This is a genomic window from Novosphingobium sp. NFX11, from assembly GCF_057376415.1.
In genome coordinates, this window is record NZ_CP080384.1 from 2,434,645 (window position 1) to 2,490,652 (window position 56,008).

At 65.2% G+C, this 56,008-nt stretch carries 53 protein-coding genes, 4 tRNA genes and 9 pseudogenes (2 of these 66 running past the window's edge); 34 read left to right on the forward strand and 32 right to left on the reverse strand.

From position 1 onward, the window contains the following. Positions 1-666 carry the 5' portion of a YebC/PmpR family DNA-binding transcriptional regulator gene (locus KZO24_RS12500; RefSeq protein WP_271182092.1) on the reverse strand. 99 nt of this gene lie to the left of the window's left edge, so only the first 666 of its 765 coding nucleotides appear in the window; its start codon is at positions 664-666; the stop codon falls past the left edge of the window. Between the two features lie 104 nt (positions 667-770). Beyond that, positions 771-1,088 (reverse strand): heavy metal-binding domain-containing protein, encoded by a 318-nt coding sequence (locus tag KZO24_RS12505; protein WP_008827996.1) that lies wholly within the window; start codon positions 1,086-1,088, stop codon positions 771-773. A 95-nt stretch (positions 1,089-1,183) separates the two neighbouring features. On the opposite strand from KZO24_RS12505, the gene KZO24_RS12510 reads away from it, so the two are divergent. Further along, on the forward strand, positions 1,184-1,900 hold the full coding sequence (locus KZO24_RS12510) for a CPBP family glutamic-type intramembrane protease (RefSeq protein ID WP_271182093.1): 717 nt from the start codon (positions 1,184-1,186) through the stop codon (positions 1,898-1,900). Positions 1,901-1,966: 66 nt separating this feature from the next. On the opposite strand, the gene KZO24_RS12515 is transcribed toward KZO24_RS12510, so the two are convergent. Further along, the gene (locus KZO24_RS12515; protein WP_008827998.1) at positions 1,967-2,203 is read right to left on the reverse strand and encodes a DUF2312 domain-containing protein; all 237 of its coding nucleotides are present in this window, start codon (positions 2,201-2,203) and stop codon (positions 1,967-1,969) included. Positions 2,204-2,433: 230 nt separating this feature from the next. Between KZO24_RS12515 and sugE the strand changes: the two genes are divergently transcribed. Beyond that, positions 2,434-2,751, forward strand: coding sequence for a quaternary ammonium compound efflux SMR transporter SugE (sugE, locus tag KZO24_RS12520; protein ID WP_486486292.1), 318 nt, complete (start codon positions 2,434-2,436; stop codon positions 2,749-2,751). A gap of 130 nt (positions 2,752-2,881) precedes the next feature. On the opposite strand, the pseudogene KZO24_RS12525 reads toward sugE, so the two are convergent. Further along, positions 2,882-3,194: pseudogene (locus KZO24_RS12525) on the reverse strand (DUF1244 domain-containing protein). 102 nt (positions 3,195-3,296) lie between these two features. Between KZO24_RS12525 and pyk the strand changes: the two are divergent. Beyond that, positions 3,297-4,781: a pyruvate kinase gene (pyk, locus tag KZO24_RS12530; RefSeq protein ID WP_271182152.1), complete on the forward strand. Its 1,485-nt coding sequence runs from the start codon at positions 3,297-3,299 to the stop codon at positions 4,779-4,781. A 190-nt stretch (positions 4,782-4,971) separates the two neighbouring features. Here pyk and KZO24_RS12535 read toward each other — a convergent pair whose 3' ends face one another. Next, positions 4,972-5,517, reverse strand: coding sequence for a sugar O-acetyltransferase (locus KZO24_RS12535; RefSeq protein WP_008828002.1), 546 nt, complete (start codon positions 5,515-5,517; stop codon positions 4,972-4,974). Between the two features lie 2 nt (positions 5,518-5,519). Continuing rightward, positions 5,520-6,180: pseudogene (locus KZO24_RS12540) on the reverse strand (YggS family pyridoxal phosphate-dependent enzyme). On the opposite strand from KZO24_RS12540, the gene KZO24_RS12545 reads away from it, so the two are divergent. Next, positions 6,179-6,739 (forward strand): thiamine phosphate synthase, encoded by a 561-nt coding sequence (locus KZO24_RS12545; RefSeq protein ID WP_271182096.1) that lies wholly within the window; start codon positions 6,179-6,181, stop codon positions 6,737-6,739. The pseudogene KZO24_RS12540 and the gene KZO24_RS12545 sit on opposite strands and share 2 nt — an antisense overlap. Here KZO24_RS12545 and KZO24_RS12550 read toward each other — a convergent pair. From KZO24_RS12550 to KZO24_RS12565, 4 genes are all read right to left on the reverse strand, one after another. Beyond that, positions 6,736-7,503 carry an enoyl-CoA hydratase/isomerase family protein gene (locus tag KZO24_RS12550; protein WP_271182097.1) on the reverse strand — a complete coding sequence of 256 codons (768 nt, stop codon included), beginning with the start codon at positions 7,501-7,503 and terminating at the stop codon, positions 6,736-6,738. The genes KZO24_RS12545 and KZO24_RS12550 overlap by 4 nt on opposite strands. A gap of 1 nt (position 7,504) precedes the next feature. Then, positions 7,505-8,752 (reverse strand): acetyl-CoA hydrolase/transferase family protein, encoded by a 1,248-nt coding sequence (locus tag KZO24_RS12555; RefSeq protein ID WP_271182098.1) that lies wholly within the window; start codon positions 8,750-8,752, stop codon positions 7,505-7,507. Between the two features lie 133 nt (positions 8,753-8,885). After that, on the reverse strand, positions 8,886-9,776 hold the full coding sequence (locus KZO24_RS12560; RefSeq protein WP_271182099.1) for an HpcH/HpaI aldolase/citrate lyase family protein: 891 nt from the start codon (positions 9,774-9,776) through the stop codon (positions 8,886-8,888). Between the two features lie 144 nt (positions 9,777-9,920). Next, positions 9,921-11,087, reverse strand: coding sequence for an acyl-CoA dehydrogenase family protein (locus tag KZO24_RS12565; RefSeq protein ID WP_285020997.1), 1,167 nt, complete (start codon positions 11,085-11,087; stop codon positions 9,921-9,923). 139 nt (positions 11,088-11,226) lie between these two features. Between KZO24_RS12565 and KZO24_RS12570 the strand changes: the two genes are divergently transcribed. From KZO24_RS12570 to KZO24_RS12595, 6 genes and pseudogenes are all read left to right on the forward strand, one after another. Beyond that, the gene (locus KZO24_RS12570; RefSeq protein WP_486486293.1) at positions 11,227-12,420 is read left to right on the forward strand and encodes a CaiB/BaiF CoA transferase family protein; all 1,194 of its coding nucleotides are present in this window, start codon (positions 11,227-11,229) and stop codon (positions 12,418-12,420) included. A gap of 104 nt (positions 12,421-12,524) precedes the next feature. Next, positions 12,525-14,321 carry a thiamine pyrophosphate-binding protein gene (locus KZO24_RS12575; RefSeq protein ID WP_271182102.1) on the forward strand — a complete coding sequence of 599 codons (1,797 nt, stop codon included), beginning with the start codon at positions 12,525-12,527 and terminating at the stop codon, positions 14,319-14,321. Positions 14,322-14,494: 173 nt separating this feature from the next. Next, a pseudogene (locus KZO24_RS12580) lies at positions 14,495-15,915 on the forward strand (aldehyde dehydrogenase family protein). 224 nt (positions 15,916-16,139) lie between these two features. Further along, on the forward strand, positions 16,140-16,529 hold the full coding sequence (locus KZO24_RS12585) for a hypothetical protein (protein WP_271182104.1): 390 nt from the start codon (positions 16,140-16,142) through the stop codon (positions 16,527-16,529). A 77-nt stretch (positions 16,530-16,606) separates the two neighbouring features. Further along, positions 16,607-18,892 (forward strand): TonB-dependent receptor, encoded by a 2,286-nt coding sequence (locus tag KZO24_RS12590; protein ID WP_271182105.1) that lies wholly within the window; start codon positions 16,607-16,609, stop codon positions 18,890-18,892. Further along, positions 18,880-20,255, forward strand: a pseudogene (locus KZO24_RS12595) (PepSY-associated TM helix domain-containing protein). The gene KZO24_RS12590 and the pseudogene KZO24_RS12595 overlap by 13 nt, the downstream one beginning before the upstream one ends. Before the next feature lie 90 nt (positions 20,256-20,345). Here the strand turns inward: KZO24_RS12595 and KZO24_RS12600 are convergent. The 3 genes from KZO24_RS12600 to KZO24_RS12610 form a co-directional block, all read right to left on the reverse strand. Beyond that, positions 20,346-20,419, reverse strand: a tRNA-Gly gene (locus KZO24_RS12600). Positions 20,420-20,551: 132 nt separating this feature from the next. Beyond that, on the reverse strand, positions 20,552-22,036 hold the full coding sequence (locus KZO24_RS12605) for a GGDEF domain-containing protein (protein WP_486486294.1): 1,485 nt from the start codon (positions 22,034-22,036) through the stop codon (positions 20,552-20,554). An 88-nt stretch (positions 22,037-22,124) separates the two neighbouring features. Beyond that, a complete protein-coding gene (locus KZO24_RS12610; protein WP_486486295.1) occupies positions 22,125-22,826 on the reverse strand; it encodes an enoyl-CoA hydratase-related protein in 702 nt (233 codons plus the stop codon). Between the two features lie 162 nt (positions 22,827-22,988). Between KZO24_RS12610 and KZO24_RS12615 the strand changes: the two genes are divergently transcribed. The 3 genes from KZO24_RS12615 to KZO24_RS12625 all read left to right on the forward strand — a co-directional run bounded on the left by KZO24_RS12615 (position 22,989) and on the right by KZO24_RS12625 (position 24,533). Beyond that, positions 22,989-23,405 carry a secondary thiamine-phosphate synthase enzyme YjbQ gene (locus KZO24_RS12615; RefSeq protein WP_271182109.1) on the forward strand — a complete coding sequence of 139 codons (417 nt, stop codon included), beginning with the start codon at positions 22,989-22,991 and terminating at the stop codon, positions 23,403-23,405. Between the two features lie 171 nt (positions 23,406-23,576). After that, the gene (locus KZO24_RS12620) at positions 23,577-24,158 is read left to right on the forward strand and encodes a CDP-alcohol phosphatidyltransferase family protein (protein WP_486486296.1); all 582 of its coding nucleotides are present in this window, start codon (positions 23,577-23,579) and stop codon (positions 24,156-24,158) included. A gap of 147 nt (positions 24,159-24,305) precedes the next feature. Then, positions 24,306-24,533 (forward strand): hypothetical protein, encoded by a 228-nt coding sequence (locus tag KZO24_RS12625; RefSeq protein WP_271182110.1) that lies wholly within the window; start codon positions 24,306-24,308, stop codon positions 24,531-24,533. 162 nt (positions 24,534-24,695) lie between these two features. On the opposite strand, the gene KZO24_RS12630 is transcribed toward KZO24_RS12625, so the two are convergent. The 4 genes from KZO24_RS12630 to KZO24_RS12645 form a co-directional block, all read right to left on the reverse strand. Next, complete coding sequence (locus KZO24_RS12630) at positions 24,696-25,157, reverse strand: CHAP domain-containing protein (RefSeq protein ID WP_309298979.1); 462 nt, start codon at positions 25,155-25,157, stop codon at positions 24,696-24,698. Positions 25,158-25,620: 463 nt separating this feature from the next. Beyond that, entirely contained in the window at positions 25,621-26,937 is a 1,317-nt protein-coding gene (wecC, locus tag KZO24_RS12635) for a UDP-N-acetyl-D-mannosamine dehydrogenase (RefSeq protein WP_271182112.1), read from the reverse strand. A 254-nt stretch (positions 26,938-27,191) separates the two neighbouring features. Then, entirely contained in the window at positions 27,192-28,313 is a 1,122-nt protein-coding gene (gene wecB, locus KZO24_RS12640; protein ID WP_271182113.1) for a non-hydrolyzing UDP-N-acetylglucosamine 2-epimerase, read from the reverse strand. 46 nt (positions 28,314-28,359) lie between these two features. Further along, entirely contained in the window at positions 28,360-29,004 is a 645-nt protein-coding gene (locus KZO24_RS12645; RefSeq protein ID WP_486486297.1) for a hypothetical protein, read from the reverse strand. A 139-nt stretch (positions 29,005-29,143) separates the two neighbouring features. Between KZO24_RS12645 and dcd the strand changes: the two are divergent. Both dcd and KZO24_RS12655 read left to right on the forward strand, forming a co-directional pair. After that, positions 29,144-29,697 (forward strand): annotated as a pseudogene (dcd, locus tag KZO24_RS12650) (dCTP deaminase). A gap of 61 nt (positions 29,698-29,758) precedes the next feature. Further along, positions 29,759-30,346, forward strand: a complete 588-nt coding sequence (locus tag KZO24_RS12655) for a DoxX family protein (RefSeq protein WP_271182115.1) — start codon at positions 29,759-29,761, stop codon at positions 30,344-30,346. Positions 30,347-30,374: 28 nt separating this feature from the next. On the opposite strand, the gene KZO24_RS12660 is transcribed toward KZO24_RS12655, so the two are convergent. Both KZO24_RS12660 and KZO24_RS12665 read right to left on the reverse strand, forming a co-directional pair. Further along, a complete protein-coding gene (locus KZO24_RS12660) occupies positions 30,375-31,148 on the reverse strand; it encodes an SLC13 family permease (RefSeq protein ID WP_486486298.1) in 774 nt (257 codons plus the stop codon). Then, positions 31,111-32,163 carry an SLC13 family permease gene (locus KZO24_RS12665; RefSeq protein ID WP_486486299.1) on the reverse strand — a complete coding sequence of 351 codons (1,053 nt, stop codon included), beginning with the start codon at positions 32,161-32,163 and terminating at the stop codon, positions 31,111-31,113. Before KZO24_RS12665 ends, KZO24_RS12660 begins: the two co-directional genes overlap by 38 nt. Before the next feature lie 116 nt (positions 32,164-32,279). Here KZO24_RS12665 and KZO24_RS12670 point away from each other — a divergent pair. Then, positions 32,280-32,355 (forward strand) — tRNA-Val (locus KZO24_RS12670). A 114-nt stretch (positions 32,356-32,469) separates the two neighbouring features. Then, a tRNA-Thr gene (locus KZO24_RS12675) sits at positions 32,470-32,545 on the forward strand. A 161-nt stretch (positions 32,546-32,706) separates the two neighbouring features. Here KZO24_RS12675 and KZO24_RS12680 read toward each other — a convergent pair. The 3 genes and pseudogenes from KZO24_RS12680 to KZO24_RS12690 form a co-directional block, all read right to left on the reverse strand. After that, a pseudogene (locus KZO24_RS12680) lies at positions 32,707-32,968 on the reverse strand (class 1 fructose-bisphosphatase); the annotation flags it as partial. Between the two features lie 71 nt (positions 32,969-33,039). Next, positions 33,040-33,888, reverse strand: a complete 849-nt coding sequence (locus KZO24_RS12685) for a shikimate 5-dehydrogenase (protein WP_486486300.1) — start codon at positions 33,886-33,888, stop codon at positions 33,040-33,042. A gap of 5 nt (positions 33,889-33,893) precedes the next feature. Beyond that, entirely contained in the window at positions 33,894-34,841 is a 948-nt protein-coding gene (locus tag KZO24_RS12690; RefSeq protein WP_486486301.1) for a LacI family DNA-binding transcriptional regulator, read from the reverse strand. A 205-nt stretch (positions 34,842-35,046) separates the two neighbouring features. Between KZO24_RS12690 and ptsP the strand changes: the two genes are divergently transcribed. The 5 genes from ptsP to KZO24_RS12715 all read left to right on the forward strand — a co-directional run bounded on the left by ptsP (position 35,047) and on the right by KZO24_RS12715 (position 42,795). Then, a complete protein-coding gene (gene ptsP, locus KZO24_RS12695) occupies positions 35,047-37,569 on the forward strand; it encodes a phosphoenolpyruvate--protein phosphotransferase (protein WP_271184159.1) in 2,523 nt (840 codons plus the stop codon). Next, the gene (pfkB, locus tag KZO24_RS12700) at positions 37,569-38,537 is read left to right on the forward strand and encodes a 1-phosphofructokinase (protein ID WP_486486302.1); all 969 of its coding nucleotides are present in this window, start codon (positions 37,569-37,571) and stop codon (positions 38,535-38,537) included. The genes ptsP and pfkB overlap by 1 nt, the downstream gene beginning before the upstream one ends. Continuing rightward, positions 38,534-40,234 (forward strand): PTS fructose transporter subunit IIC, encoded by a 1,701-nt coding sequence (locus KZO24_RS12705; RefSeq protein ID WP_271184161.1) that lies wholly within the window; start codon positions 38,534-38,536, stop codon positions 40,232-40,234. The genes pfkB and KZO24_RS12705 overlap by 4 nt, the downstream gene beginning before the upstream one ends. A gap of 100 nt (positions 40,235-40,334) precedes the next feature. Beyond that, on the forward strand, positions 40,335-41,414 hold the full coding sequence (locus KZO24_RS12710) for an IS630 family transposase (RefSeq protein WP_486486303.1): 1,080 nt from the start codon (positions 40,335-40,337) through the stop codon (positions 41,412-41,414). A gap of 22 nt (positions 41,415-41,436) precedes the next feature. Beyond that, positions 41,437-42,795, forward strand: coding sequence for a carbohydrate porin (locus tag KZO24_RS12715; RefSeq protein ID WP_271184162.1), 1,359 nt, complete (start codon positions 41,437-41,439; stop codon positions 42,793-42,795). 455 nt (positions 42,796-43,250) lie between these two features. Here KZO24_RS12715 and KZO24_RS12720 read toward each other — a convergent pair whose 3' ends face one another. After that, the gene (locus tag KZO24_RS12720; RefSeq protein ID WP_486486304.1) at positions 43,251-43,979 is read right to left on the reverse strand and encodes an AraC family transcriptional regulator; all 729 of its coding nucleotides are present in this window, start codon (positions 43,977-43,979) and stop codon (positions 43,251-43,253) included. Positions 43,980-44,477: 498 nt separating this feature from the next. Here KZO24_RS12720 and KZO24_RS12725 point away from each other — a divergent pair, with 498 nt between their 5' ends. The 5 genes from KZO24_RS12725 to KZO24_RS12745 are packed head-to-tail and all read left to right on the forward strand — an operon-like array spanning position 44,478 to position 47,637. Beyond that, on the forward strand, positions 44,478-44,915 hold the full coding sequence (locus KZO24_RS12725) for a hypothetical protein (RefSeq protein WP_486486305.1): 438 nt from the start codon (positions 44,478-44,480) through the stop codon (positions 44,913-44,915). Positions 44,916-44,962: 47 nt separating this feature from the next. Continuing rightward, positions 44,963-45,397, forward strand: a complete 435-nt coding sequence (locus KZO24_RS12730) for a hypothetical protein (protein ID WP_486486306.1) — start codon at positions 44,963-44,965, stop codon at positions 45,395-45,397. Further along, on the forward strand, positions 45,394-46,392 hold the full coding sequence (locus tag KZO24_RS12735) for a tetratricopeptide repeat protein (RefSeq protein WP_486486307.1): 999 nt from the start codon (positions 45,394-45,396) through the stop codon (positions 46,390-46,392). Before KZO24_RS12730 ends, KZO24_RS12735 begins: the two co-directional genes overlap by 4 nt. 4 nt (positions 46,393-46,396) lie before the next feature. Beyond that, positions 46,397-46,666 (forward strand): hypothetical protein, encoded by a 270-nt coding sequence (locus KZO24_RS12740; RefSeq protein WP_486486308.1) that lies wholly within the window; start codon positions 46,397-46,399, stop codon positions 46,664-46,666. Continuing rightward, positions 46,663-47,637 carry an SEL1-like repeat protein gene (locus tag KZO24_RS12745; protein ID WP_486486309.1) on the forward strand — a complete coding sequence of 325 codons (975 nt, stop codon included), beginning with the start codon at positions 46,663-46,665 and terminating at the stop codon, positions 47,635-47,637. The genes KZO24_RS12740 and KZO24_RS12745 overlap by 4 nt, the downstream gene beginning before the upstream one ends. Positions 47,638-47,654: 17 nt before the next feature. Here the strand turns inward: KZO24_RS12745 and KZO24_RS12750 are convergent, their stop codons facing one another. Then, on the reverse strand, positions 47,655-47,828 hold the full coding sequence (locus KZO24_RS12750) for a hypothetical protein (RefSeq protein ID WP_486487204.1): 174 nt from the start codon (positions 47,826-47,828) through the stop codon (positions 47,655-47,657). Between the two features lie 56 nt (positions 47,829-47,884). After that, a pseudogene (locus KZO24_RS12755) lies at positions 47,885-48,040 on the reverse strand (PRC-barrel domain-containing protein); the annotation flags it as partial. A 386-nt stretch (positions 48,041-48,426) separates the two neighbouring features. On the opposite strand from KZO24_RS12755, the gene KZO24_RS12760 reads away from it, so the two are divergent. From KZO24_RS12760 to KZO24_RS12770, 3 genes are all read left to right on the forward strand, one after another. Then, entirely contained in the window at positions 48,427-48,879 is a 453-nt protein-coding gene (locus KZO24_RS12760) for a PDZ domain-containing protein (protein ID WP_486486310.1), read from the forward strand. Then, positions 48,876-49,535 carry a S41 family peptidase gene (locus KZO24_RS12765; RefSeq protein ID WP_486486311.1) on the forward strand — a complete coding sequence of 220 codons (660 nt, stop codon included), beginning with the start codon at positions 48,876-48,878 and terminating at the stop codon, positions 49,533-49,535. The genes KZO24_RS12760 and KZO24_RS12765 overlap by 4 nt, the downstream gene beginning before the upstream one ends. A 153-nt stretch (positions 49,536-49,688) precedes the next feature. Then, the gene (locus tag KZO24_RS12770) at positions 49,689-49,898 is read left to right on the forward strand and encodes a hypothetical protein (RefSeq protein ID WP_271184168.1); all 210 of its coding nucleotides are present in this window, start codon (positions 49,689-49,691) and stop codon (positions 49,896-49,898) included. Positions 49,899-50,156: 258 nt separating this feature from the next. Here the strand turns inward: KZO24_RS12770 and KZO24_RS12775 are convergent, their stop codons facing one another. From KZO24_RS12775 to KZO24_RS12805, 7 genes and pseudogenes are all read right to left on the reverse strand, one after another. Next, the gene (locus tag KZO24_RS12775) at positions 50,157-50,654 is read right to left on the reverse strand and encodes a hypothetical protein (protein WP_271184169.1); all 498 of its coding nucleotides are present in this window, start codon (positions 50,652-50,654) and stop codon (positions 50,157-50,159) included. Positions 50,655-50,782: 128 nt separating this feature from the next. Beyond that, entirely contained in the window at positions 50,783-50,950 is a 168-nt protein-coding gene (locus KZO24_RS12780; protein WP_486487205.1) for a hypothetical protein, read from the reverse strand. Between the two features lie 18 nt (positions 50,951-50,968). After that, positions 50,969-52,116: pseudogene (locus KZO24_RS12785) on the reverse strand (type II toxin-antitoxin system HipA family toxin); the annotation flags it as partial. 3 nt (positions 52,117-52,119) lie between these two features. Further along, entirely contained in the window at positions 52,120-52,299 is a 180-nt protein-coding gene (locus KZO24_RS12790) for a helix-turn-helix transcriptional regulator (RefSeq protein WP_486486312.1), read from the reverse strand. 206 nt (positions 52,300-52,505) lie between these two features. Next, positions 52,506-53,031: pseudogene (locus KZO24_RS12795) on the reverse strand (tyrosine-type recombinase/integrase); the annotation flags it as partial. Then, entirely contained in the window at positions 53,012-53,347 is a 336-nt protein-coding gene (locus KZO24_RS12800) for a DUF6538 domain-containing protein (protein WP_309299000.1), read from the reverse strand. The gene KZO24_RS12800 and the pseudogene KZO24_RS12795, both read right to left, overlap by 20 nt. 179 nt (positions 53,348-53,526) lie before the next feature. Then, positions 53,527-53,613 (reverse strand) — tRNA-Leu (locus KZO24_RS12805). Positions 53,614-53,830: 217 nt separating this feature from the next. Here KZO24_RS12805 and KZO24_RS12810 point away from each other — a divergent pair. The 4 genes from KZO24_RS12810 to KZO24_RS12825 all read left to right on the forward strand — a co-directional run. After that, on the forward strand, positions 53,831-54,784 hold the full coding sequence (locus tag KZO24_RS12810; protein WP_271184172.1) for a complex I NDUFA9 subunit family protein: 954 nt from the start codon (positions 53,831-53,833) through the stop codon (positions 54,782-54,784). A gap of 127 nt (positions 54,785-54,911) precedes the next feature. Beyond that, positions 54,912-55,151, forward strand: coding sequence for a DUF2171 domain-containing protein (locus tag KZO24_RS12815; protein ID WP_271184173.1), 240 nt, complete (start codon positions 54,912-54,914; stop codon positions 55,149-55,151). A 104-nt stretch (positions 55,152-55,255) separates the two neighbouring features. Further along, positions 55,256-55,483, forward strand: a complete 228-nt coding sequence (locus KZO24_RS12820; RefSeq protein WP_271184174.1) for a DUF2171 domain-containing protein — start codon at positions 55,256-55,258, stop codon at positions 55,481-55,483. A gap of 236 nt (positions 55,484-55,719) precedes the next feature. Beyond that, positions 55,720-56,008: the start of an outer membrane protein assembly factor BamB family protein gene (locus KZO24_RS12825; protein ID WP_271184175.1), read on the forward strand. It continues 2,123 nt past the right edge of the window; only the first 289 of its 2,412 coding nucleotides appear in the window; its start codon is at positions 55,720-55,722; its stop codon lies beyond the right edge, outside the window.

The window sequence follows — 56,008 nt, forward strand, 5'->3', positions numbered from 1 at the left end:
CGTGCTGACGGTGTCCGCGTCGACCTCGACGGTGAGGTTGGGCTTCCATGCCAGCTTGACGCCTTCGGCTTCGCCCAGGGTCTTTTCCAGCTCGCGCGCGACTTCGTGGAGCGCATCGACCGAAACCCAGATCTGGTGGCTGCCGGGGTTCTCGTCGCCGTCGCCCATGTCGCTCTGCACGTCTTCGGCGCCCGCCTCGATCGCGGCTTCGAGGACCTTGTCCTCGTCACCCACGCTGCCGGGGTACTCGATCAGGCCGAGGCGTTCGAAGCCGTGCGAAACCGCGCCCGAGGCGCCGAGGTTGCCGCCGTTCTTGGCGAAGGCGGTGCGCACGTTGGTAGCAGTGCGGTTGCGGTTGTCGGTCAGTGCCTCGACGATGATGGCGATGCCGCTGGGGCCGTAGCCCTCATAGCGCACTTCCTCGTAGTTCTCGGCGTCGCCCTTGCTCGCCTTGTCGATGGCGCGCTGAATGTTGTCCTTGGGCATCGACTGCGCCTTGGCCGCGTTGACGGCGGCGCGCAGGCGCGGGTTCATGTCCGGGTCGGGCATGCCCATCTTCGCCGCGACGGTGATTTCGCGGCTGAGCTTGGAGAACTGCGCCGAGCGCTTCTTGTCCTGCGCACCCTTGCGATGCATGATGTTCTTGAATTTGGAATGGCCTGCCATCGGTCCGCTCGTTGCCTGCCCATGAGTCCACGGGTCTTTGCGATGAATGAAGTGGCGCGGGCCTTACAACAGGGGCACCCCAAAGGGCAACCGGAGTCGGTCTGCTACAGGACGACGGCAGTTCCGGAACAGCTTACCATCAGCATCGAACCGTGCGATCCGATCACCTCGTAGTCTATGTCCACGCCGACCACGGCGTTGCCGCCCAGCTTCTCCGCCTCCGCTTCCATTTCCTTCAACGCCTCGCGGCGGGCGCGCTGGAGGACTTCCTCGTACTTGCCGGAGCGACCTCCGACGATGTCGGTGACGGCGGCGAAGAGATCGCGCACGAGGTTGGCGCCGACGATGACTTCGCCAGTGACGATACCCAGATAGTCACGGACTGGCTGGCCTTCGACGGTGGGAGTGGTGGTGACGATCATCGGCGCGCTCTCCTTCGCTGGACCGCCAAGGTTGCACCGTCTCACGGTGCTGGCAAGACAACGAATTGGCAAGGAAATCGGGGATAGAACGAAGCATGGCGACCCGGATCGAAACAAGCTCCTCAGTACCCTCTGCCCTGCTGCGCGAACTGGCGAGCTTCGTCGCCCGGCCGCGCATACTTGCGCCCATCGGCCTGCGTTCGCGTGAGGCATGGCCCCGGCTGGCGCTGCTGACGGTGCTGCACATCGGCGGGCTTCTGCTGGTGATCCTGCCGCTGCTCGGGCTCTACCAGAAGACAATGGGCCAGCCGCTGCCCGACGCCTTCGACAAGCTGCCCGCAGGCTGGCTGCTGCCGATCACCATCGTGATCGCACCGGTGCTGGAGGAGATGATCTTCCGCGGCTGGCAGACCGGACGCCCCCGCGCGCTATGGCTGCTGGCGTGCTTCGGCCTGTTCGCTGGGTTGGCCGCCATGGCGAAATCACTGCAGCCGCTGGTCCTGGCAGGATCACTGCTGGCGCTCGTGGTCGCCGCTGTTGGAGGTTGGCTGTGGCTGCGCAAGCGTCCGACGCCTGCCATTTATGCGGCGGCTTATCCGGCGGTGTTCTGGCTGGCGGCGCTGCTGTTTGCGGCGGTCCATCTGATGAACTACCCCGCCATCTCCGCGCTCGCGCTGCCGATGGTGTTGCCGCAATTGTGGGCAGGCGTGCTGCTGGGCTTCACGCGCCAGCGCATCGGCCTTCCGGCCTCGATGCTCCAGCACGGCTGCGCCAATGCGGCGGCCATGGTGCTGGTGCAACTGGGGAGCTGACGCCCCCTCCACCACCCGCTGCGCGGGCGGTCCCCCTCCCCGAGCAGGCTCGGGGAGGAATGAGGATCAGTCGATGCCAAGGGCCGACTTGTAGGTGTCGAGCAGCATGTCCATTTCGCGGCGGTCGTCGGGCTTCATCTTGCGCAGGCGCACGATGGCACGCATGATTTTGACGTCGTAGCCGACGGCCTTGGCTTCGTTGTAGACGTCGCGGATGTCGTCCGAGATGCCCTTCTTTTCCTCTTCCAGGCGCTCGACGCGCTCGATCAGCAGGCGCAGGCGATCGTCGGTGGTTTCGGCCATGGGGGTACGTGCTCCGGTAAATGCTGGTGAATCGGTTGGCGGCGCTGATAGCGAGACAACAGGATTCGGGCAAAGCGCCCCCTGTGGAAATCATGTGGAGGACGCGCAAAGGGTTGCCCCCAAAGCCGCACTTTCCTATCTGACCGGGGCGCCGACCACGTTCGTGCGTCTCCTTCGACGGAGCTTCAAGTCCGGGACGGCCCGGGAATCGCCTCATAGGAGATTGCCGAATGCCCTGGGTTCTTCTCGCCATCGCCGGCCTGCTCGAAGTGGTCTGGGCGTTTTCCATGAAACAGTCGGAGGGCTTCACGCGCCTGTGGCCCAGCGTCGTGACTCTGGCCGCGATGCTGGCGAGCTTCGGCCTGCTCGCCGCCGCGATGCGGTCCCTGCCACTGGGCACGGCTTATGCCGTGTGGACCGGCATCGGCGCGGTGGGCGCTTTCGCGGCGGGGATCGTGTTCATGGGCAGATCGGCAAGCGCGATGCGCCTGCTTGCCGCCGGACTGATCCTCAGCGGGATCGTGCTGATGAAGGTGGCGACGCCCTGACAGGCAGGCTCGTCGTCCCGGACCTGATCCGGGACCGGTGGCTGTCTTTAGGTAAGAGATCGCAGCGCGCGCAGCCAAGTGGGCCGTTCACGGCCAGCGGTCCCGGATCAGGTCCGGGACGACGTAAAGGTCAATGCGTCCCGCCGTTCTTCTTCACGCTCTCTTCCATCCGCGCGATCTGTTCCGGCGTGGCTTCGCTCTGGTGCTTTGCCTTCCATTCGTCGAACGGCATTCCGTGGATCACCGCGCGGGCGGCAGCCTTGTCGCCTTCGTACCCCGCATCGCGAGATCCAGTCGGCCAGGCAATTGCGGCAAAACCCCGCCAGCCCCATCAGGTCGATGTTCTCGGCATCGCGGCGCTGCTGGAGGTGGCGCACAAGGCGACGGAACGCGGCAGCGGCCACGGCGTCATCTATCGTATCAATGTTATCCTTGCCGTTCATAATCGCACCGATCGTCCTTGGTTTGTCATCACGCCTTTGCCATATGGGGCCCAGTTTCCGGAAGAGGCAGTAAACTTGGTCAGCACCATTCCTTCGGGCGCCCTGAACGCAAATGGGCCCTATCGTCGTTCTCCCCACCATCGCGGCATCAAGCGCCAGCGCAAGGTAAAGATCCTCGCAACGCTGGGCCCGGCAAGCCGCGACAAGGAGACGATCGCCAAGCTGCTCAAGGCCGGCGCCGACGCCTTCCGCGTCAACATGAGCCACGGCGACCACGACACCCACCGCGAGACGATCGCCAATATCCGCGCGGTCGAGAAGGACCTAGAGCGCCCCGTCGCGATCCTGTGCGACCTGCAAGGCCCCAAGCTGCGCGTCGGCCAGTTCGAGGGCGGCAAGGCCTTCCTGCGCCACGGCGCCCACTTCACGCTCGACCGTGACCCGACCCCGGGCAACAACGAACGCGTTTGCCTGCCGCATCCCGAACTCTTCGGCATCCTCCAGAAGGGCCAGCGCCTGCTGATCGACGACGGCAAGCTGCGCCTCGTCGTCATCCGCGCCGAACCGGACGCGATCCTGTGCAGCGCCGAAGTCGGCGGCCCGATCTCCGATCGCAAGGGCGTCAATATTCCCGATGCCCTGATCCCGATCCCGGCCCTGACCGAGAAGGACCGCCGCGACCTCGCTTTCGCGGTCGAGCAGAAGGCGGACTGGATCGGTCTCTCCTTCGTCCAGCGCCCCGAGGACGTCGCTGAAGCGCGCCGCCTGTCGGGCGGCCAGGGCGCGATCATGGCCAAGATCGAAAAGCCCGCAGCCGTCGAAAGCCTCGACGAGATCATCGAGCTGTCGGACGGCATCATGGTCGCACGCGGCGACCTCGGCGTGGAACTGCTGCCCGAGGAAGTGCCGCCGATTCAGAAGCACATCATCGAAAAGACCCGCGCGCTGGGCAAGCCGGTCGTCGTCGCCACGCAGATGCTGGAATCGATGATCACCAGCCCCTCGCCCACCCGCGCCGAAGTCTCCGACGTCGCGAACGCGGTCTACGACGGCGCCGACGCGGTCATGCTCTCGGCCGAAACGGCAGCGGGCCAGTGGCCTGTCGAGGCGGTGACCATCATGGACCGCATCGCCGCCAAGGTCGAAAGCGACACGACCTATCGCGAACGCATCCACCTCACCCGTACCCCGCCCGACGCGACCAGCGCCGACGCACTGTCGGAAGCCTGCGCGCAGATAGCCGATACCCTGACGATCGAAGGCATCGTGGTGTTCACCGGCTCGGGCGGCTCCGCCCGCCGCGTGGCCCGCGAACGCCCCGCCGCGCCGATGCTGGTGCTCACGCCCTCGCAGCCCACCGCACGCCGCATCGCACTGCTGTGGGGCGCACACGCCGTCGTCACCCGCGACATCGGCAGCTTCGAGGAGATGATCGCCAAGGGCAAGCGCATGGCCCTGCGCCACGGCTTCGGCGCGGCCGGATCGCGACTCGTGGCGCTGGCTGGCGTGCCGTTCGGCGTGCCGGGCTCGACCAACCTGCTGCATATCGTGACGCTGACAGGCAACGAGCTGGATACGCCGAAGTAAGAAGAAAGAGGGAGATCTGGGGCCATCGCCCCAGACCCCGTTACTGTCGTCGCCATGCGTGCAGCGGCGTCAAGCACGTATTGCGCCGCAGGCTATTTGGTCTTCCGACGCATCCTAAGTGCTTGACGAAGCTACGCGCGTGACCTCGACGGTATACGGGGTGAAGGGGTGGTAAACCCCTGCGTCTCCCTCACCTTCTGGCCTTGGCCGGACTTCCCACGACGGTAACCCCGGCGGCTACGTCACGCGTCACCACGCTCCCTGCACCAACAATCGCGTCATCTCCGATCGTAACGCCCGGCATGATGAGCGCCCCGGCGCCGATCCAGACATTGCGTCCGATGCGGATGGGCACGCCCCATTCGAGGCCGCTCGCCCGTTCGACCGGATCGCGTGGGTGGTCCGCCGTCAGGATTTGCACGCCCGAGCCGATCTGCGTTCCGTCGCCGATGGTCACCTCCACCACGTCGAGGATGACGCAATTGAAGTTCAGGAACACCCCGCGCCCCAGGCTGATATTGTAGCCATAGTCGCAATGGAACGGCGGCCGGATGGTCGCCCCTTCGCCCACCGCGGCGAAGCGTTCGCGCAGCAGTGCATCGCGGTCGGCAAGGTCGATGGTGCGGTTGTACGCGGCCATCCATTCGGCTGCCGCGCGCTGGTCGGCAACGATTTCCGGGCAGGATGCGCGGTAGGGCTCGCCCGCCAGCATCTTCTGCTTTTCGGTGCGCTCCATTGTCACGCGCGCTTGCCGAACAGTGCGCTGCCGACGCGCACTTGTGTGGCGCCGAGCAGCACGGCGGTCTCGAAATCATCGCTCATGCCCATCGAGAGCTGGTCGAGCCCCCATCGGCGTTATTGTCGGCCGCGATCTTTGCCAGCAGCGTGAAGAACGGCGCCGCCTCGATCCCGGCGGGGGCACGCACATCAGGCCGACGACGGGAATGCCCGCTTCCCGCGCCGAAGCGAGGAGCGCGGGGACATCGGCGATGGCGCAACCGCCCTTCTGGTCCTCCGCACCGATGTTGACCTGGATGAAGCACGGGACCTTGCGGGCCGCCTTTTCCATCGCCTTGCCCAGCGCCGCGACCAGCGAGGGGCGATCGACGGAATGGATGCAGTCGAACAGCGCGACGGCATCCTCCGCCTTGTTCGACTGAAGCTGGCCGACAAGGTGCAGCTTAACCTCGGGATAGGCCGTGCGCAGGGCGGGCCACTTCGCCTCGGCTTCCTGCACGCGGTTTTCCCCGAAGACGCGCTGGCCTGCGGCGAGCAACGGCTCGATCGCCTCGGCGTCGTGGGTCTTGGAGATGGCGATGAGTTCGACCGCCTCGGGCTTGCGTCCGGCGATCTCGGCGGACCTGGCGATGCGGGCGCGGATGTCTTGTAGCTGATCCATGGCGCGCTGCTATAGCGTCCTCGTGAAGAACCGCCAGCCGTCCCTTCCCAAGCTCTGGCTTATCAGCGATGCCCGCAACGATGCGCGGCTGGAGCATGCACTGGCGCGGCTCCCGCGCGGGTCCGGGCTGGTGTTCCGGCACTATCATCTTTCGCCCGAGGCGCGGCAGACGCGGTTCGACGCACTGCTCAGGCTGGCGCGCCGGTACGGGCATCGCACGGTGCTGGCGGGAGATATTGCGCTGGCCCGTCGCTGGCGGGCGGATGGGGTTTATGCCTCGCCCGAAAGGCTGGGCCGCAAGCAAGGCATGTTACGCTTGGCCACCGTCCATTCGCTGCGTGAGCTGGCCATCGCGCATCGGACCGGAGCAGACGCGCTGCTGGTTTCCCCGGTCTTTCCAACCGCTTCGCATCCCGGTGCACAAACACTCGGCGCGGTGGGGCTGAAACTGCTCTCCGCACGGGCGCGGGTTCCCGTCATCGCACTGGGCGGAATGACGCGGCACCGCGCCCGAACCGCGCGGATCGCCCGCTGGGCCGCGATAGACGGCCTGACCTAGCGCCCCTGCCACACGGGCTTGCGCTTTTCCGCAAAGGCCCGCGGCCCTTCCTGCGCGTCGTGCGAGTTGTAGGCATGCTCATGCGCCGCCCGCGCAGCCGCCAGTGCCGCGCTGCGACCCATCTCGGTCGAGAGCATCACCGTCTCACGCGCAGCCTTCACCGAGAGCGGCGCGCCTTCCAGCACCTCTCGCGCCAGGTCCAGAGCCGCATCCAGCACCGCTCCGGGTTCGGCGAGGCGATTGACGAGGCCGATCTCGTATGCGCGCTCGGCGCTGATCGGCTTTCCGGTGAGCACGATCTCCATGAAGATGCGCTGCGGAATCATGTGGATCAGCGGGGCCGCCCATGGGCTGCCGCGCCCGACCTTGACCTCGGTAATCGCGAACTTCGCAGCGGTGGAGGCCACGCACAAGTCGCAGGCCTGCGCGATCATCCAACCGCCCGCGAACGCGACGCCATTCACCGCGGCGATGGTCGGCTTCGACAGTTCGATGGTGTCGTAAGGCAATGCGTACATGTCACGCGGAGGCACGGCCATACCGGTCTCGACCATCTCCTTGAGGTCGCCCCCGGCACAGAATGCCTTGTCACCGCTGCCGGTGAGGATGGCGATGCGCAGGGCGTCATCGGCCTCGAACTGCGCCCATGCCGCCCGCAGGCCCTCGCGAACCTCCCGGGTGAGGGCGTTGCGCTGCTCGGGGCGATTGATGGTGATGACGGCAATGCCATCCTTGCGCGCATCGAGAAGCACGGCCTCCTGCATGTCAGAACCCCCTTCTGGCGATCTCGAACGCCTCACGTTCCAGCCCTTCGCGAAAATCCGGATGCGCCACCGTAACCAGCCGCCGAGCGCGTTCGGCCAGGGTCTGGCCCTTGAGCTGCGCGGCCCCGAACTCGGTGACCACTACGTCTACCTCGCTGCGCGCACTGGTGACGGGACCGGAAAGCGCGGGCACGATCTTGCTGATCGTTCCGCCTTTTGCCGTGGCCGCCAGCACCATCAGCGAGGCCCCGCCCGGCGAGCGGGCACCCGCGCGCACGAAATCGACCTGCCCGCCGGTGCCTCCCATGTAGGCCGCGCCGGACTGCTCGGCATTGACCTGCCCGGTGAGATCGACTTCCAGCGCCGAATTGATGGTGACGAGCCGAGAGAGCTGCCCCAGCACGCCCGCGTCATGCGTATAGCTGGTCGGCGTCATGCGGATCGCCGGATTCTCACGCGCCCAGTCGTAGAGCCGCCGCGTGCCGATCAGCGCGCCGTTGATCGAGACGCCCCGGTCGATCTCTTTGCGCGCATTGGTCAGCACCCCCGCCTCGGCCAGATCGACGAGGCCGTCACCCAGCATCCCCGAATGGACGCCGAGGTCGCGCCGGTCGTGCAGCAGCCGCAGGATCGCGTCGGGCACCGCACCCACGCCGGTCTGGATCACCGAACCGTCGCCGATGAATTCCGCACAGAGCCGCGCGATCGCCTCGTCAGTCGGACTGATCTTTGCGGGCATGACCTCGACCGGCATGCGCGAGACCGGCACCGCCACGTCGATCGCGCTGGCCGGGATCGTCTCACCGGGGACGAAGGGCACCTGGTCGTTGACCTCGGCGATGACCACGCGGGCCTTGTCCACGGCGGCGCGCGCGTAGTCGGAGATGAGGCCGCAGGAGTGCTCGCCTGCCGCGTTGGCAGGGCTGACCTGGATCATCGCCACGTCGCAGCGCATCACGCCTGCGGTGATGAGCGGCGCGACCTGGCTGACGTGGACCGGGATGACGTCGAGCGCGTTCGCTTTTGCCATCACGCGCAACGCCCCGATCGCGCCCATCGACGAAAGGCGGAAGGCGGCAGCGGTCTCGGGCGTGAACAGCCCGGAGAAGCTGGTGGCAATGAAGGCGTGGAGATCGCCGATGCGCGCGCCCTGTTCGGCCAGTGCCTCGACCAACGTGGTCGGCTCGCCGCAAGCCTGCCCGAAGACGATGTGGTCGCCGGGGCGCAAGTATGGGGTGAGGTCGATCATGCCGTCGTCCCGGACTTGATCCGGGACCGGTGGCGATTTTTGGCCGGACCTTCTCGGCAAGACGCCCTGCTGGGCTCTGGGCTGTTCGTGGCCAGCGGTCCCGGAGCAAGTCCGGGAGGACGACGATACATGCTCACGCCTTCCCCGCCTGTCGCAGCAGCCGCTCAGCGCGGGCGAGATAGGGCCGGTCGAGCATGCCACCCTTCCAACCGATCGCGCCGACGCCGGGGTTGGCGGCGAAGACATCGACGATCTCCTGCGCCTCGGCGATCTCGGCCTCGGTGGGGGTGAAGGCCGCGTTGATGACGGGCACTTGCGCCGGGTGAATCGCCATCATCCCCCGGAAACCGTCGCGGCGAACTTTCTCGGCGCGGGCCTTCAGGGCTTCGAGATCGCGGAAGTCGGCGCTGATCGTCTCGATCGCGGTGACCCCGGCCGTCGCCGCGCCCAGCACCGTCAGGCTGCGCGCCAGTTCGTAGGTGAAGGAATAGGAACCATCATCGTTGCGGTTGGACGAGGCGCCGATCGAGTCCGCGAGGTCCTCCGCGCCCCAGGTCAGCGCCACCACGCGCGGGGCGCCCTTGTAGCTGCCGGTGTGGAACATCGCCTCGGCCGTCTCGGTGATGAGGACGATGACGGGGGTGGAGCCTTCCTCGATCCCGTTCGCCACTTCCAGCGCGGAAAGGCAGTGGTCGAGCTTCTCCACGTCCGCCCGCCCGTAGACCTTGGGCAGCATGATGCCGCCGGGATGCGCGGGCATCACCGCCGCGAGGTCCGCCAGCGTGTGCGGCCCGTCGAAGGGGTTGATCCGCACCCACAGGCGCGCGCGCTGCTCGGGGTGGGCCTTGATGAAGTCATGCACCAGCGGGCGCGCGGCCGCCTTGGCGTCGGGGGCCACGGCATCTTCCAGGTCGATGAGGACGATGTCGGCCTCGCCTTCCATTGCCTTGGTCATCTTGCGCTCGCTGTCGCCCGGCGCGAAGAGCCAGGAACGGGCGGTGGCGGGGGTGTGAACCGGGGTCATCGTCTCTCCAAATTCGTCATCCCGGCGAAGGCCGGGACTGCTGGCCGGGGCCAGCCTTGCTTGCGCCGGGGCGCCTTGCCGATGGGGCCTTATCTAAAGACAGCCGCCGGTCCCGGATCAAGTCCGGGACGACGAGGGCAACGCTCAATAGCTTCTCGGCAGTTCCAAAACCCTCTCGGCGATGTAGTTCATGATCTGGTGTGGGCTCACCGGAGCGATGCGCGGGATCATCACTTCGCGCAGGTAGCGCTCGACGTGGTATTCCTGCGCGTAGCCCATGCCGCCCATCGACATCACCGCGGTCTGGCAAGCCTCGAACCCGGCCTCGGCGGCGAGGTATTTGGCAGCGTTCGCCTCGGTCCCGCATTCGAGGCCCTTGTCGAACAGGGTCGCGGCCTTGAACACCATGAGACTGGCCGCTTCCACCTGCATCCAGGCCTTGGCGAGCGGGTGCTGGATGCCTTGGTTCTGGCCGATCGGGCGGCCGAACACCACGCGTTCCTGCGCATACTTCGACGCCTTCCTGATCGCCACGCGCCCCAGCCCGGTGGCCTCCGCACCCAGCAATACGCGCTCGGGGTTCAGTCCCTGCAGGAGGATCTTGAACCCTTGCCCTTCTTCGCCGATGCGGTCTTCCTCGGGGATGAAGAGGTCGGTGATGAACAGCATGTTCGAGCCCACCGCATGGCGCCCCATCTTCGGGATCAGGCGGTGCTCGACGGATTTTCTGTCGATCTTGCAATAGAATAGCGTCAGCCCCTCGGTCTTCTTTTTGACCTCTTCCAGCGGCGTGGTGCGGGCGATGAGGAGCATGCGGTCGGCGACGTGGGCGTTGGTGATCCAGATCTTCTCGCCGTTGACCCGGTAGCCGCCCGGCACCTTCTCGGCGCGGGTCTTGAGGCTGGTGGTGTCGAGGCCGGTGTTGGGCTCGGTCACCGCGAAGCACATCTTCTCTTCGCCCGACAGGATTGGCGGAATCATGCGCTTTTGCTGTTCTTCGGTGCCGAACAGGGTGACCGGCTCAAGCCCGAACACCGGCCCGTGAATCGCCGAGGCCGCCGTCATCCCGCCACCGCTTTCCGCCACCGCCTGCATCATCACCGCCGCCTCGGTGATGCCGAGGCCCGCGCCGCCGACCGCCTCGGGCATGGCGACGCCGAGCCAGCCGGCCTCGGCCATCGACTTGTGGAACTCGAAGGGGAATTCGCCAGAGCGATCCTTTTCGAGCCAGTACTCGTCCGGGAACTGCGAGCAGTGCTTCAGGACCGCTTCGCGAATGTCCTGCTGGTCCTGATTCAGGGAGAAATCCACGCTTTTCCGGCCCTCTTGCCCATTTTACCGTTGCGAGAAGGCTAGCAGCGCCGCGCCGCCGAGACAACTGATTGTTCCGATATGCGCACGTTGAACGATAATGCGTATGGATATACAAGTCTCGCGGGAGATCGACACAATGGCACTCAACGATACCATAACGGCACCTAGCGGCCCTCTGGCGGGGCTCAGGGTGATCGACCTGACCAGCGTGGTGTTCGGACCCTACGCCACGCAGATCATGGCCGACATGGGCGCCGAAGTGATCAAGGTGGAGCCGCCCGAGGGCGACAATACCCGCTGGATCACCACCGGCCCCGTACCCGGCATGGGCGGCATCTATGTCAACGTGAACCGGGGCAAGCGCGGGGTCATGCTCGACCTGCGGCAGGAGGAAGACCGCGGATCGCTGCGCGCCCTGATCGCCACCGCCGACGTCTTCATCCACTCGATGCGCGGCAAGGCGATCGCGAAGCTGGGGTTCGATTACGAGTCGCTCCGCGCCATCCGGCCCGACATCGTCTACACCAACTGCTACGGTTATTCGCGCCGGGGGCCGGAGGCCGACAAGCCCGCCTACGACGACACCATCCAGGCCGAGTGCGGCATCCCCCATGTGCAGGGGCTGATGAACGGCGAGCCCGGCTATGTCGCCACGATCATGGCCGACAAGGTCGCGGGCCTCCACGCGCTCTACGCGACGATGATGGCGCTGTTCCACCGCGAGCGGACCGGCGAAGGTCAGGAAGTCGAGGTCACGATGTTCGAGGCGATGTCCTCGTTCATGCTGGTCGAGCATGCCAACGGCGCGATGTTTGCCCCGCCGACGACGCCAGCCCACTACCACCGCGCAGTCGAGCCCAACCGGCGGCCTTACAAGACCAAGGACGGTCACGTCGCCGCGCTGGTCTACAACGACAAGCACTGGAACGCCTTCGTCGCAGCCGTGAATCCGCCCTGGGCCAGCGAGGAATTCGCCACCCTCGCCCAGCGCGCGAAGCAGATCGGCCGCGTCTACGGCCTGCTCGGCGAGACGTTCCTCACGCGCACCACACAGGAATGGCTCGATACCCTGCAGGCGCTGCACATCCCCTGCGCCCGGCTGCAATCGACCGACGAACTGTTCGACAACGAACACCTCAATGCCATCGGCTTCTTCGAGGAAGTCGAGACCGAGCAAGGCCCCGTCCGCTTCCCCGGCGTGCCGACGTGGTTCTCGAAGACCCCCGGCAAAGTACGCGGTCCCGCCCCGATGCTCGGTCAGGACAACGCCGAACTGCTCACAAAAGTCGCTTCGAGCGTCGCCCCGGCGATAGCAGGCGAGTCGCAGTGAACACCCCTGTTGATTTCAACTGACAGCATTAGGAACCTTACGCTAACCACCTGTTCAAAGCGCCTCAGAGCGCGACCTGCGGATCGAGAAGAAAGGCACTCACGATGTACGACGACCAGCCTGCGGCTGACACGCTCGCCCCCGAGGCTCCGGCCGGTGCGAAGAAGAAGGGCACGCCCGTCTTCAAGCGCATCCTCGACCTGTTCGAGGCCGAGGGTATCCGCACCCTGTTCGGCATTCCCGATCCCAACTTCGTTCACCTCTTCCTCGAAGCGGAAACGCGCGGCTGGACCGTCGTGTCGCCGCACCACGAGGCGTCCGCAGGCCACATGGCCGCTGCCGCCGCGCGCATCACCGGCAAGCCGGCGCTGTGCATCGGCACGCTCGGGCCGGGCATGGCCAACCTGATGCCGGCGATCCAGTGCGCCAAGGTCGAGAACGACCCGATCATCATCATGGGCGGCCAGCGCGCCCGCATCACCGAGCGCCGCGTGCGCCGGGGCCGCATCCAGTTCGTGCGGCAGGAGCCGATGATCGAGGATTCGGTGAAGTTCTCCAGCTCCATCGAATATGCCGACCAGACCGACGAGATCGTCCGCGAGGCGATCCGCGTCGCCCTGTCGGGCACCCCCGGGCCGGCCTACATCGAGTTCCCTGCGCACATCATCCTGGAAGAACTCGACCTGCCGCCGGTGCTGCCGCCGCACCGCTATCGCCTGACCGACCAGGGCGCCGACGGCGACCGGATCGCCGAAGCGGCCGAGATCATCAGGAACGCCAAGAACCCGGTGCTGCTCGTCGGCCACGGCGTCCACACCTCGAAGTCGGGCGCGGCGGTGCGCGAACTGGCCGAACTGATGCAGTGCCCGGTGATCCAGACCTCGGGCGGCACCTCGTTCATCGAAGGGCTTGAGGACCGCACTTTCCCTTATGGTTTCTCCGAAGCCTCGATCGACGCGGTGGTCGAAAGCGACTGCTGCGTAGCGCTCGCCACCGAACTGGGCGAGCCGAGCCACTACGGCCGCTGGCGCCACTGGGTCGATAACGAGGCCAACCGCAAGTGGATCTACGTCCAGCAAGACCCCACCGCGATCGGCGTCAACCGCCCGATCGACGTGCCGCTGGTCGGCGACGTGCGCGCCGTGGTGCCGCAGCTGTCGCGCGCCCTGAAGGCGCTCGGCGGCCGCAGCGCTTCGCCCTCGCTCTCCGAATATATCCAGCGCGACGCGCAGCAGCTGGAGGAACTGGCCGAGGACGCAGGCTCCAAGTCCGACGGCTCCACCGCCAAGATGCACACCAGCCAGTTCGTCACCGAAGCGACCAAGGCCTTCCCCAAGGACGGCATCCTGATCCGCGACGGCGGCGCCACGGTGATCTTCCAGTGGACCTACTCGCAGGCCAAGCCGCATGACGTGATCTGGAACCAGAACTACGGCCACATCGGCACCGGCCTGCCTTACGCGACGGGCGCCATGCTGGCGGATCAGGCCGCCACCGGCAAAGTGCGCCCCGGCATGCTGCTGACGTCGGACAGCTCGTTCCTGTTCCACGTCGGTGAGCTGGAAGTGGCGGTGCGCAAGAACCTGCCGCTGGTGATCGTCGTCGGCGTCGATTTCCAGTGGGGTCTCGAAGTGGGCGTCTACAAGCGCACCTTCGGCCACGGCACCAAGGAAACCGGCGTCCACTGGTCCGACAAGGTCCGCTTCGACAAGATCGCCGAGGGCTTCGGCGCAGCGGGCGAGTATGTCGAGAAGGCCGCCGACATCGGCCCCGCCATCGAGCGGGCCTATGCACGCGGCGGCTGCACCGTGATCCACGTCCCGATCGACCCGGCGGCGAACTCGGAGGAAATGCCGAACTATTCGGAATTCCGCACCTGGTACGCCGAAGGCACGCAGTAACAAAAAACCATTCCTCCCCGAGCTTGTCTCGGGGAGGGGGCCATGCGCGGCATGGTGGAGGGGAAAGCGGCAAGGCGGAACCTCGCGTAAACCGCTTTTCCCCTCCACCACCCGCTGCGCGGGCGGTCCCCCTCCCCGGACAAAGCTCGGAGAGGAATCAGGGAGAGAGCATCATGCGCAGCTACACGCAGTTCTACATCGACGGCCGCTGGACCAGCCCCGTCACCCCGAAGACCGCCGAAGTCATCAACCCCGCCACCGAGGAAGTCTCGGGCGAAATTTCGCTGGGCTCCCCGCCGACGTGGACCTCGCCGTCGCCGCCGCCCGCCGCGCCTTCGCCACCTATGGCGATAGCAGCGTCAAGGACCGCCTCGACCTCCTCGAAGCCATCCAGGCCGAATACGAGCGCCGCGAAGCCGAACTCGGCGAGGCGATCATGGTCGAGATGGGCGCGCCCAAGGGCCTCGCCAACGGCTTCCACACCCTGCTCGGCAAGGGCCACCTCGGCACCGCGATCGAGGTGCTGAAGGAGTTCAAGTTCGAGGAACAGCGCGGCGTCACCCTGATCCGCAAGGAACCGATCGGCGTCTGCGGCCTGATCACGCCGTGGAACTGGCCGATGAACCAGACCTGCGTGAAAATCTTCCCGGCGCTCGCGGCAGGCTGCACGATGATCCTCAAGCCCCCGCAACTCGCGCCCTATTCCGCGCAGATCCTCGCCGAGATTCTCGACAAGGCGGGCGTCCCGGCAGGGGTGTTTAACATGATCCAGGGCCAGGGCTCGGTGATCGGCGCGGCGCTCTCCCGCCACGAGGACGTCGATATGATCTCCTTCACCGGCTCCGAACCCGTGGGCGTGCAGATCCAGAAGGACGCCGCCGACACCGTCAAGCGCGTCGGCCTCGAACTCGGCGGCAAGAGCGCGTGGATCGTGCTCGACGATGCCTCTCTCGCGGCGAACGTCGCGGGCGCGACGGCGGGCATGATGGGCAATTCCGGCCAGACCTGCTCGGCCGGTTCGCGCCTGCTGGTCCCCGCCTCCCGCCTCGCCGACGTGAAGCAGGCCGCCGCCGAAGCCGCAAGCGGCGTCACCGTGGGCGACCCGCAGAGCGACGTGGCGATGGGACCGGTCGTGTCCAAATCGCAGTACAACATCATCCAGCAGTACATCGAGAAGGGCCTCGAAGAGGGCGCCGAGCTGATCGCCGGTGGCCTCGGCCGACCCGAGGGGCTGGACAAGGGCTGGTACGTAAAACCGACCGTGTTCGTCGGCACCAACGACATGGTCATCGCCCGCGAGGAAATCTTCGGCCCGGTGCTGGTGATCATCCCCTACGACGACATCGACGACGCGGTGCGGATCGCCAACGATTCCAGCTTCGGCCTCGGCGGCTACGTCTCGGGCGAGGATCTGGACACCTGCCGCACCGTCTCGCGCCGGATGCGCACAGGGGCGATCTGGGTCAACGGCGGCTTCGACTTCCACGCTCCGTTCGGCGGCTACAAGCGCTCGGGCAACGGGCGCGAGTGGGGCGAGTTCGGCTTCCACGAATATCTGGAAGTGAAGTCGGTGATTGGCTGGTCTGCGGGCTGACCCTTCCCTCGTCATTGCGAGCGAAGCGAAGCAACCCAGGGCGGCTCAAGACTGCCCTGGGTTGCTTCGCTGCGCTCGCAATGACGAAGGGTTGGTGCGCCGCAGGCTATGCTCGAAGTGGACGTGATACGAAGCTGCACGCGTGACCTCGACGGTAAAGGGGTCTGGGGCGATGGCCCCAGGACTTCTTCCCTTCCTCCTTCCGACCCGCTAAGAACCCGCCCGTGGGCACCATCAGGCACTTCTTCCGGCATCGTCCGGCGCTTGCGGCATTGCTGCTGGCGGCGGCGCTGTGCCTCAAGGCGCTGGTCCCCACCGGCTACATGCCCACCGCTTCCGAGACCGGCACAGTCGTCATGCTCTGTTCGGGCACGACGATGACCGTGGAGATTCCCGCCAAGGGCACCCATCCGGACAACGGCGCCACCACCGCCGACCACCCTTGCGCCTTCGCCCCGCTGAGCGCAGCGCTGACCGGGGCCGACTTCGCGCCGCTGGTGCTGGCGGCGCTGGCGTTCGTCTTCGTCGCCGCGATCCTGCGCCGCGACCTCGCACTGCCCGCGACCGGCGCCCGGATCAGGCCGCCCAGCCAGGCGCCGCCTCTCTTCATCTGAACCCGTAAAAGCCCGGCCGTTTCGCGGCCTACAGCTACTCGCCCGCCTCCAGTGCGGGCCGTTCAGGTGAATTTTCCATGCTCCGTAGATTGCTCGCGCTCGGCGCGGCTCCGCTTGCCCTGTTTCCCGTCCATGCTTTCGCCGAAGAGGCGGACGACACCTCCACCATCCTCGTCGTCGGCCAGCGTGACCGCGACATCAGCCTCGATGCGCGCGGGTTGTCCGTCAGCCTCGGCGACGAACAGTTCGAGGGCGTCAACGCCCGCAACGTCGAAGACCTCATGAAGTACGCGCCCGACTTCTTCGTGCGCACCCGCTATGCCGGAGACTCAAACGGCGTGCCGGGCTTTCGTGGCACCCATTCCACCCAGAGCGCCCGGACGGTGGTGATGGTGGACGGCTTCACGGTGTCCAACTTCCTCGGCAACTCCTTCGCCTATGCGCCCAAGTGGGGCGTCGTCGGCCCCGGCGAGGTGGAGCAGTTCGACGTCGTCTACGGCCCTTACTCGGCACGCTATGCGGGCAATTCGATGGGCGGCGTGGTCAACATCACCACCCGCTCGCCCGAAAAGACCGAGGCCTTCGCCACCGTGCAGGCCATGGCCCAGCCCTACGACCAGTACGGCACGCACGATACCTATTACGGCTATTCCGCCGAGGCCGGGTTCGGCTTTCGCCAGAAGGACGGCCCATGGTCGGTGCGCCTCTCGGGCCGCCACTTCCGCAACACCGGCCATCCGCAGATGTTCTATGGCCTGACGCCCTCCACCAGCACCGCCGCCGCGACCGCAGTGACCGGCGCGATGCTCGATCCGAAGCAGGCGGTCGCCGGTTCCCCCGGCACCAGCACCAACCCGATCTTCGCCGCGCAGAGCCCCGCCGAAACCACGCAGGACCAGGCCAAGCTGCGCCTCGGCTACGACGGCGCATCGGGCGTGACCGGCGAGTTCCTGCTGGCTTATTGGCACAACCTCGACAGCCAGACCGCGCCCGACTGCTACCTTCGCGACGCCAGCGGCAACGCGGTATGCGACGGCCTCGTCTCGACAGGCGGCAAGACTTATACCGCCACCGGCGCCAACTGGTCGCGCACCGTGCGCGACGAAGTGCTGGCAGGCCTGAGGCTCGCCGCGCCGCTGTCCGATGCGGTGGAGATTCAGGCGAACGTCTCGACCTACCAGATCCTGCGCTCGGACGGCTTCACCTCAAGCACCTGGAGCGACGGCGCCAACGGCGGCGCGGGCCGCCTCGCCCGGCAGGGACCGACTTACTGGTGGACCGGCGAGCTTTCCGCGACCGCCCGCCTCGGCGGCGTCGAACTCTCGGGCGGCGGCAGCGCGAATCTCTACAAGACCGACCTCACCAACTACACTTTGGCGAACTGGCGCAGCGATGCGGGCAAGGCGTTCTCCACCCGCACCTTCGGCAAGACCCGCACCCTTGCCGCGTGGGGCGAAGTGCGCGTGCCGTTCGATCCGGTAACCCTGACGCTGGGCGCCCGCTACGAGGACTGGCGCGCCTTCGACGGCGGCCTCGCCCGCGTAAGCACGGCTGGCGCGGTGGTCACCAACCGCTACGACAGCCGCCATGCCACCGGCTTCCAGCCCAAGGCATCGCTGGAATGGGCCGTCGATCCCGACACCCGCGTCCAGCTGAGCCTGGCGAAAGCGGTGCGCTTCCCCACTGTGGGCGAGCTGTTCCAGGGCAGCCTCGACGGCGACGGCGCCTTCAACGAGGACAGCTTCGATCCGAACCTCAAGCCCGAGCGCTCCACCGACGCCAACCTCTTGGTCGCCCACGACTTCGGTGGCGTGAAGCTGACCGGCTCGGCGTTCTGGCAGCGGGTGAAGGACACGATATTCTCGTTCTACGGCTTCAACCAGAACGGCGTGAGCACCTCGAACTTCAAGAACATCGACGTCACCCGCCAGTACGGCTTCGAACTGATCGCCGAAGCCCGCGACGTCCTCATCCCCGGCCTAGACCTGGACGCCAACGCCGCGTGGATCGATTCCGTCACCGTCCGCAACGACGCCGCCCCGGCGGCCGAGGGCGTGCAGTTCCCCCGCATCCCGCGTTGGCGGCTCAACGGCAATGTGCGCTACCGGGTGGCAGAGCCGGTGCTCGTCTCCATCGGCGTGCGCTATGCCAGCCGCCCCAACACCGACCTGTTCGGCCTGCAGCGCGGCGATACGTACGGCTACACTTCCGAACTCTTCGCGCTCGACATGCGGGTCAGCTGGGACGTGACGCCGCAGCTGCGCCTGAGCGCGGGCGTCGACAACATCACCAACGACCGTGCCTGGGTCTACCACCCCTACCCCCAACGCAGCTTCCTGGTCGAAGCGGGGTGGAAGCTGTGAGCGTGACCCGTACCGAGCGGTGGTATCGTGCCGTCTGGCGCTGGCACTTCTACGCCGGGCTGTTCTGCGTGCCCTTCGTGCTGTGGCTGTCGGTGACGGGCGGCCTCTACCTGTTCAAACCGCAGATCGAGGCCGCCCTCTACGCGCCTTATCGCGGCGTCGCGACCGGCCCCTCTTCCGATCTCGCTCCGGAAGCGATCGCCGCAAAGGCCGTCGCGGCGGTCCCGGGCTCGGTCCTGCACAAGTACGTCCTGCCCGAAAATCGGCGCGATGCCGTCGAGGTGCTCGTCGGCCAGGGGGCCGAGGACGTGCGCGTCTGGGTCCACCCCCAGACCGGCGCGGTGCTCCACAAGGTGCCGGAAGAGGACCGCCTCATGCGCGTGGTCTTCCGCCTCCACGGCGAACTGCTGGCGGGAGATTGGGGCTCCGCGCTGGTCGAGACGGCCGCGTGCTGGACGCTGGTGATGCTGCTGACCGGCCTGTTCCTGTGGTGGCCGCGCGGCGGGGCGAGACTGGCCGGCGTGCTCTACCCCCGCCTGCGCCGGGGCCGCGCTCTGTTCTGGCGCGACATCCACGCCGTCACCGGGCTCTGGATCACGCTGGGCGCGGCATTCCTCATCGCCTCCGGCCTGCCCTGGGCCAATGCCTGGGGCGACTACTTCCGACAGGTCCGCACCGTCACCGGAACTGCTGCGGGACGGCAGGACTGGTCCTCCGGGGCGAACGCCGATGCCGTCTCGCGCCGCCGGGACGACGCGGGCATGCGCGCCATGATGTCGGCCCACGCCGAGCATCACGGCATGGCAATGGCGCACATGGCCCCCTCACCCGCCGCGCTCGATGCCGTGGTGCGCCGGGCACGGCGACTGGACTTCGCCGCTCCTGTGGAGATCAGCCCCCGACCGCTCCCGAAGCGCCATGGCAGGTCCGCAGCCAGGCCGAGAACCGCCCTCGCCGCGACAGCGCCGAGATCGCCTCGGATGGCGGCCTGATCGGCGTGGAGCGCTTCGCCGACCGCCACTGGATCGACCGCACCGTCGGCTACGGCGTTGCCATCCACGAAGGCGCCTGGGCTGGTCTCGCCAATCAGTTGGTCAACCTTGCCATCCTGTTCGGCCTCGTCCTGCTGTGCGTATCGAGCATGGTCCTATGGTGGCGGCGGCGCCCCGACGGTGAGCTAGGCGCCCCGCGAAGCCTGGCGCCGTTGCGCCATTCGTGGGCGCTGGTGCTCCTGGTGATTACGCTGGCGGTGTTTATGCCGCTATTCGGCCTCTCGCTGGGGCTGGCGACGGTGCTGGAGGTCTCGCTCGGCCGGGTGGTCCCGCGCATACGCGTGTGGATGGGCTGGCGCACTGCCGCGTGATCTGCCTGCAGAGGCGACGCGTGCGGTCAGGTGAGGGGTTCATCTATCGGAGACAGGAAGCCGCCTTGCAGGCGGTACTCAGACTTCCGGTGGAGCGGGTGAGGGGAATCGAACCCCCGTATTCAGCTTGGGAAGCTGCTGCTCTACCATTGAGCTACACCCGCACACCACATTCCGGCGCATTAACTGCCAAGCAGGGGCCTAGTGGCACGATGACGGCAGCGACGTCAACGCCTCTCTTCAGGGCAGTGACGAAGCGATGCGGAAACGGTGGCGAACCTGGACTGACTTGACGCTTATGCTGCACGCCCGCCGGTGGAAGTCGAGGGTGTTTCCACCGCGCGCAGGCGCATGACGCTGCGGCGGGCAACCCGGTTACGGCCGCTGCGCTTGGCGTCGTAGAGCGCGGTGTCGGCGGCAGAGACGAAAACGTCCATCCCCGTATCGAGAGCCTGTGCGCAGGCGAGACCGATGCTGATGGTGACGACCCCCACGCCGGTCCCCGACGGAAGGCCCAGTGCCTCCACCGAGGCGCGCATGCGTTCTGCAATCAGGCCTGCATCCTGCGGATCGATGCCGGTGAGGATCGCAGCAAACTCTTCGCCGCCGTATCGTGCGACCAGATCGCTGTCACGCCGGGCGCAACCCGAGAGGACGGCTGCCACGGTGCGCAAGTGCTGGTCGCCGACCGCGTGACCGAACTGGTCGTTGAGCTGCTTAAAGTGGTCAATGTCGATCATCAGCAGCGCCAGCGGCTCCGGGCCTTCCCGCCGTCTTGCCCATTCGCGGGCAAGAACTTCGTCGAAACGGCGGCGATTGGCGATACCGGTCAAAGCATCGACGTGGGAGAGGCGGGCGAGTTCGTCCTGTTCCTCGAAGTTGCGTAGCTGGACCAGCATCGTACGCAGGCCATAGCCGAGCGATGCGCCCACGCAGCCGCTGATTGCGATGATCGGATCGTAAGTGACAAGCAGCACCGACACCGTGAGCAGCGTCACCGGGATCAGCAACGGCCCGCCGGCGCGCACCATTCTGGGCGCGTGCGAACCTCCCGCAGCGCCAAGGCCCCGTTGGTAAGGCTCGCCCACGGCATGCCAGGCGAGCACCATGAACGGCAGGTCGATAAGCAGGTCAGACCAGCCTCCACAAGGCGTCGCCGACTGGTAATGATTGATGTAGCCCGCGCAAAACAGGTAAAGCACCGCGTAGACCGTCATCGCCCGGAAGAACGGCGCCCTCTGCCGGGTGCGGACGAGAAACCGGATGACGGCGAACGAGGCGATGAACAGGTTCTCGACGTCGAACATGAGTTGCAGCGCATCGACCGTTTCCGCGGGCGTCCGGGACTGCGAGATCAGCCTGCCGACGTGGATGTAATAAAGGTAGCCCAGCGCCGTAGCCAGCGCGGCGTCGACCAGGCGTACCTGCCATTTTTCGTCGGCAGGACTGGCCAGCGCAAAGATCAGCGGCACTCCGTAGAGCACGTATAGCAGCATGCTCAGCCGGTCTTCATGGACAATGTCGAGAAACAGCGTCGCTACCATAGTCGAAGCCATGCCGCCTGCCCAGCACAGCATCGCCGCGCCCGCGGGGAGCCACCCTTCGAAACCATCCTTCCAGCCGCGATAGAGACACGCCATGCCCGCCAGGATGGGGGCCGCGATCAGCCAGCCGAACGATACCGGCGTGCCCGCGCTGTCGGTGAGCACAAGCGAGCCGGCATGACCCGTCAGGAACAGGACGGGAAGCGCTGCAGTGATGATCCTCGATCCGTGCCGCATTTTTTCCCTCGGGCGGGGCACTCTCGCGATGATCCTTGCCACAAGCACCTTTAATCGAAGTTAATTCCCGGGCAGCCTGACTTCGGTATTATTGGGAATCCGCCCAGACCGGAGGCCGCTTTTCGAAAAGAGCCTTGCCGCCTTCGCGCGCGTCGGGGCCGCCAAGCATCGCCCGGACTTCGGAAAGGGCGAACATCTCCCGGTTCGACGCATCCATGCCGAGGTCGTAATAAGACTTGATGATGGCCCTGGTGGCGATCATCGAAGCGGGCGAGCAGGCCGCGATCTCGTCGGCCCAGCGGCGGGCACAGTCCAGGAGTTGCGCGTCGGGTACGACTTCGGCCACGAGTCCCCAGTCGTGCGCCTGGGCCGCGTTGATCCGCCTTGCGGTGAGCAGCATGGCATGGGCGCGCTTGGGGCCGAGTTCCTGCACGATCCGCTGGATTCCCCCACCCAGCGCGGCAAGGCCCACCTTGGGTTCTGTCAGGCCGAAGCTGGCGCTTTTAGCAGCGACGATGACGTCGCAGGCCAGCGCAGCCTCGAACCCGCCGCCCAGCGCGAAGCCGTTGACCGCCGCGATAACCGGCTTGCGCCGGGCGAAGCGCCAGGTCAGGCCCGCAAAGCCGGTCTCGGGCACCGGCATGCCCCTGAAGGCACGCGGATCGTCCTTGTTCGAGGGCGTGCGCAAGTCCGCGCCCGCCGAGAACGCCTTGTCGCCCGAAGCCGTCAGGATCGCGACCCAGAGCGCCGGGTCGGCTTCGAGATCGGTCGAACACTTCGGCCAGTTCAAAATGCGCCTCGGCGTGGAGGGCGTTGCGCATCTCGGGGCGGTCGATGGTAATGGTCATGACGCGGCCCTCCGTCGCCACCTTGCAGAACTGCGTGTCCATGGATGTCCTCTTCCTTTCGCGCCGTAGTTGAAAGCGGCGTCGCAAGCAGGCACCGTGGCGCAATGCGACAAGCCTCGACCATCCTTTCCATCGATACGCCGGGCCGCGGGTTCACCGAAATCACACGGGCGATGGCCGAGTGGCTGGCGCAGACCGGCATCGAGGAGGGTCTGTTGACGCTGCTGTGCCGCCACACCTCGGCCTCGCTGCTGCTCCAGGAGAACGCCGCGCGCGAGGTGCGGGTGGACATCGCCGCCTGGCTCGACCGGCTGGCGCCCGAGGGTGCGCACTATGCCCATGACGACGAGGGACCGGACGACATGCCTGCGCATCTCAAGGCGACGCTGACGGGCGTGAACCTGCAGATCCCGGTGATCGACGGACGCATGGCGCTGGGCACCTGGCAGGGCATCTATCTGGCCGAACACCGGCGCCGACCGCATTGCCGGGAGATCGCGGTGCATTTGATGGGGGAATAACCCCGTCAGACGCGACGGAATGGCCCATCACGGCGGCGGTTTACCTTGCCAAGCCATCCGCTTGTCACAATAAGGGCCCATGCAGGAAAATCGTATTGCGCCCCCGTCCGTATTCAGGGCAACTTCCTTGCCATCGGGGAGCGGCGGCTGCTCAACTGGCTCTGCGCACGCATGCCGGCCTGGGTGAAGCCCGACCTGCTGACGGCGCTGGGCATGGTCGGCGCGGTCCTGATCTTCGCCGGATACGCCACCAGCCTGCTCGACGAGGACTGGCTGTGGCTGTGCATGCCGGGTTACCTGCTGCACTGGTTCGGCGATTCGATGGACGGCAGCCTCGCCCGCTTTCGCCATATCGAGCGGCCCCGCTACGGCTATTTCCTCGACCACAGTTGCGACGGTATCGCGACTTTCCTGATCCTGCTCGGCATCGGCGTGAGCCCCTATGTGCGGCTGGAAGTCTCGCTGATCGCCATGGTCGGCTACCTGCTGCTGTGCATTCACGCCTTCCTGGCGGTGCGGGTGCTGGGCGAGTTGCGGCTGTCGTACCTCAACGCCGGGCCGACCGAACTGCGCCTGATCCTCATCTCCCTGACGTTCGCGATGCTGATCCTCGGCGACAAGCAGCGCGACATGGAGGCGATGACCGTTTTCGACTGGTTCGTCGGCGGCGTGGGCGTGATCCTGATCGGCGTGTTCGTGGTGCAGACCGCGCGGTCGGTCCGCAGGCTGGCGCTTATAGACCCGGCCAAATGACCGACCTGCACGGCCTGTAATGCTACGTAAGTTCTTGTAAATTCCGCTCCCGTTCACCTGAACTTCAGGCGCGCAGGTGTCTTCACCGTCCCAAGGCGGGTGCGACGCCCTTGGCCCATTCGGCCGCTCCGAGAACAGGGACTACCCGTGAACAAGACCAGCATGACCATCCTCGCCGCCCTTGCGTTGGGCGCTTTCGCACCGTCCGTGGCCGGTGCGCAGACGGCGCAGCATGAAACGCACACCGCCGCCAGGCCGGTGGTGAAGAAGACCACCACCGTGCGCAAGACTGGCGTTACCAAGAAGCAGCCCGCGAAGAAGGTGACCTGCCGCTATCAGGTGAAGCGCGGCAAGAAGGTCAGGGTCTGCAAGTAATCAGGCTGCGAAAGCGGGCCGCCACCGAGTACCCCCTGCGTTCGGCAGGGAGGCGTCCGCTTTCGCATCCTGTACCGTCCCGGGCTTGACCCAGGATCGGGCGCACACGCGTCTACGGTCCCGGGTCAAGTCCGGGACGGCAACAGCGGCGATAAATAGAGATCAGCCCTGCGAGGGAAGCTGCGCGAAAGCGGCCTGGAAGGTGTCGCTGGGCAGGCCGGGCTTCTGATCGGCGGCAGCGGCGCCAGGCGCGTAGATGAAGCCGAAGGTCGGGCTGGTGCGCAGGCCCAGCGACTGAGTCGGGGCGTACCACACGCGAACGCTGCTCCAGTCGCCGTTGGCCGAGACGTCTTCGGCCATGGCCGACTTCTCGATCATGCCGGGGCGCGACCAGTTGGCGTGGTTGAGCACCACATGGCGTTCATCGACGATCTTGCTGACGACGGCGACGTGACCCACCGGCATCGCGCCGGTCGCCTTGAACACCAGCACCGAGCCGGCGAGCGGGGTCTTGCCGCGAGCATAAGTGCCTTCGGCCTGACCCCACCAGGTCGCCGCATTGCCATGCAGGTCGATGGCCGAGTGTTCCCGCGCATAAGGTGCGCACTGGAGCGGACGGGCCATGGCCGGCTGGGTAAACAGAGCAACAGCGGCCAGAGCGAATGCGGGAACGAATTTCATGGACAGGAGTTATAACGCGCAACTCTTGCTGCGATAGCGAAGGGGTTGGGCGGTCACCGTCCCTCTCGCACGGTTCGTCGCACTGTCCACAAGCGACGAAATGCGATGAAGTGTTTGGTCGCAAGACTCTGGAACAACTAGGGAAATTTTGCCGGGTTGGGACCGAATCGCCCTTCCCTGCACCGTCATTCCCGCGAAGGCGGGAACCCATCTCGTGAAGCGGCCGACCGCACCATCATCAGCTGGGCCCCCGCCTTCGTGGGGATGACCATCAGTTTTTTTGATCAAGCAAGGTGACGGGGCAATGGCCCCACTCCGTCATTGCGAGCGCAGCGAAGCAATCCAGGGCGGCGGTGGACTGCCCTGGATTGCTTCGCTGCGCTCGCAATGACGAATGCGGTGAGGCTCAGCTCGCCAGAGCCAGCTTCGCCGCTTCCTCGCGCACGACGCGGGGCTGGTCGGCCCAGATGCCGCGCGTGTCGTAGACCAGCTTGGTCGCGCGTTCGGCCAGCGGCACGACGCGGAAGACGTCGTGGTCCACCAGCACGATCAGGATCTCACAAGTCTCCAGCGCCTCGTCGATGTCGATCTGGGTGACGCCGGTGTCGGTGAACTCGATCGGCAATTCGGCGGCATAGGGCTCGACGATCGAGACGCGCTCCCCGAACTTGCGCGCGATGCGGCTGGCGACGAAGCGGGCCGGACTCTCGCGGAAGTCGTCGATGTTGGCCTTGAAGGCGAGGCCGAGGCAGGCGATGCGCGCGTCCGGATGGGCTTCGATCAGGGCTTCGGCCTTGGCGATGACGTGGTGCATCTTGCCGTCGTTGACCCCGCGCGCGGTCCGGATCAGCGGGGTTTCCTCGGGCGCGCCGTGGACGATGAACCAGGGGTCCACCGCGATGCAGTGGCCACCGACGCCCGGGCCCGGCGAGAGGATGTTGACGCGCGGGTGGCGGTTGGCGAGGCGGATCACCTCCCACACGTCCAGCCCCATGCGATCCGAGACGATCGACAGTTCGTTGGCGAAGGCGATGTTGACGTCGCGGTAGGCGTTCTCGACCAGCTTGGTCATCTCGGCCGCGCGGGCGTCGGTGGTGACGCATTCGCCGCGTACGAAGCGCTTGTAGAACGCCAGCGCCTTGCGCGCGCAGCGCGGGGTGATGCCGCCGATCGACCGGTCGTTGTTGGTCAGTTCCTCGAGGATGCGGCCGGGCAGGACGCGCTCGGGGCAATAGGCGATCGAGATGTCCGGGGTCTCGCGCGTCAGGCCGGGAATCTTCAGGTCCGGGCGCATCTGCGCGATCATGTCGCGCATCTTCTCGGTGGTGCCGACCGGCGAGGTCGATTCCAGGATCACCACGTCGCCCGCCTTGAGCACCGGCGCGATCTTGCGGCCTGCCGCGAGGACATACGAGATGTCAGGGGCGTGATCGCCCTTCTCGTCCTTTTCGAAGGGCGTGGGCACCGCGATCACGAAGACGTCGGCGGGCGCCACCTCCAGCGAGGCCGAGAGCAGCCCACGCGAAACCACGCCTTGCACGAGACCGTCGAGATCGACTTCCTCGATGTGGATCTCTCCGCGATTGATGGTGTCGACCACCTTCTGCGACACGTCGAGGCCCAGCACCTTGCTGCCCGAACGGGCGATCACGGCGGCGGTGGGAAGTCCGATGTAGCCGAGGCCGACGACGCAGACCGAAGGTGAAGAGCTTGTCCTGCTCATTACGATGCTCCGTGATTTTGCTGGGAAGCCTGCTGGCTAGGAATGGCGCGCAGCACGGGCTGGTTGCCCCGTGCAAGCGTCATGACGACGCCAGCAGGCTTCCCAGCAAAACCCCGAAGGGGCGGGCCGCTTTGGCCCATCGCTGCGTTGCTCGTCGGGCACAATGTACCGGCATTGCGCCCTCCTCGCGCCTTGCGCTGGGCCAAAATCGACTCCGTCCCGGAGCATCGTAATGAGCAGGACAAGCTCTCTTGTCAGATTTCATTCGCAAGCAGCTCCAGGATGCGGCGCGAGGTCTGCCCGTCTCCGAACGGATTGTGGGCGCGCGCCATGGCCTCGTAGGCGGTCTTATCGTCGAGCAGGGTTGATAATTCGGTAACGATCCGGCGCGCATCGGTGCCGACGAGTTTCGCGGTGCCCGCCTCGACGCCTTCGGGCCGCTCGGTGGTCTCGCGCATTACCAGTACCGGCTTGCCGAGGGCCGGGGCTTCCTCCTGCACGCCGCCCGAATCGGTGAGCATGATCTCGCTGATCGCCAGCAGCCGGGCGAAGTGCGGGTAGTCGAGCGGCTCGATCAGCGCGACGTTGTCGAGGCCGGAAAGACGCTCGTTCATCACCTTGCGCACGTTGGGGTTCAGGTGGACCGGGAAGATCACCGCCGTGTCGGGACGCGATGCGATTTCGCGGATGGCCTGCGCGATCTGCTCCATCCCCTCGCCGAAGTTCTCGCGGCGGTGGCTGGTGACACCGATGATGCGCTTGCCCGCGAAGCGGGTTTCGAGGTCGGCGAGGCCCGACGCGAGAGCGGGATTACGCTCGATCTCGGCGGTGACCCAATGGAGCGCGTCGATCACGGTATTGCCGGTGACGTGGACGCGGTCGGCCGCCACGTTCTCGCGCAGCAGCGCCGCCTCGCTGGTGGTGGTGGGCGCGAAGTGCAGGCTCGCCATGGCGCCGATGATCTTGCGATTCACCTCCTCGGGCCACGGATGGTAGATGTTGTAGCTGCGCAGCCCTGCCTCGACGTGATCGACCGGCAGCTTGCGGTAATAGGCCGCGAGAGCGCCCGACATGGCGGTGGCGGTGTCCCCCTGCACGATCACGCGGGTTGGCTTCACTGCGTCCATCACCTTGCCCAGCCCGGTGAGCAGGTTCGCCGTCAGCGCATCGAGCGTCTGGTCGGGCTGCATCACGTCGAGGTCGTGATCGGGCACGATCCCGGCGATCTCCAGCACCTGATCGAGCATCTGGCGATGCTGCGCGGAGACGCAGACCACGCACTCGAACCGAGGATCGGCCTTGAGCGCATGGACGACGGGGAACAGCTTGATGGCTTCCGGGCGCGTGCCGAAAACGACGAGGATGCGTGCAGTCATGCGGCGGGGCTTAGCAGCCGTGTGTTAAATGGAGACTAAAGCCGTTTCATTTCGCCAGAGTATAGCGTCCGTCGATACTCGTGCCCGCAGTGCAATAATCATCCGTGTGCGGCTGGTGCCCGGCTTCGGCATAGGACAGCTGAAAGGCGTCCTTGCCGCTGGGGGTGAAGACCAGCATCGGCAGTCCTTCTTCCAGCGAGGCGACGGTCCAGGTCTGCTTGTCGTCGTCGCGGCTCATGACGCCGTCCAGCGTGCAGGACCGGCGGCCCTTGAAGGCAAGCGAGATGACCAGCATCGCCTTGCCGTCGATCAGCGGGACGATCCGCACGGGGCCGGAATAGCCCGCTTCTCCCCGCGCGAATTGCCCCGACGGGAACGGCAGGAAAGGGATACGCGCGTGCTTGCCCTCGGCAAAGTTCAGACGGCTTTCGCGGCGCTTCAGGGCGCGGTTGATGCAGTGCTGGTCTTGGCAATGTTCGGCGCGGCCGCGTGCCTGGCCGATCGCGGCCGAATAGACCTGCGCATGCTCGGGCTTGTCGAGTGTTGTCTTCAGCCAGGCGAGTTGCGCGTCCTCCCGCTTGGCCAGTTCGGCTGCATTGGTTTTGGCCTGCGGGCTCGGGTCGATCTTCGCGGCGGCCGGCGGCTCGGCGCTCGCATCCGATTCGGGATTGCACGCGGTCAAAGCGAGCAATGGAGCAGCCAGCGGAACCAGCGTCAGGGCGAAGCGGCGGGGAGCATCGTCACGCGGCAGAGCCTATCTCCGCCTTTCCACGTGGACAACCCCGAACGCGCCTCTTGCCCGTCCCGGCGGCTTGGGTAACACCCGCGCCATGTCTATCCTCAGCGACAAGTGGATCCGCCAGCAGGCCCAGGAACACGGCATGATCGAGCCGTTCGTGGAGGCGCAGCGCCGCGACGGGTGCATTTCCTACGGCCTGTCTTCCTATGGCTACGACGCCCGCGTCGCGCCGGAGTTCAAGATCTTCACCAACGTCGATTCGGCGGTGGTCGACCCCAAGGACTTTGCGGCGAACTCCTTCGTGGACCGTACCACCGACGTCTGCGTGATCCCGCCCAACTCCTTCGCGCTGGCCCGCACGGTCGAATACTTCCGCGTCCCACGCGACGTTCTGGTCATCTGCCTGGGCAAGAGCACCTATGCGCGCTGCGGCATCATCGTGAACGTCACGCCGCTGGAACCGGGCTGGGAAGGCCACGTGACGCTCGAATTCTCGAACACCACCCCCTGCCCGCGAAGATCTACGCCAACGAGGGCGCCTGCCAGTTCCTGTTCCTCAAGGGCAACGAACCGTGTGAGACGAGCTATGCCGACCGCGCGGGCAAGTACATGGGCCAGCGCGGAGTGACGCTGCCCCGGCTCTGAGAGGGAACAAACCCCGCGCACGCCCGCTTCTCCCGGCATAAAACAGGCCGGGAGAAAAGCCGTGTCGAAGATTGCCGCGATAATCGGGCGGATTTTGATCGCCCTCATCTTCATATTTTCCGGGGCGGGCAAGCTCGCCGACATATCCGCGACCGAGACGATGATCGTCGCCGCCGGTCTGCCCTCGGGCCTTGCCATTCCCACCGGGCTGTTCGAACTGCTGGCGGGGCTGTGCCTTGCCGCCGGGTTCATGGTGCGGCTGGTGGCGGTGCTGCTGGCCGGGTTCACCGCGCTGACGATCCTGTTCTTCCACGCGCAGTTCGGCGACCCGATGCAGCGGGTCATGGCGCTCAAGAACCTTGCGATGATCGGCGGCCTCGCGCTGGCCTTTGCCCATAGCCAGATGTGGAGCCACTACTACGCCATCGCCCGCGAGCGCCGGGGCGAGATCGCCGCACGCGACGCCGATGCCCGGGTGCGCGACGCCGAACTGCGCGCCGCGCGCGCCGAAGCCCGCGCCGATGCCCTCGCGCAGGGACAGGTCGCTTCGGCTCACGAACCGCGCACCGTTGTCACCGATGTCAACCATGACGGTGTGCCAGAGGTTCGCCGCGCGGGCTGGCGCAACCGCCGCTGGTTCGACTGGTAAGCTCGGCATGCTGGCCGCTGCTGCTCACTCACTGCAGCGGCCAGAAGTGAATGATGAGTGGCGTGCCCAGCACCAGCACCAGCAGCGACAGCGGCGCTCCCAATCGCGCGTAGTCGCCGAAACGATAGCCTCCCGGCCCCATGACCAGCGTGTTGCACTGGTGCCCGATCGGCGTCAGGAAGTCGCACCCCGCACCAATCGCTGTGGCCATGAGGAAGGCGTCCGGTCGATAGCCGAGATCGTCGGCGAAAACCGCCGAGATCGGCGCCATGACAAGCACGGTAGCGGCATTGTTGAGGAATGGTGTCACCGCCATCGAAGACGCCAGGACGAGCGCCACCGCGCCCCATGGCGGCATATCTCGTGCCAGTGCCGCCAGTTCCGTCGCCATGACGTCGGATGCCCCGGTCGATTGAAGCGTCCCACTGACCGGGATCAGCGCCCCCAGCATGATCAGGATCGGCCATTCGACCGCCTCGTAGGCATCGTCGACCGGGAGCGCTCCGGTAATCACGACGAGCCCTGCTCCGGCAAAAAACGCCGGTGCCACCGGCAGCAATCCGGTCGCCGTCGCCAGCATCGCGGCGGCCAGGATCGCCACCGCCAGCCAGCCTTTGCGCGTCGCTCCCAGCGCGATCTGCCGCTGCGCCAGCGGGAGCACGCCCAGTTGCCGCAACCTCCCCGGCATCGCCGACAACACCCCTTGCAGCACGATCACATCGCCCGGCTGCATGAGGATGCTGGCGGGTTTCGCGCGCAGGCTCTCACCCTCGCGCGAAATGGCAACGAGTCTCAGGCCCATCCGCTCGCGCAGCACTGAGTCGACTTGCCGAACTCCCCGCCAATGCCGAGCGGGCGGTGACGACCCCTTCGATCACCCCCACGTGATCACGCGCGCGTGCGGTGTGCTCGTCCTCGTCGCCGTCGAGATCATGGCCACTGGGATCAAGCCCTCCCGCGGCTACCGCACGCTCTAGCGCATCCGGATCACCCGCGAGGATCAGAACATCGTCTTCAACCAGTACGAGGTCGGGGCGCACGTCTCCGGCAAGGCCACGGCGCAACACGGCCGTAACCTCGACCTCTCCGTCATGCTCCTTGAGAAATGCGGCGACGGTGCCGCCGACGACGGGAGCCTCCTCGCGAACCCGCGCCTCGATCGTATAGTCCGCGATGTCGAGCGCCTCTCCCATGGTCGCCGCCGCGCGCCTGTCGGCAGGTAACAGGCGATAGCACAGCCGCAGAAAGACGAGGCCGATGACCAGCAGGCCCAGACCGGTCGGCAAATAGTCGAACATCTCGAAGGGCTCGCCGATCATCTGCTCGCGCACGCGGCTGACGATGATATTGGGCGACGTCCCGACCAGCGTGGTAAGCCCGCCAAGCAGCGCCGCGAACGACATCGGCATGAGGAAGCGGGAAGGATTGGTGCCGCTCTTGCGGCCGAGTTGTCCGGCAGCCGGCATCAGCATTGCGAGTGCGCCAATGTTCTTGATCAGCCCCGAGGCAAGCCCGACCGATGCCGTGAGCACCAGCAATTGCGCCCCCGTCCGTGAGAGCCATCGTCCTGCCCATGCGACGGCCTTCTCGATCAAGCCGGACCGCTGAACGGCGGCCGAAAGCACCAGGGCCGAGCCCACGATAATGACGATGTCGTCTGAAAAGCCGAGGAAAGCCTTTTCCGGACTGACCAGCCCCAGAGCCATCCCCGCGAGCAACGCAATGACCGCGGTTACATCGTAACGAAAGCGACCCCAGATAAAAAGGGCCATCATGGCGCAGAGCAGAGCAATCGACAGGCATTGCTGAAAGGTCATCGGGCCTCGGGACGACAGGGGACGCAAGGCAGGAAATGCACAGGGACGTCTGCGGTGCCCGGTTGAACCATTGACGAGGCGGCCGAGAGGCGGCAATAGCCCCCAGCGCAAGGCGCGGGCGGTTAGCTCAGTTGGTAGAGCATCTCGTTTACACCGAGAGGGTCGGGGGTTCGAGCCCCTCACCGCCCACCATATCCATTCATTTTCCAGAAAAATCAGGCCTTTTGGCTGCTCTGAAAAAATCTGGCAAAGGCGATTGCACAGTTCGCCCTCCCCATGTAAACGCCGCGCCTGCCCGCAAGGCATGCCGCTTTAGCTCAGTTGGTAGAGCACATCATTCGTAATGATGGGGTCACGTGTTCGAGTCACGTAAGCGGCACCACCTTCCTAAAGGCACTTCCACTCAGACATCGGCGGTTTCCCACGGGAAGGGCTTTCCAAGCTTGAGGAGCGGTTGGGTCAAGGCTGGGGCGTATTTGGCCGCGTCGAGAGGTCTCCCATGCGCAACCCGCAAGGTGCAGCGTGCCTGATTGTTTTAGGCAGGGCCATGGCGGCGAGATGGCCGCCCCACTCGTTGGCGTCGAGCAGGATCTTATTGGCGATGACGTCGAGCTTCTTCTGGACCTCCCCCTGCACGTTCTCCGAGCCAAGGCAGCCCAGCACATCGCCCAGCGCGCCCTTCGAGATCGCGTGCGTGATCGTCTTGCAGGCGCGGGCTACCGAGAAGCCGCAGTTCCGATGGACAGGCATTGTCCTCGCACCGTTGCTACTCGATGAGAAAGCGGGTCAGTGTGATCGGTTGCATCATGACCTTTCGCGATGGACGTTGCGCCCGGCGCAGAACTCAGGTTTGTCCGGAAATCGGCAGAGAACGAGTCACGCGCTCCGCAGCAGATCTGCCACCTGCGGACCATGCGCGAACCTAGCCGCCTGCGCTACTGCCTCCGCATCAGGTCGCAATCCTGTATAGAGCACGAATTGTTCGATCGCCTGGAGCACGATCACCTCCGCGCCCGATATCACCGTCTTCCCGGCCTCTCGCGCAGCCCGGACGAAGGGCGTATTCGCGGGCTGGGCCACGACGTCAAAGGCGATGTCGCAGGCCGCGACCTGCTCGGGCGAGAAGGCGAGCGCCTCGGCCTGTGGCCCCTCCATGCCCAGCGGCGTCACGTTGACGAGCATCGCAGCGCCCCGTGAAGGCATTTCCGCTAGCCATTCGAAACCGTACTGCGCCGCGAGCGCGGGACCATCCTCGCGGTTGCGCGCAACGATCGTGCCTTGGCGGAAGCCCAGATCGCGGAGCGCGGCGACCACGGCCTTTGCCATGCCGCCGCTGCCGCGCAGCAGGAACGGCGTTGCCAGATCGATGCCCCTGCGCGTCACGAGGTCGCGCACGGCGACGTAGTCGGTGTTGTAGCCGGTGAGCACATCGCCGTCGTTGACGATGGTGTTCACGCTGTGGATTGCCCGTGCAGAGTCCTCTAGGGCGTCGAGCATCGGGATGACCGCCTCTTTAAAGGGCATCGAGATCGCACAGCCGCGAATTGCCAACGCCCGGATGCCGCCGACGGCGGCGGCGAGGTCGCTCGTGCTGAAAGACTTGTAGACGTAGTCGAGCCCATAATGGTCGTAGAGCCAGTTGTGCAGACGCGATCCGGCATTGCCGGGGCGGGCCGACAAGGACATGCACAAGCGCGTGTCGCGGCCGATGGTGGTACGTTCCATGAGCGTCAGTCTCCGGTAGTCTTGCAGCGGATATCGGCACGCATGCTCGATCCGCGAGGTATCAGGCGGCCCGCCAGCACGACCTTGCGGCCCGCGGCATCGGGGTTTTCGAGCCGGTCGAGCAACATCGTCATCGCAGTGCGGCCGATCTCCTCCACCGGCTGCTCGATGACGCTTAGGCCACCGCCGACGAACTCCATCCAGTCATTGTTATCGAACCCAGCGAGCGCGATATCGCGCGGCACTTCCAGGCCAAGGTCGCGCAAGGCCCGCAGCACGTTGACGAGCATCACGCCGTTACTCGCCACCACGGCGTCGGGCCGCTCCGCGCGGCTGAGCAACTGGGCGATGACCTGCTCCGCCGCGTCCTTTGTATGGGGTACCGCGATCGTCTCCACCGTAAGTCCGAGCCGCCCCGCCGCCCTCGTGAAACCGTCGCGGCGTTCGGCGCCCGTGGTGCTGGCCGCGCCGAACAGGCCGGTGATCCGGCGATGTCCCTGCGCGTACAGGTGCTCGACGAGGACCTCCGCCATGCGCGCATTGTCCAGCAGTACGCAGTCGAACTCGGCATCGGGCGCGGCGCGATCGATCAGGACCACGGGATAGTCGAGTTCGCTTCGCCCGCCTCTCGCGACCCTTTGGCGCGAAGGCGCGAGGATCACGCCGGTCACGCGCTCCTCGTGCAGCAGTTCGAGGTAGGCCGCTTCCTTGGCGGGGTCCTCGTCGGTATTGCACAGGATCACCCGCAAGCCGCGCGCGGCAGCAACGCTCTCTATTGCGCGCGAGACGGCGGTGAAGAACGGGTTGCCGATGTCGGCGACGACGAGCCCGATGGTGTTGCTGTGCTGGGAGCGCAGCCGCCGAGCGGCGAGATTCGGGCGGTATCCAGTAGATTTCACCGCCGCCAGCACGCGCTCGCTCATCGCCGGATCGACCGGTCGGCCCGCCAGCACGCGCGAGACGGTAGCGGGGAGACTCCGGCGACCTGAGCCACATCCTTGATCCCTATCGCCATGTGGAAATCGTTCTCTTGTCCAAACAGCCAATCCCATCCCGATAGCAGGATTATGCACCATTGATTACGCTAATCACAACCCCCTTGACAAATTCGCTTAGAAAACGTTTTCTGAGATGGGAGTGAATTGGAGAGGAACGACGATGCTCGCAGACGCTTTCACCGCGTCGCATGCCACCGATCTCGTGAGGATCGACGCCACGGCCGCCGACAAGACCGATGCTATTCGCCAGGTCGGCCAGCTACTGGTCGCCGCCGGCTATGTCGCGCCTGGCTACGAGGAGAGCATGGTGCGCCGCGAAGCCGTCGCGAACACCTTCCTTGGCTCCGGCCTCGCCATCCCGCACGGGCTGGGTGAGGACAAGAGCCTCGTCCGCCGCGACGGCATCGCCATCCTACAGCTTCGCGGCGGCATCGACTGGAACCCGGGGCAGCGCGCCCACATCGTCGTCGGCATCGCCGCGAACTCGGACAGCCACATCGGCATCCTGCGCCGCCTGACTCGGCTGATCCAGGACGAGGACCGGCTCCAGGCGCTCATCGCCACCGACGATCCGGCCGACTTTACGCGCGCCCTCGGCGAAGACGCGGCCCCTGCCTCGGCCTCCGCGCCTGCCGTGGACCTCGCCCATACCGCCGTCTGGGTGGTCGACTATCCCTCGGGCCTCCACGCCCGCCCCGCATCGACCTGGGTCGAGACTGCACGGGGCTCCAGCGTCCGCCTGCGCGTGCGCCACGGCAACGAAAGCGCCGATCCGCGCAACCTCGTCGCCCTGCTCCAGCTGGGCCTGCGCTGCGGTGACGAAGTCACCTTTTCTGCCGACGGCGCGGGCGCTGAACCGGCGCTGGACAGCTTCGTTGCCGCCGTCCGCCGCCTCACGTCGCGCGAGAAGGAAGACGCTGCCCGCGCCGCCGAGAAAGCCAAGGCGCCGAGCCGCAGTTGGACGCCCGCCGGAAGTCCCCGGATGATAGCTGGCGTCGCCGCCAGCCCCGGCCTCGCGATCGGCCGGGTGCATGTTCTCAGTGCCGCGGAACTCGTGGTGCCCGACGTGCCGGTCGACCTTGCCACCGGCGGCGAACAACTCAACAGCGCGCTGTTGCGCACCCGCGCGCAGATGACGGCGCTGATCGACGACACCACCCGCCGCCTCGGCGCCTCGGAAGCCGCCATCTTCAAGGCGCAGTCCGAGCTGCTGGAAGATACCGACATCATCACTCTCACCTGCCAGCTCATGGTCGAGGGCCACGGCGTCGCCTGGTCGTGGCACCACGCCGTGGAGCGCATCGCCGGCAAGCTCTCGGCACTCGGGAACCCCGTACTCGCCGCGCGCGCCGCCGACCTCGAGGACGTGGGCCGCCGCGTGCTGGCCGAGATCGACTCCAGTCTCGTCACCGGCACCCTCGCCGACCTACCCGACGAGCCCTGTATCCTCGTCGCCGCAGATCTGTCGCCGTCCGACACCGCGACGCTTGACGCCGCGAAAGTGGCCGGAATAGCCACGTCGCTCGGCGGGCCAACTTCGCACAGCGCGATCCTTGCCCGTACTTTAGGCCTGCCTTCGGTCGTCGCAGGCGGCCCCGAATTGCTCGCGACCGCTGCCGGGACCGTCGCCGTCGTCGATGGCGATGGCGGCAAGGTCTGGATTTCGCCTTCCGAGGACGATCTCATCTCAGCGCGCGCCTGGATCGCCGCCCTCGCCGCCCGGCGCGTTGCCGAGGAGCAGGAGCGCGGACAGCCCGCCGTCACCCGCGATGGCCACCGGGTGGAAATCGCTGCCAACGTCAACCGCGCCGACCAGGTCGCGTTTGCGCTTGCGCAGGGCGGCGAGGGCGTGGGCCTGATGCGCACCGAATTCCTTTTCCTCGAAAGCGGGGACAGCCCCGGCGAGGACGAACAACTTGCCGTCTACCGCGCCATGATCGACGCACTCGGCGACGATGCGCAGGACCGCCCGCTGATCGTGCGCGCGCTCGACATCGGCGGCGATAAGCAGGTGCCCCACCTCGATCTCCCACGTGAGGAGAACCCGTTCCTTGGCGTTCGCGGCGCGCGTCTGCTGCTGCGCCGTCCCGACCTGCTGGAACCGCAGCTGCGCGCGCTCTACCGCGCTGCGAAGCTCGGCGGTAATCTCTCGATCATGTTCCCGATGATCACCTCGGCCCACGAACTCGTCGCCATGCGCCAGCGCTGCGAGGCGATCCGGGCGGAACTCGAAGCCCCGCAGGTGCCGATCGGCATCATGATCGAGGTTCCGGCGGCAGCGGTGCAGGCCGCGTCGCTCGCGGCCCATGCCGACTTCTTCTCGATCGGCACTAATGATCTTACCCAGTACACTCTCGCGATCGACCGCCAGAACCCGGAACTCGCCGGCGAGGCAGACAGCTTGCACCCCGCCGTCCTGCGCATGATGGCAATGACCGTGGAAGGCGCGAAGGCGCATGGCCGCTGGGTCGGAGTGTGCGGCGGCATCGCTGGCGATCCGTTCGGCGCGGCGCTGCTGGTGGGTCTGGGCGTCAGCGAACTGTCGATGACCCCGCGCGACATTCCGGCGGTCAAGGCCCGGTTGCGCGCATCCGATCGCAGTGAACTCGCCCAACTCGCGGCGCGCGCCTTGGCCGCCGAAGGCGCTGCCGAGGTCCGCGCGCTCGACGGGGAGGCGATGTGATGCGCGCCCTTACTGTCACCTTCAACCCCGCCATCGATCAGACTGTCACGCTGGACCGGCTCGTCCCCGGAGAGGTCCACCGCGCCCATGCGGTTCGCCAGAATGCCGGCGGCAAGGGCGTCAATGTCGCCAGCTGCCTGGCCGACTGGGGCGTGTCCGTTTCCGCGTATGGCCTGCTCGGCAGCGACAACGCGGCGCCGTTCGATGCGCTGTTCGCCGCCAAGGGCATCGAGGACCGCTTCATCCGCATTGCCGGGGCGACGCGCGTCAATCTCAAGCTGGTCGACCCAGCCGGCACCACCGATATCAATCTGGATGGCCTCGCAGTCGATGCCGGTCGCGCCGAAATGGTCGCCGCCGCCATCTGCGATGCGGCACGCGAGGGTGACCTCGTCGTGCTGGCGGGCAGTCTTCCTCCAGGCTGCCCGCCCGATACTTACGCCGCCCTGACAGAGCGCCTGCGGGCCATCGGATGCCGCGTGATCCTCGACAGCAGCGGTCTGCCGCTCAAGTGCGCGCTGGAGACGGAGCAACCACCCCACGTGGTCAAGCCCAACCGCGACGAACTAGCGCAGATGCTGGGCCGCGACTTGCCCGACCTTCCCGCGATGGTCGAGGCCGCCGCCACCTTGCGCCAGAGCGGCGTGGCGCTCGTCGTGGTCTCGATGGGAGAGCACGGCGCGCTGTTCGTTTCGGATGAGGGTGCGCTCACCGCCTGGCTCGCGGTCGGGGAGCTGGCGAGCACTGTCGGTGCGGGCGACGCGATGGTGGCGGGCATCGCCGCCGCCGTACTGGAAGAGGCATCGCTCGAACGCACCGCGCGGCTCGCGACGGCATTTGCGGTGGCGAAGCTCGGCATGATCGGCCCGAACCTGCCGACGCTCGCAAGCGTGCATGCGCTGGCCGACGAAGTGACAGTGACCCCGGTGAAAATGACCGCGAAGACAGCGGCAGGAGAGGCAAAATGAAGACGATCTTTGCCGTCGTCGAGGCGGACTCTTCGGCCGTGCAGGGGGTACTGGCGGGCGAGGCCCTGCGCCGCGCCGCGCGTACCGACGGACGCACCATCGAGGTCGAGGTCCGCACTCAGCAGGGCGTGCTCAATCCGCTCGGCGACGACGTGCCGGGCGCGGGCGGCCTGCTGTTGCTGGTCGGCGACGGGCCGGCAGGCGACGCGCTGGCTCGCCGGGCCGACCGCCACGTGACGCTCGAGGCCGTGCTCGCCGATCCCGCTGCCGCGCTGGCGTTCGAAGATACCGGCACTCCGGAACTGGCCACGAAGAGCCCGCGCGTTGTCGCTATCACTTCGTGCCCGACCGGCATCGCTCACACCTTCATGGCAGCCGAGGGACTGACCGAGGGAGCCAGGCAGCTCGGCTATCCGATCCGCGTTGAGACGCAGGGTTCGGTCGGCGCCGGAACACCGCTGACGGCCGCGGAAATCGCCGAGGCCGACGTCGTGCTCATCGCCGCCGACCGCGAGGTCGACCGCGCGCGGTTCGCCGGCAAACGTGTCTTCGTGTCCAGCACCAAGCCGGCGATCTCGGGCGGCGCGAAACTGATCGAGCGCGCCTTGGCAGAGGCCAGACAGCAGGGCGGGGAAGCCGAGGTCGCTGACGGCGCTTCGGCCACCAGGCAGGAACGTGCGGGGCCGTACAAGCACCTCATGACCGGTGTTTCGTTCATGCTGCCCTTCGTGGTCGCGGGCGGCCTGCTGATCGCCATCGCCTTCGCGCTCGGCGGGATCGGCGCCAATACCGACGCGGCCAAGGGCACGCTGGCACATACGCTGTTCCAGGTGGGCGCGCAGGGGGCCTTCGCGCTGATCGTGCCCGCGCTGGCGGGCTACATCGCCTTCTCCATCGCCGACAGGCCGGGTATCGCGCCGGGCATGGTGGGCGGCATGATGGCTGCGCAGCTGGGCGCCGGGTTCCTCGGCGGCATCGCGGCGGGCTTCATCGCCGGCTACGGCGTCGATGGGCTCAACCGTTTGATCCACCTGCCGAAAAACCTCCAGGGATTGAAGCCCGTGCTGATCCTGCCGCTGCTGGGCACGCTGCTGACGGGCCTCCTGATGGTCTACGGGGTCGGCACGCCGGTGGCCGCTGCCCTCGCCTTCCTGACCGAATGGCTGCGGTCCATGCAGGGGTCGAGCGCGCTGCTGCTCGGCGTGATCCTGGGCGCCATGTCCGCTTTCGACATGGGCGGCCCGGTCAACAAGGCTGGCTATGCCTTCTCGGTGGGCCTCATCGCCAGCAACGTCTGCACGCCGATGGCGGCGACGATGGCGGCTGGAATGACGCCGCCGCTGGCCGTCGCGCTGGCGACGCGCCTGTTCCGCGACCGCTTCACGGCCGAGGAACGCGAGGCGGGAGGGGCCGCTGCGGTTCTCGGGCTGGCCTTCATCACCGAGGGTGCCATCCCGTTCGCAGCGCGCGATCCGTTTCGGGTGATCCCCTCGCTGATGGCGGGTTCGGCAACGGCGGGGGCGATCTCGATGGCTTCGGGTGTCGAGCTGAAAGTGCCGCATGGCGGGGTTTTCGTGCTGCCGATCCCCGGCGCGGTGACGCATCTGGCCGCTTACGGGGCCGCGATCGTTGCGGGAACGCTGGTGAGCGCGGTGCTCGTCGGACTCCTCAAACGCAGACCGGAAGCGCTGTCCTGAAGCGCACCTAAGCCGGCCTTGACGATACCTAGTGGTCAAGGTCTGACAGAAGAGTCCTGAAGTGGATTCCCGAAGTTTGCCGGTTGTGCGATAAGGGTGGATGCGCAGCGGTATCTCAATCAGCCTTTCCCCATCCGACCGAGACCGGCTCGATCGGATCATCAAGGACCGCAACTCGGCGCAGAAGCATTCATGGCGCGCCGAGATCGTGGTCCTGACGAGCGAGGGTGTCGGCACCAACGAGATCATGCGGCGAACTGGGACTTCGAAGACCTGCGTATGGCGATGGCAAGAGCGCTTCATGCAAGAAGGAGTCGAAGGACTGCTTCGCGACAAGACCCGTCCGTCGCGGATCCCGCCCTTGGCTCCCGAGGTGACCGACCGGGTCGTTGCTCGGACGCTCGAAGATCCGCCCGGCGAGACCACCCATTGGACGGCGCTGATGATGGCGAGCGAGGTTGGGATCAGCGTCAGTTCGGTGCAGCGGATCTGGCGATCTCATGGCCTGCAACCCCACCGCGTTCGCCAATTCAAGCTATCGAATGATCCGAAGTTTGTCGAAAAGCTTCGCGATGTCGTCGGGCTATATGTCTCGCCGCCCGCGCACGCGATCGTGCTGTCATTCGACGAAAAAAGCCAAATCCAAGCGCTCGATCGCTCGCAGCCTGGCCTCCCGCTCAAGAAGGGACGGGCCGGAACCATGACCCACGATTACAAGCGCAATGGCACAACCACGCTCTTTGCTGCGCTCAACGTGCTCGATGGCACCGTAATCGGCCGCAACATGCAGCGGCACCGTCATCAGGAATTCATCCGTTTTCTGAACCTGATCGAAGCACAGGTGCCCGCAGGAAAGGCGATCCACGTCATCCTCGATAACTACGCCGCCCACAAGCATCTCAAAGTGCGCGAGTGGCTCGGCCGGCACCCGCGCTTTACCTTCCACTTTACGCCAACCTCATGCTCATGGCTGAATGCCGTTGAGGGCTTCTTCGCCAAGCTGACCAACCGCCGTCTCAAACGCGGCGTCTTCCACTCGCTCATCGACCTCCAGGCGGCCATCAACCGCTTCCTTGCCGAGCACAATGAAAGCCCAAAGCCATTCGTCTGGACCGCAGACCCAGATAAGATCATCGCCGCCGTCAGGCGCGGGCATCAAGTGTTAGATTCCTGCCACTAGGCATACTCGAGAGGATCAGTACATGTCGGCCCTGCCGTTCAAGGGCGCCTGCCTCGCAGGCGTCGCCGCTATCGCTTTGTCGATCGCTGCCGCGCCTGCCGAGGTCCGGGCCCAGTCAGCCGACGAGACCATCGACATTGCCGCAGGACCCGCGCCGCAGCCCGAGGCCTTCCAACCCCTCGCCGAGGAGGGCATTATCCTCTCGCTCAGTTACACCGGCGAGGCGGCGGGCAACGTCACCGGCGGGCTGCGGCGCGACGCGGCTTATGCCGGGCAGGTCTACGTCGGCGCCGACTTCGACATGGACCGCATCAGCGGCATTGGCGGCGGCGCGCTGCATGTGGCGGCGACGAACCGGCACGGCGAGAGCCTCTCGGCGCAGGCAATCGGCAACAATACCTCTGTTCAGGAAATCTGGGGCACTCAGAACACCCACCTCGCCATCCTGACCTGGGAGCAGCATCTGCTCGACGACCGGCTGGTGATCGAGGCGGGACGCAGCCAAGCGAACATCCACTTCCTCAATTCGCCGCTCTATTGCCAGTTTCAGGGCAATTCGGGCTGCGGTAATCCGACGTTCGTGTTCAAGAACAGCAATTTCACCTATTTCCCGGCATCGAGTTGGATGGCCCACGCCAAGGCGCGGCTGACCGATCACGTCTACGCCCACGTCGGCGCCTACGAGGTAAACCCCGACCGCAAGCGCGCCAACGACCACGGCACCGCCTTCGGCATCGCCAGCGCGACCGGAGTGATCATACCCTGGGAACTAAGCTACGAAACCGGCGAACAGGCCCGCCTTCCCGCCCGCTACATCCTAGGCGGATGGGTGGACAAGGGCGACTACGACGATCCGCTCCGCGACGACGCGGGCGGCATCGTTGTCGTCTCGGGCCTCCCGGCGCAGGTCCGAAACGGGCGCTCAGGCCTCTATTTCCGCTTCGAGCAACAGCTTACCCGGCCCGACCCGACTTCGAAGCGCGGCCTCAGCCTCTTCGGCGTCGCCATGACCAACCTCTCCGGCCGTGTCGAGGAGAGCCAGTTCTGGGACATCGGTGTCGTGCAGACCGGGACCTTCGCCGGGCGCGACGAGGACAGCGTGGGCTTCATGGTCAGCGACCAGCGTTTTAGCGACTTTGCCATGCGGCGGATGCGGGCTGCTGATCTCTCGGTGGGAGGGAGCAGCAAGGTCTCGCGCCATCAGGTGATGATGGAGCTGTCCTACAGCGCGCAAATCGGGCCGGCGATCCGTCTGTCGCCCAACGTCCAGTACATCCTCAACCCCGACCGCACCGGCGCGCCTTTCCGGGGCCGTCCGACCGGCGACGCGCTGATCCTCGGCGCCAAGTTCACGGTGGACGCCCTCCGTCTCGGTCTGTGACCGCAATTACCGTTGAGAGTTCTCAGTGGAAACTTATAGGCTCCCGGGGCTCGTCTCAGTCGCAACCAACAACTTCCCGATATTGACTGAAAGAAAGTCGGCATACCACCACTGCCGACACTCAGCATCCGATCTCAGTTCGCCAACTGCAGACCGTCAGCTAGTTTCGCAGTTGCCTGCCAAAACTTTGCAATAACGCGATCGGCAGGCCCCCTGCCGTGAAGCCTTGTTTTTCTAGCATATGGTTAGGAACCTTCGCGGCCGCCCTAATGTCGCACCCGAATCGTCGCGCCGAGGGGATAAACGACACGGACGGTTCTACAAGCGGCGACGAGCAGCAGGTGTGCCGATCCGTTTCATCTTGCTTTGCAGACGTGCCACTGCCCACGTCAACGAAGCGGATGAAAGCTATGTGAGTGTCGCCGGTCCGCATAATGCCGAAATACGACCCCCCTTCAAATCGCCATAACCATCTGCGGCGTTGCCCTTAACCGCCCCACATCGCGGAAAGGCGGGGCGCCGAAGAGGCGACGATATTCGCGGCTGAACTGGGAGGGGCTGTCATAGCCGACGCGGAAGCCCGCCTCTGCCGCATCAAGGCGGTCGGCCAACATCAGCGCCCGCGCTTCCTGCAACCGCAGCTGCTTTTGATATTGCAGCGGAGTCATGGCGGTGGCGCGGCGGAAATGATCATGGAAGCTCGACAGGCTCATGCCGGCAAGGGCGGCAAGGTGTGGTCCGCTAAATGGTTCGCGGAAATGGGTCTTGAGCCAGGCGATCGCTTTGGCCAGCTGGCTGGTGCGGCTTTCGCCGCTCGCTATCGCGCGCAAGATGCCCGCGCCCGGCCCGGTCATCAGCCGCACCAGCAATTCCCGCTCGATGAGCGGCGCGAGCAGCGCCGCGTTCGCCGGATCGCCGAGCAGCGCCGTCAACCGCGTCGCCGCGTCAATCAGTTCAGGTGTCATCGGGTGCAGCGTCATCCCGCCCCTCTCCTCCGTGCCCCCCGGCAGAGGCGGCAGGGTTAACGCGATCTCCGACAACAGGGCGGGGTCGAGATAGAGGCAGAAGCAGAGATAAGGCGCGTCCGCGCTAGCCTGCGTCACCGCGCCTGTGATGGGCAGGTCGAGCGAGGCAACGAGATAGCTGGCAGGGCCATAGTCGATCACCGCATCGCCAAGCAGCACGCGCTTGCCGCCCTGCGCGATGACAGTCCGGTTTCAGAGTTCGATTAGGGGAAAGCTGACGTTCGCGCACCCATACGACCTGTGCCTTCCGCCCATCTCTCGATGATCGAAGGGGCATTTGGTGCACAATCCGGCCGTCGCCGATCCGACAGGGCACGAGCCCCGCCGACGGATCCGCATGGACGTCACGCCATGAATCCAGCTTCGAACACCGTATCTTCCAAATCAAGCGCCACGAACGGCGCATCCCCAACGGTGAGGACTTCAGTGGTCATCAAAAACTTTGCTTGTAATTCGGGGACAAAAATCCCCCCGGGGCCTTCGGTCACCCGCCCATGGCAGGCAAGGCATAAATAGCGGCTACCTGACGCCGCAACCTGCCGCGTCTTCGGTCACACGTGAAATCGAACGCTTCGCCATCATGGCCGCGAAAAAAGCAGGCTGTTGTAACGCGCGATTTCTGTTGTTTATTGTCGTCGCATAAGCGTGGGAGATGTGATGAAGCTTGGAATTGTCGCCTGTGGGCTGCTCATGCTCTCTCCCGAGATTGCGCAAGCACGCGCCTCTCAGTGGTGGTACGTGACGCAAGGCGCCGACAAGGTATTGTTCGTCGATGTCGAGTCGATCGTGCGCGATGGCGACATTGTGCGGTACGAGGCCAGCCAGATTCTGCGCGAGCCCGGCAACCCCGCCGCCTCGTTGCGTGCCTCCATGACGGGAAACTGCCGCGAACAAACCGAAACGTGGGACCTCGTCCTGCGCTACGGCGCCGATGACGAACGGCTGGACGAGACAGCGCTGAGCTATGCGGGGCCTAATCCCGTAGAAGCTGGGTCGGTGGGTGCCGCGCAGTTGCAGTTCGTCTGCGCCACCGATCGAACCCTGGGCGGTGGTTTCCCCTGGCGATCGACCAGGTCGCTTTCGCCGAGGCCCTGATCGCCGACACCAAGGCTTCGATAAGCCCGGCAGACATGCATGAACGGATGCGCGCGGACCCCAAGGTGCCGATAATCCGCTCCACAGCGCCGTCGCCTGGCACGTTCGGAACACCGCAGGCGACCACTGCGGGGCATGCCGTCGTCCCGCCTCGCGACTATGCCAAGGGAGTGGGCATTCCCGATGTCCCGAATTATGACACGGTCGAAAGCGGCACGATCTACGATATTGCCTATGGCGGGATCGAGAATGGGGAACTGACCTTCGAGGTGCGCGGCTACAGCATCGATGATCTTGCCCACGCCAGCAGCGCGCAGCCTATGCGCTTCCCGGTAGCCCAAAAGACGATCCGTATCCGCAACATCAAAATCGAAGTTCTGGCCGCTACGCCACAGGGCCTGCGTTTCCGCGCGAGCCTTGCGCCGGAGGACGCGGACGACGCGCCATTCGTGTGCGCGGATCCGGCGTGCACAACGCAATGATCCGTGCCATTGCGCTGTCGTTCGCCTTGCTGGCCATGCTCCCCGGGCCATCGCAAGCACAGGAGGTCGCCAAGATCGACCCCGCCGTCGAGCTGAACGTTCTGTGCGAGGATAACGATGCCAGTGCCTGTACCCGCCTCGGCAACCGGCTTCTCGAAGGCGACGGGCTCGCGCCCGACGAGGCTCGAGCGGTCGCCATCCTGAGCAAGGCCTGCCACCTCGGCGACATGCCAGGCTGCACGATGACGGGCTTCGCTTACAGCAAGGGGCAAGGCGTCACGCGATCGGCCGATATCGCGCGCGCCTACTACGCATATGCCTGCTATGGCGGCGAGGCGACCGGATGCTCCAACCTCGGGCTCGCCTACATCAACGGGGACGGCATTTCGAAGGACGATCACCGCGCCGCCGCACTTTTCCAGCAAGCCTGCTCGAGCAACTCGACAGCCGGTTGCGCCAATCTGGGTGCGTCCTATTCGTTGGGACGAGGCGTACCGCGCAATCATCACCGGGCGGCGCGGCTATTCAGCCAAGCCTGCGATGCCGACGATCAGCACGCCTGCTACAACCTGGGCGTGCTCTACCGCGACGGCCTGGGCGTGGGACGCAATCACAAACGCGCCGTCGCGCTGTTCGCACAGTCGTGCCAGGCCAAGGACCGCAGCGCCTGCGGCAATCTCGCCAGCATGATCGACGACGGGCGGGGCACCGCTAAGGACCACCAGCGCGCCCTCGAACTGCATGACGAGGCGTGCACGCTTGGCGAAGCGGAAAGCTGCTTCACGCTTGGCCGGGCCTACCAGACCGGAAACGGCCGCGAGCGCGATGACTTTCGGGCCATCGCCTTGCTGGAGCGTAGCCTCGCGCTAGACCCCCGGACTCCATCCGCCGGCGAAGCCGCGAAAGCCCTCGCCATCGCGCGCGACGCGATCGTTGCCCCATCGATCCCCGCAAAGGTAGGCGAGCCGGAAGGCCATCGCGCAAATGAGGAATAGAGCGATGCGCCAAATCACTGCCGCCCTCGTCTCGCTGCTGGCCGCTGCCTGGATGACCGCAGCGATGGCTGCGGATGCGCCTCGGGACGAGGCCGTGCTGACCTGCCGTATCCAGGGTCAGGATCGCGAGGTGTCGGTCTCGATCACCGGCACGCGTGCCACCTATCGCTACGGTTCGTCCCTGCAAAAGCCGGAGCTGATGCTGAGCAGCCCCTGGCGGACCTGGACTATCGCCGAAAGAACGGCCCGGGCGACACGATCGACGAGATCGTGACCTTCACCAACGGCGATACTGCCTATCGCGTGGCGGCAGGTTTCAGGAACGGAGCGGCGCCGGACCCGACCGCTCTTCAGCGTTTCGGGCTGCTGACGGTCAGCCGGGCGGGCAAGACTCTCGCCGCGCTGAGTTGCCGCCCGGACAGCATCAGGCGGGTCCACGACCGCCTGCTTGCTGGCATGCGCGAGATCGGGCGGGAGCGATCTTCCGATGGAGAATCGTTTCCGAATTACGAAATCCAGTATCCCGCACCCGCTGACCAGTCCCCGCCCTGCAAGGCGGATTTCAACGTCGATACCTGCTGGAGCCGCGGCGTCGGTGCGGCCCGCGGCGGCGATCTGCGAGGCGCGCTGGGGCACTACGACATGTCCTGCGACGCTCACCTCGACGATCTTGGCTGCTACGAGGCGGGCAAGCTCTACCTGCAGAACCGCCAGTTGCGCGATTATGCCAAGGCCCAAGCGCGGTTCGCGCGCGTGTGCGACGGCAGTGACCCGGGACGCGGGCCCTACGCCTGCAAGTATCTGGGATGGATGAATCTGACCGCTACCGGCGTCAGCCGCAATCTCGACCAAGCCTGGTCCAAGCTGGCACGCGCTTGCTTCCTGCACAATGATGCGGAGATGATCGACCCCGAGGGGTGCCACTTCTTCGCCAAGACCGTTTTCGCCGTGCGCGATGCCAAGCCCAGCCGATACCCCAAGGCGGACTTGCTCGCCTATGTGGCGCTGTCCCAAGCGTGCACCGATGATGCCAGGACGGTCTGCGACGAGGCGCTAGCGCTGTACAAGACCGGTATCGGACAGCACGCGCCCTGGACAAAGTCCTGCGATGCCCTGGTCCGCGCCCAAGGTACGTTTGCGTCGTGCAAGGACATGGCGCGGCCGCGTGCCGACTACGACAGCGCCATGGCCACACGCCGGAAGCTCAAGGTCATGTTTCTGGCGGCACTCGACGACCCGACTTGAACGCCCACTGCCCGTGCTCAAGCGATCTGAGTCGGCACCGTGCCGTAATAGCTCGACACGCGGTCGGCGTAGGCCTGGTTGAAATCGGGCGCATTGCTTGCCCAGCTCGGGCCGCCTTCGAGCACTCGGCGGTCGATCGTGACGATGTAGTCGTCCCCGGCCGGATCATAGCCCAGCACGCCGAAGGGCACGGGATAGAAGCTCTTGTTGAACCCCAGGAAGCCCCCAGGCTCAGGACCGCAAACGTCGCTTGCCCTGAACGCTTGTCCACCATCAGCGCCTTGACGTGACCGAGGGTGTCACCATCGCGTGATCGCACCTTCAATCCCGAAGTTTCCGCCTCGACGAGGGTCGGCGCTGCTGGCGATACTTCTGTCATGGAAAGCTCCTCGTAACCAGCCATACGCTGGCGTTCGGATCGTTGTCCGTCGGCTATCTTCCCGCGAACAAGGACGGCCTAGGGCAAACACCCGAAGCCACTCTCCGTTCCGCCGTGCTGCAGATGGACGCGTGATGCTGGGAAGCTGACTGTACGTTAGCGCCCCAGCCCCTGCCATTCACGAGATGTCGCGGCGTTCCCGGAACCGGCCGTTCGTTAGTGGCAAAAGGTTTCCCTTTCGCGTCGAGAATTTCCCTGTTCGGTGGACGGGAATGAATGTTACTCAACCGCTGTGACACAACCTTTCCTGACCCGCCGAGCCTTTTGGGGGCGGCATCGCCCTCGCTGCCGCTCCTGCGTGGGCGGCCGAACCACTGCACGATGTCACGTTTGTCGAGGACTTCGATGAATTGTGGCGGACGCTGGGGGAGCGTTACTGTTTTCTGGCCGACAAGCAGACTGACTGGGATCAGGTGCGCTCATTCTACCGGCCGATGGCCTTGGCTGCGGAAGACGATGCCGCTTTCACTAATGTCGTCCGGCGTGTCCTCGCGGAATTGTATGACGCGCACACTCATCTCTCTCATCCGCCTGACGGAGCACCACGATGGCCGCTGTTCGATCTCCTTGCCGAGCGAACTGGCGGCATGGTTCGTATAGCTGCCATTGAAAGCGGCTCGGCGGCGGCCGATGCCGGATTAAAGATTGGTGATCGAATTATCGCGATCGACGGGCGACCGATTGAAACGGTCATCCAAGATTTGATGCCGAAATGCCTCCGAAAGCCCGACCCGGCCGCCGATGCCTACACCATCAACGTCGCGGTTGCGGGGTATCGGGGAAGGCCCGCCTGTTGTCGGTGAGTTCGAAAGACGGCGCCTCCCGAACAGTCCCGCTTCCCATCAAGAAGTGGCCCGATTTGCCTGACGTTGAAAGCGGGATGCTTCCAGACGGCATCGGCTATATCGTTATCAGGAGCTTTTCCGACACCGCGACAGTTGATGCTTTCGACAAGGCATTGGAAAGTCTACAGGATGCTCCGGGCCTGATTATTGATGTTCGCGAAAACGGGGGTGGCGACACGGCCGTTGCCAGGCCGATCATGGGGCGATTCATTCGAGAACGGACAGCTTACGCCATCATGCGTAGGCGGGCAGGGGCAGGATTGAGCGCACCGTGGACCGAATATGTCGATCCGAAGGGCCCCTTTACCTACAGAAAGCCTGTTGTCGTGCTGACGAGTCATTGGAGCGGAAGCATGGCCGAGGGTTTCCCAATGGGTATGCGCGACATAGGCCGCGCGACGGTCGTTGGCACGAAAATGATGGGATTGGGAGCAGCCGTCTTTCCGATCAGACTGGATCGGACCGGCATACAGGCACAATATTCGGGGGAACCCGTTTATGACACGAAGGATCGCCCACGTTGGCACTTCGTCCCGGACGTGGAAGTTGCGCACGGCAGTGACATTCTCGCTGCCGGCATAGCGGAGGTTAAAACGGCTATCAGCCGCAATTGAAATTATTCTCCTCTCATCTGACCATGACACGGGAGCGCCATTAATCCGTGGCGATGAGAGGCCGTCCACACCGGCACATGCAGGGATGGTGGCGACGCCTCCGACCTTGTCAAAGCGGGGCAATGCCGCCGGATCGGCTGTAAGAACGAACAGGTGCGAACCTATCTCCATCTTGGATTGGCGCGCCGCGATGCCATCCTCGCTCAATTGAGACGCGAGGAGTCGGTTATGCCTCACGCTTTTGAAATCACCTATTACGCGCCCCCACAAACACCCAAAAAAGTGAACGGGTTGTTTTGGATCGTCGGCATCAATGCCGGGCTTTGGGCGGTGATCGCCCTTGGAATATGGGCATTATCGTGAACCGCAATGAGGCCCGGACCTCTTGCAAGTGCCGGGCCAGCTGATTGCAAGGGCTGTAAAGCCCTTTGGGTCGCATGTGCGGCGTACACGATTTTGCTGCACCGCATCATGCCAATAGCGGTCACCCGCGCTGTGCGCGACCTTCACTCGCATCGGCTTGCCCGCGATCTCGACGTCCTCGTGGCTCCAGTCGAACTGGTAAGCCTCACCTGGCCTGTACATCAACGGGATGAACACCTTTGCCCCAGAACAGCCCTCTTACTGGATCGTGCTACCTTTCCTCGCTGCCAGCGCGGTTGCAGCATCCACTGGGTCCTTCATCTCCTTCATCCAGTGATCTATGGAATCGTAGGGACGATCGCGGGCTTCGACTTTCCCGTCCAGGAACAGGACAGCGTGATCTGCTTCCATGAAGGCAAAGTGTTCGTCTAGGACAACTGGCTCCAGAGCGCCATGAACCGAAGTTCGCCACGCAACGATATTGCGCTGCTCCATCCAGGGACCAGGGTCGGATGTTCCGGGAAAGTAGCAGAAGGTCACGAGTGTGTGGCCCTCAGCAACAGGGATAAGTTGTGACTGAACCTTGAGAATCTGATCGATCACCGCCTCTTCGACCTCGATCGTCCTCCCGCTCTCCATGGTCACCACAGCCGAATGATGCTCACCTGAGGATCCCGAGACCCACCCACGCTCCATTCGCTCGATATCAGCAACAGGAAGCAGTCCATCGGGACCGCCAGTGTCGAAGAACGCCATATGATACCTATGCTTTCGAGTTGGATCGTGGTCCGACGCCGCCGAGTTCGACGAATGCGTCGGCATATCGGCTCAGGATGCCCCAAGCCAACTGACAGGTTGCCCAAGCAGCTCACCGCATACCGTTATCATTCACCAAGATCTGCCATGGAACCGGCCAATCGCGGCAATCGCGCTTTCAAAGCAGCTGAGATGCTTTCGTGCACCCCTGCCGCAAAGTCGTCGGGCATGACCGACAATGCCTTTCCCGGGGCGCTATCCGCCGTATCCAGAAGCTCCGCGATTGCGTCGGACATCAGTTTCGCGCTGAGCCCTGCAGCCTTGCCACTCTGCACGAAATGCCGCCCCATGATCTCCGGCATCCCGTAATGGCGGCTCTTTCCGGCCGACATCGCGATACGGAACTGATTTTGGGCGATCTGGCCCATGTCGAACGCGGGCTGGGCCGACAGGACGTCATATAACGGCGTCGATCGGAACCCGCCTCCCGGCTCGAGGAAAATACTGAAATTCTTTGCGTGCCCATCCGTCGCGCCCATGAGCCAGAACAGTATCTGACTCTTGAAGAAGGCGGCTTGGTCGCTTTGCGGATCATTAGTCCCCGGAGCAGTTCCAGGATATGCCGCATGCCTGGCCCACCATCGCTCTGGTATTTGCGCGTTGGTGGAATTCCGAGTGCCTGACAGCAATCTTCCTGAGGAAGGCGCAGAATGCGGCTACCATCGCGCCAGCGCCGATCAAACCGTTCAACGACGAGGACGCGCCGTTGCCCGAATGTCATTATCTCGGTCGACGCCACTTTCAGCCCGAAGGCTTCCATCAGCTTTAGACAATAGTGCTCGTTGTCGACGCTGTCCGACATGTCGATCATGCCCTCGGACGTCGGAATCTGGCCGAGCTGCGGTTTGAGAATATGCGTGGTCGGAGTGGTGCCTAGCGGTCGACACCAGCGCCCGTCCTTCAGCAGCAGCGCGGTCTTCTCCTGCGCGCCTGCCACCGATATCCGGAATTCCTGTTCACGGTCGACGCCCAGAGGAGCGCTGGCAAGGTCCGCCAGCATGGCCTCTATCTCCGCATCGCTGATGTCCTGGGCTTCAATTGCTACAGCCGTATCCAGATCCGCTCCCTCGGGAATGAACTGCATCGCGCCGACGCAATCGCGTCCAATTGCCTCCAGCAAGCTGTAATAGTCTGTACCTTGCGCCCCCATCCGCTCTGCAACACGCCTTCGGACGGCATCGCGATCCGGCAGGAGATTATCGAAGACGGCGGCGACCTCTGCGCCGCGGTATGCATCCAGGCGCAACGGCAGGGACATCGATACCGCGAACCGGTGCTCCCATTGCAGCCATTTTGCTGCGTACTGAAAGGAGGTCGCACCATTGGCGGCCTTTTCAAGACGGCCGACAAGACGCCCGTTAATCAGGACATCTAGAGGAGCATGGCTTTTCTTGCGCGCCATAGCCTAGAAGACATCCTCGATCGATTTGCCAACCTTACGGCGCGGTACGATCTGCATATCCAGATCCAACGCAGCGATAATCCCTAGAAGTGTCTCGAGCTTCACTCCCTCACTTCCGTTCTCGACGGCAGAGATCGTCTTTTGATGCGTCCCTACTTTGCCAGCAAGGTCGGCCTGGCTCATGGATCGACGCCGTCGCTCCGTCTGGAGCAAAGCGCCTAGTTGGCTGGCAAGCCGTACCACTTGTTCCATGAGAGCTGCTCCGTCTATAACCTACGAGGTATATTCGTAATATATACCCCACAAGGTATTTTCAAGAGATATACCCTATAGGGATTAAATCCGAGATATAACCCTTAAGTTATAATTTCTGCCAAATCTCAGTCATGTCAGGCCGCATCTGGGCGCTTCCGCGTTGCAAAGTTCGGCTTGAGAACCTTGGCTCCATCGCGAAGGCGCTCTAGTTCATCCGACCAGAACTGCATCAAGGCGACCCGCTCGCTCCAGTATTCGCCGCGCGTGTAGGCACGGCGCACCCCATTGTTTTCCATGTGGGCCAGCTGACGCTCGATCGCATCGGGATTGAACTGCCCGGTCTCATTGAGAAGGGTCGCGGCCATCGCCCGGAAGCCATGCGCCGTCATTTCCTCCTGGCCAAAGCCAAGGGCCCTGAGTGCCGCATTGACGGTGTTTTCAGACATCGGACGCTGACCGGTCCGAAACGAAGGAAAGCAATAGCGGCCATGGCCTGTCAGGGCCCACAGTTCCTCGAACAGCCCTGCTACCTGGGCCGAAAGAGGCACGCGATGCGGCCGACGCATCTTCATCTTCTCGGCGGGAATGTTTCCAGACGCTGCGATCGAAGTCGAACTCCGCCCACTCGGCCTGCCGAAGTTCACCGGGACGCACGAAGAGGCTGATAGGCTTCCGCCAGCGTCAGGCCATTGGATGGAACAGAGGCCGGGCATTCCGCCGACACCCGCACTTTCTCTACGATGGGCTGAGCTACGGTCGGCAATCGCGAAATCGCGTCATCCGCAGTCGCGCCGATTCCTGCTCGAATACGGTCAAACTCAGCCTCAATCCCAGCCATGACGATGGGCATTCTCCGCAGTGCCGTCTGGAGGCTGTCCGTCTTCAACGAACGCCAAAGTTCCACCCGGCTGAGAGGCTCTTGAAGATCGCATGGCACGTGACGGCGGACATAGAACCGCCCGCTACGAAGGCGCATACCTTTTGGCAGCAAACCGGGACTGAAACCGTAACAGCCGCGCGGACCCTTTCCCGCAGATTTCCGGGACTTTCGCTGCGGACTATCGACACCAAACCGTAGCAGTTTATCGTAGCGAAACGAACTTGGGGGACCATCTTTCGATGATCCCCCAACGTTCTCAAGCACTTGAGAAGTGCTGGTGCCCAGAAGAGGACTCGAACCTCCACGCCCTTGCGAGCGCCAGCACCTGAAGCTGGTGCGTCTACCAATTCCGCCATCTGGGCACTTTAGCGAGGGGGCGAAGCGCCGTCCCCGCTGGGTAGGAGGGCGCCTCTAAGGGGCAGCCGAAGTCTTGTCAACACCATCCAACGCAACATTTTTCATTTCGTGCATTTCGTTGTCCGGTTGCCCCGTTCACAGGCTTGTGGCAGGGGCTAGGACGCCCGTGCGGCAGCGCGGGACACGTCGAGCGCAGCGCGACCTGAAGGACCGATCCAGACCATGACTACCGACACCCTCTCCGGCAAGATCGTCACCATCCTGGGCGGTAGCGGCTTCGTCGGCCGCCATCTCGCGCAGGAATTGCTTGCACGCGGTGCCCGCCTGCGCATCGCCAGCCGCCATCCCAAGAAAGCCTTCGCTATCAAGCCCCTGGGCAATCTGGGTCAAGTCCAGTTCGCGGGTGTCGACGTCACCAAGGCCGAAACGCTCGCCCCCGTGTTGGCCGGGTCGGACGCCGTGATAAACCTCATCGGCGCGTTTGCAGGCAATCTCGATGCTCTACAGGGCAAGGGTGCAGGCGAAATCGCGGCGGCGGCCAAGGCTGCGGGCGCCACCGCCTTCGTACACGTCTCGGCGATCGGTGCCGATGCAGGTTCGGCGGTCGCCTACGCCCGCACCAAGGCCGAAGGCGAAACCGCCGTGTTGGCCGCCTTCCCTAGCGCCACCATCGTGCGTCCCTCGCTGATGTTCGGCTCGGACGACAACTTTGTGAACATGTTCGGCGAGTTGATCTCGCGCCTGCCCGCGTTGCCGGTCTTCGCGCCGCAGGCAAGGCTGCAGCCGGTGTTCGTCGACGACGTGGCCGTGGCCATCGCCAATGCGCTTGGCAACGTCGCCGCACAGGGCAAGACCTTCGAACTCGCCGGACCGGAAGTCATCACCATGCTCGATCTCAACCAGCGTATTGCCAAGGCACAGGGCCGCTCGCGGACTTTCGTCGAACTGCCGGATGCGGTTTCCGGCCTCATCGCCGCGACGACCGGCTGGCTGCCCGGCGCTCCGATCTCCAGCGACCAGCTCAAGCTGCTGCAAGCCGGCAGCGTGGCGAGCGATTCGGCTGCGGGCCTCGCAGAGCTTGGCGTGACGCCGCGCCCGCTCGGCCTGTTCCTCGACCGCTGGATGGTGCGCTTCCGCAAGCACGGTCGCTTCGGCACCAAGACTGCCAGCGCCTGAACGTCACGGACCTGAACCGGTCCGACTGGAAACGAAATCCCGTCCCCGCCTGCCGGAACCGTCCGGCGGGCGGGGGTTTGTTTCTCCACGTCCGGGGCACAGCCCCACAGCGAGAGGAGCAGGCCCCATGACCACCCCAGACATTGCCTGGACGACGCAGCAGGGAACCATCCGCAAGGGAATGAAGGTGATCGCCGCCGACGGCAGCTTCGTCGGTACCGTTGCCGCGCTGGAAGGCGAGGAACTTATGCTGGAAGGCGGTTCGCACGAGTTCGTCGCGATCACCCAGGTCGATGGTGTGAGTGCCGATGCAGTGCTTCTTTCCGACCGTGGTGACGCGACGTTCGGGCTGGGCGCCACACCCTGAACCCACGAACTGACGAGCCGTTTACAGCCCGAGACGAACGCCGGAACGTCCTTCGAGGGTTCGCCGTTTCATCATCACAAGCCCCGAGATGATGGAGAGATACAATGTTCGAGAAGCTGCGCGTGCGTGAGCACATGGAAGTGACGACCAGCACAGGACAGCACGTCGGCACGGTAGACGAGGTAAAGGACGACCAGATCAAGCTGACCCGCTCGGACAGTTCCGACGGAGCCCATCACTACATCGCGTTCGAAAACGTCGAAAAGATCGAAGATAACCGCGTGTACCTGAAGCAGGGTACGCCGATCCCGATGGGCGTCGGCGCCAACTGATCCAGAACCACCGAGCTGGCAGCGCGTCCCCCTCGCGCGCTGCCTTGCGTAACCCCGGTCCTCCTCAGGGAAGGCCGGGGTTTTCATGGGGGGCCGGGACTCATCAGCGCATCCCCCGGCGATGCCTTGCACGTTATGATACATAGTGAATAGCATCTATTCCCAACTTCGGCCCCCGTTGATACTCGACACACCAAGAACAGACCGCACGAGGGGGAAAAGGCGTGATCTCTGGCTTGGGCAAGATCGCTATCCGGTTGTCACTCGCCGCGCTGGCGCCGATCGCGCTGTCATCGTGCCATCGCCCCGCCCAGCCGATCGAGGAACAAACCGTCGTCGATCCGGACGAATGGCCGAGCTGGGGGCGGACCGGCACCGAGACCCATTACTCGCCGCTCGACGAGATCGACACCGGTAACGTCTCCAGGCTGAAGCTCGCGTGGCACTTCGATCTGGAGCCGGGCTACACGCCCACCACCCCGCTGATGGCCGAAGGCAAAGTCTTCATCACCACTGGCCACTCAC

Coding starts and splice junctions, on each gene's coding strand:
- KZO24_RS12505 (WP_008827996.1), bottom strand. CDS start 1,088: ATGATCGTCACCACCACTCCCACCGTCGAAGGCCAGCCAGTCCGTGAC.
- KZO24_RS12510 (WP_271182093.1), top strand. CDS start 1,184: ATGGCGACCCGGATCGAAACAAGCTCCTCAGTACCCTCTGCCCTGCTG.
- KZO24_RS12515 (WP_008827998.1), bottom strand. CDS start 2,203: ATGGCCGAAACCACCGACGATCGCCTGCGCCTGCTGATCGAGCGCGTC.
- sugE (WP_486486292.1), top strand. CDS start 2,434: ATGCCCTGGGTTCTTCTCGCCATCGCCGGCCTGCTCGAAGTGGTCTGG.
- KZO24_RS12535 (WP_008828002.1), bottom strand. CDS start 5,517: ATGGAGCGCACCGAAAAGCAGAAGATGCTGGCGGGCGAGCCCTACCGC.
- KZO24_RS12545 (WP_271182096.1), top strand. CDS start 6,179: ATGGCGCGCTGCTATAGCGTCCTCGTGAAGAACCGCCAGCCGTCCCTT.
- KZO24_RS12550 (WP_271182097.1), bottom strand. CDS start 7,503: ATGCAGGAGGCCGTGCTTCTCGATGCGCGCAAGGATGGCATTGCCGTC.
- KZO24_RS12555 (WP_271182098.1), bottom strand. CDS start 8,752: ATGATCGACCTCACCCCATACTTGCGCCCCGGCGACCACATCGTCTTC.
- KZO24_RS12560 (WP_271182099.1), bottom strand. CDS start 9,776: ATGACCCCGGTTCACACCCCCGCCACCGCCCGTTCCTGGCTCTTCGCG.
- KZO24_RS12570 (WP_486486293.1), top strand. CDS start 11,227: ATGGCACTCAACGATACCATAACGGCACCTAGCGGCCCTCTGGCGGGG.
- KZO24_RS12575 (WP_271182102.1), top strand. CDS start 12,525: ATGTACGACGACCAGCCTGCGGCTGACACGCTCGCCCCCGAGGCTCCG.
- KZO24_RS12590 (WP_271182105.1), top strand. CDS start 16,607: ATGCTCCGTAGATTGCTCGCGCTCGGCGCGGCTCCGCTTGCCCTGTTT.
- KZO24_RS12605 (WP_486486294.1), bottom strand. CDS start 22,036: ATGCGGCACGGATCGAGGATCATCACTGCAGCGCTTCCCGTCCTGTTC.
- KZO24_RS12615 (WP_271182109.1), top strand. CDS start 22,989: ATGCGACAAGCCTCGACCATCCTTTCCATCGATACGCCGGGCCGCGGG.
- KZO24_RS12620 (WP_486486296.1), top strand. CDS start 23,577: ATGCCGGCCTGGGTGAAGCCCGACCTGCTGACGGCGCTGGGCATGGTC.
- KZO24_RS12630 (WP_309298979.1), bottom strand. CDS start 25,157: ATGGCCCGTCCGCTCCAGTGCGCACCTTATGCGCGGGAACACTCGGCC.
- wecC (WP_271182112.1), bottom strand. CDS start 26,937: ATGAGCAGGACAAGCTCTTCACCTTCGGTCTGCGTCGTCGGCCTCGGC.
- wecB (WP_271182113.1), bottom strand. CDS start 28,313: ATGACTGCACGCATCCTCGTCGTTTTCGGCACGCGCCCGGAAGCCATC.
- KZO24_RS12660 (WP_486486298.1), bottom strand. CDS start 31,148: ATGGGCCTGAGACTCGTTGCCATTTCGCGCGAGGGTGAGAGCCTGCGC.
- KZO24_RS12665 (WP_486486299.1), bottom strand. CDS start 32,163: ATGACCTTTCAGCAATGCCTGTCGATTGCTCTGCTCTGCGCCATGATG.
- KZO24_RS12685 (WP_486486300.1), bottom strand. CDS start 33,888: ATGGAACGTACCACCATCGGCCGCGACACGCGCTTGTGCATGTCCTTG.
- ptsP (WP_271184159.1), top strand. CDS start 35,047: ATGCTCGCAGACGCTTTCACCGCGTCGCATGCCACCGATCTCGTGAGG.
- pfkB (WP_486486302.1), top strand. CDS start 37,569: ATGCGCGCCCTTACTGTCACCTTCAACCCCGCCATCGATCAGACTGTC.
- KZO24_RS12705 (WP_271184161.1), top strand. CDS start 38,534: ATGAAGACGATCTTTGCCGTCGTCGAGGCGGACTCTTCGGCCGTGCAG.
- KZO24_RS12710 (WP_486486303.1), top strand. CDS start 40,335: ATGCGCAGCGGTATCTCAATCAGCCTTTCCCCATCCGACCGAGACCGG.
- KZO24_RS12715 (WP_271184162.1), top strand. CDS start 41,437: ATGTCGGCCCTGCCGTTCAAGGGCGCCTGCCTCGCAGGCGTCGCCGCT.
- KZO24_RS12725 (WP_486486305.1), top strand. CDS start 44,478: ATGAAGCTTGGAATTGTCGCCTGTGGGCTGCTCATGCTCTCTCCCGAG.
- KZO24_RS12730 (WP_486486306.1), top strand. CDS start 44,963: ATGCGCGCGGACCCCAAGGTGCCGATAATCCGCTCCACAGCGCCGTCG.
- KZO24_RS12735 (WP_486486307.1), top strand. CDS start 45,394: ATGATCCGTGCCATTGCGCTGTCGTTCGCCTTGCTGGCCATGCTCCCC.
- KZO24_RS12740 (WP_486486308.1), top strand. CDS start 46,397: ATGCGCCAAATCACTGCCGCCCTCGTCTCGCTGCTGGCCGCTGCCTGG.
- KZO24_RS12775 (WP_271184169.1), bottom strand. CDS start 50,654: ATGGCGTTCTTCGACACTGGCGGTCCCGATGGACTGCTTCCTGTTGCT.
- KZO24_RS12780 (WP_486487205.1), bottom strand. CDS start 50,950: ATGTCCGACGCAATCGCGGAGCTTCTGGATACGGCGGATAGCGCCCCG.
- KZO24_RS12790 (WP_486486312.1), bottom strand. CDS start 52,299: ATGAGCCAGGCCGACCTTGCTGGCAAAGTAGGGACGCATCAAAAGACG.
- KZO24_RS12800 (WP_309299000.1), bottom strand. CDS start 53,347: ATGCGCCTTCGTAGCGGGCGGTTCTATGTCCGCCGTCACGTGCCATGC.
- KZO24_RS12810 (WP_271184172.1), top strand. CDS start 53,831: ATGACTACCGACACCCTCTCCGGCAAGATCGTCACCATCCTGGGCGGT.
- KZO24_RS12815 (WP_271184173.1), top strand. CDS start 54,912: ATGACCACCCCAGACATTGCCTGGACGACGCAGCAGGGAACCATCCGC.
- KZO24_RS12820 (WP_271184174.1), top strand. CDS start 55,256: ATGTTCGAGAAGCTGCGCGTGCGTGAGCACATGGAAGTGACGACCAGC.